Here is a 57671-nt window from a genome sequence, read left to right as displayed (position 1 = left end):
TAAGGGTCGGCGATGTCGTCCAACGTCGGATCCGTGATGGGAGCCCGCCGCGAGGCAGCGACGTCGACGAGCCGGCGCAAGGAGGCTGCGCGGTCCTCGCTGGGCGTGAAGTCGTCCGCTCCGTCGACGACGAGCCGTGCGAACTCACGCAGGGTGAAGGTGTGCGACGTCGCGGCTGGTGCGAGGGCCACCGCGGCCGCCCGGTGCCGCCGCGTCATCCCGAGCACGAGGTCTGCGTCGTGGACGAGCTCACCGGTCAGGGTCTGGGCGCAGAACTCGCCGGAGTAGGCACCGGACTGCTCGAGCAGGTGCGCCATGGAGATCTGGATCGGATCACCGACCATCGCCCGGGTGCCCCCGCTCACGACCTCGATCGTGGGCGCTCCGGCTGCCCAGTCGCGGCAGATCAGGCGCTCGGCTGCGGGTGAGCGGCAGATGTTGCCGGTGCACACGGTCAAGACCGTGAACCGGACTTCCCCACCCGTCATCCATCCTCCACACCGCTGGCCACCGCTCATCAATCTACCGGCGTGGCTCTGCAGGTGCGTGGAAGTCCTGAGGATGGGGATGTGACCAGGCCCGGGGGAAGCGCCGTTCCGTCGGGGACCCGGCCCAACGGCATACGGCCTAATGCCGGTGCGCCAGCAGGCTCTCGACCTCGGCCGTCAGGCGCTCGTGGAATCTGGGCTCCGAGAACTGGTCCACATGCTTGGCGATCGCCTCGCCGTCCCAACGACGCTGCGATGCGGCAAGGACCGCGGAGCGAATGGCATCGGGCGTGGGCGCCTCGAAGAAGAGGCCCGTGACGTCCTCGACCACGGTGTCGAGGTACCCGCCGCCGCGCAGGGCGAGCGTCGGCTTCCCGAACGCTCCTGCCTCGAGCGGCGTGAGGCCGAAGTCCTCGATCGAGGGCGCGATCAGCGTCGTCGCATGGGCATAGACCCATCGCAGCGCGGCATCATCGAGCCCATTGAGCAGACGCACGTTGGACGGGAACGCGGCTCGCAGGTCGTCCTCCAACGGCCCGTGACCGACGACCACCAGGCGGTGGCTGGGCAACCCGCGGAAAGCTGCTATCGCCTCGGTCACGTTCTTGTAGGGCAGCAGCCGCGAGACGATCAGGTGGTAGCCGTCCCGCCAGTCGGCAACCTCGCGGACTTCGCGTTGCGGCCCGTCGTCGCAGACGCCGAAGGGCGGGAAGGCGACCGCCGCGTCGATGCCATAGGCAGCCTTGACCCGGTCGCGCACCACCGTGGAGTTGGCGAGGTAGCGGTCGGCGCTCGCTGCGGCGAGCCGGTCCCACCGTCGCAGCCATGGAGTCATGGCCTGGAGTGCTCGGCCCTTGACGGAGGCGGACGGCTCGTGCCCCAAGTACGCAGCGGGCTGGTACAGCCATTTGGCCGGAGCATGGCAGTAGACGAGCTTGCGCCCGGTGGTCGGCACGCCATGGGCCCACCCGCTGCTGGAGGCGATGACGACGTCGGCGTCGATCGGAAGACGGTTGATGGCGCCCGGCAGGAGGGGAAGTGCGAGGCGGTGGTCCTGGCGAAGCGGGCGGATGCGGTTGATGGGAGACGTGATGACCCGGGCGTCGCGGAACTCCGGATACGTCCCCGCAGGGTCGTACAGCGTGGTGTGGACCGTGGCGTCGGGGAACGCGCGCAGCATCGCGAGAATCACCCGCTCGGCTCCGCCTCGCTGCGTCAGGTAGTCGTGCGCGATCGCGACCTTAGGGCGCAGGTTGGTCGATACCACCATGGCCCTGATCATGTCATGCCTTTCGTCACCTTCTGGACTTGTGTCCCTCGTGGCGGACGGGTTTGGCCGCCGAAGGTCAGCCCGAGTGTCAGCAGGACGGGGGCCACGACGATGCCGAAGGAACCGAGCACGTCGACCGGGCGGTGGGCGTACCAGGCGACGTTCCCGACCGCGATGGCGAGCCCAGCGGCGACCGCCAGAGCAACGCCCAGACGGCCGGGTCGCCCCGGCCACAAGAGAACCACCGCGACGAGCACGACGAATCCGACCGTCGCGTGGGTGGAGGGGAAGGTGTTCCAGCCATATCCTGGGACACCGAGGTCTGGCCTGGGCACCACGTCGTCCCGGAGCCAGATGGACAACGGGATCGCGGGCAGCGCTGCGGCGGCTGCCAGGCAGGGGCGCCACTGCCGGCGCACGACGCCGCGAAGGAACAACAGGGCGGCGACCGGGGCCAGCAGGTAGGGAAGCAGCGGTCGGGCGAGATCGTTCAGGAGCTGGCGCGCCGGCGCCGGAATCGTCTCCAGGATGAAGGAAGCCAGTCCCGCATCGGCGAGCTGCCCCGGTGTGGTGAGGACGCCGACGAGGGCGGCGCCGGCCAGGGCTCCCGCCCCTGCGGACCAGACGAGCAGCTCACGACGCGTCGGAGTCGTGGTCACTCGCCCACCTGCCCCCGGTCTCCTGCGGTGCGTCGAGACGCAAGCCTCGCACAGCGCCACTCGACCACGTGGCCCAAAGCAGGAGTTCGTATGCCGCTGGGTCGGCCCACTCGTACCATGTCTCCACGTGGGCGGTCGGGTTGGCGGGAAGCGAGGAGCGGTTCGCGGATGAAGAGGGGTCTGATCACGGCGGGGCTGATCGCCTTCCTGTTGGTGGATATCGTCCTGGTCTACGTTGCCTTGCGCCCGCCACCGGTGACGCCGGCGGCCGTAGGAATTCCGACGGGATCGTCGACGGACGGCGCAGCATCCACCACGCCACCGCGCTCCACCTCACAGCCGCAGACGAGTCCGACGGGTTCCGGCACGACTGGTCCCACCGGGACCGCGAACCTGCGTCCGAGGCCGGTCGGGATCCTCCTGGTCGGGCTCGACTCCGATGTGGCTTGGAAGGCGACGACCGGCACCTGCCGGGATGGCGGCGCCACGCTGTCCCTCACGCGCGATGGCGGGTCGAGCTGGGACGAGGTGAAGGTTCCCCCGACGACCATTTCCAGAGTCCAGGTCCTGTCCGCGGGAACGGGATTCGTCGTCGGGGCCGACCGAGGCTGCGGAGAGAACGAGTTCACCACGGACGACAACGGAGGGACGTGGACCGGTCCACGGCCGCTCGTGGGCGGGTGGGCGAGGAAGCTGGCCCAACCGAAGGAGATCGTCACTCCCGAGGACGGCAGCTCCCGGCCCTGTGGTGACCAGAACGTCCTGGACCTGTCTCGCACCTCGGCTGAACAAGCCGAGGCCCTGTGCTTGGACGGCTCGGTGAAGGTCACCAATGACAGTGGTGCCACCTGGAGCGAGTCCGGTGAGGCGGAGGGGGCGCTCGCCTTCTCCAACCGGCTCGAGGGCGGCTCCCTGACCACCTACGCCGCTCGGGCGGGCATCGAGGGATGTCCGGGCGTGCAGGTCGTCAAGGTCGTCAGGGGCAAGAAGCCGGCTGAGGTCGCGTGCGTCAAGACGCCCATGCCCACGCCTGGCAGCGTGGCGATCTCCGCGTCTTCGCAGGCCGGCTGGCTCGTCGTGGGTGACCAGACGTGGGTGAGCGGCGCCGACCTCACGACCTGGGAGCAGGCCTGAGGGTCCGCCTCACTCGTACGACGCGAGCCCGTCGGTGCGGATCGCCTCGCCGAGCTCCTGCATCCGGACCTGGTCGACGATGTCGATGGACTGGCCATCCGCGCTCCAGCCGAAGCCGGTGAACGGGGCCGTGATGAAGCGCACATCGCCGCCGCGGAGGTTCCGCATGGCGAAGGCCTCGGACCGCATGGTGCCGACGTCGAGCTTCTGGTCGACCGTGAGGTTGCTGGTGGCGGCGTCGAGGAAGTCCTTGAGCCGGATCGGGTTGGTGAGCGTGTCCCTGCTGAGGGCCTCGAGCATCAAGGCCTTGATGAAGGCCTGCTGCCGCTTGCCTCGCGAGATGTCGCCCTCACTGAGCTGCATGCGCTGGCGGACGAAGACGAGGGCGGTCTCACCGTCCATGTGCATGGTGCCTTCGTGGAAGACCTTCCCGTCGCCCTCCGAGGCCTCCTCGACCTGGACGTCCACGCCGCCCACCGCGTCGGTCATCTTCTTGAATCCCTCGAAGCCGACCATGGCGACGTGGTCGATCTCGATGCCGAGCAGGTTCTGCATCGTCTTGACCAGCAGCGGGGCGCCACCGAAGGCGTAGGCGGCATTGAGCTTCGCCTCACCCCTTCCCGGGATCGGGACCCAGAGGTCACGCGGGAAGTGAATGAGGGTGACGTCGCTGCGGTCCTCAGGCACATGGACCAGAACCATGACGTCCGACCTCGAGCCGGTGTCGCCGGGTCGGGCGTCGTTGCCGATGAGCAGGTAGTTCGTCCCGTTGCCCGCTGGCTGCGCGACGGCGTTGCCGGACGTGTCGGTGGGTTGCGCGTCGGGGCCCGAGTCCGGGAGCAGGGTGGCCTGTTTCACATTGTTCGAGACGATCTGGTTGAGCCAGACGAGGTAACCGCCGACCGCGAGCACCGGGACGAGCAGGAGGACCAGGGCCGCCACGAGGACCTTGCGGTTGCGTCGGCGTTCCTTGCGGTCACGCCGCGAAGCGGGTTGGGGCGCCTCGTCCTCCGAGTCCTGCGGGTCGAACAGGTCCGGCTCGGGTCGTTCCTGGGTGCGGTCCACCCGGCAAGTGTAGGTGGAGGGGCCTGCATACACTGGCCGTCATGTCGAGAAGACGTGGGCGCAGAAATGGTGACCTTCGCGTCGCCGTAGGCGCCGCTCTCGTCTTCGCCCTCTACGTCTGGCTGCTCACCCAGGCCACCGTTCCCGTCATCACGACGCTGGCCTTCGCGAGCGACACTCGTCCCACGCTGTATGCCGCTCTGCTCGCGCTGCTGGTCGGGTTGCCCGGGTGCCTGCTGACCTTGCCTCGCGCGCTGGCGCCCGCGCCCCCGTCAGTCCTGCCGTCCGCCCGCGCCCGCAGCCAGATGGCAGCGCGACGCAGGTCCTTCCTCAAGACCGACCTCATCGGGATCGCGCTGCTGCTGTTCGCGCAGGTGCCCCTGCCGGCTCCGTGGGGCCCCGCGGGCAAGGCCGCCACCATCGCCAACGTCACGAAGTCGGCCGAGATCGTGGAGCTGAGCGCACGGTTCGCCAACTGGTCCATCGGGATCTTCGGCATCGGCGTTCTCGCCGCAGTCATGGTGCGCGTCTACAACCACGCCGCCGCGTTCCGCGTCCTCGGCATCGTCCTCGTTCTGGGAGCACCAGTGATCGTCTGGGCCGTCCTCGTCCGGTCGGTGTCCTGACCGGTCACACGTGCTGGCGCTCCTCAGACCCGTTGGGAGCCGTCGCAGGACGAGCAGCATCGAGCTCGCGAGTGATGTCCTCGACGAAGTCTCGGATCGCGTCAGGGCCGGTGACCGGTCCACCGGCAAGGAGCCCGTCGACGCCGAGAAGGACGGCCGAGGGGGTCCGGGGCATCTCCATCGTCACCGCCGCGTAGCCAGGAGGATCGTGGATGGTCTGCGGCTCATGGGCTGATGCCCACGGCGAGGAATCGGCTGCTGACCGCAGCAGGAGGCGGATGTCCACCTCTGGCAGCATCTCGCGCCAACCCGGCACTGCGGCCACCGTGGCGGAGCAGCTGCCGCACAGCTCTGAGACGTGGACCAGCAGCTGAGGTCGGTGCTGGGCCAGCGCTCGAACGCTCAGGGTGGTGCCGTCCGCCAGCGACACAGGCACGTGAGGCGTCGGGCGCCGGAGGTATTCCCCTTCGCCGTCCGCGGAGTCCACGGTGACCTCGTCCGCGGCAGAGGACGATGAACTCGGCCGAGCCATGACGAGGGCGGTGGTCACGACGCCAGCTACGACGGCGACCAACCACCAGGCCTCGGATCCGAGCGCCACGAGTCGGGCCAGCACCGATGCGTCACTCATCGCGACTGGGACGCCGATGACCGCGAGCAGCACGAGCCATGCGTTGCGCAGGACGGTCCACCGTGTCACCCGGTCGGACCCGATGGCGCCGAAGCACGCGCAGTCCACGGGATCGGTGGACGAGAGCGCCCTGATGATGAGCCAGAGGTACGTGACGAGGAGCGCGAGAACCAGGGCAGCGGCGGCCAGCTGCCACCCTCCGGGCAGCGTCAACAGTGCGACGGCAAGGACGATCTCGAGCCACGGATGCCCCTGCCGCACAATCGAGCTGGAGAACAGTTGGGGTACGTCCAAGGCGTCGAAGGCGGCCGCCGAGGAACGCGGGGCCCGGAGCTTCGCCCCTCCACTGAGGGCGAGCACAAGGGAGAGGAGGAGGGGGGAGACGAGCGCGGCCGTGGTCACGACCGAATCGTACGTTGAGGGCCGCCCGGCATCGTTGCGAGAATGTGAGGAACCTCCCCAAGCGCGACGGTTGTCGCTGCTAGGCTTTGCGCTGGTTCCGCAGGTCTGCGGGACTCACGACTGTGGGGAGACTTCCGTTATGACAGACACTGTTGAGCCGGGCGGTGCCGGACGCACGATCTCGCGTCGCACGGTCGCCAAGGGGGCCGCTTGGTCGGTGCCAGCCGTTCTCATCGCCAAGTCCACGCCGGCCCTGGCCGCCTCGCCGCCGATCGTCATCGACTTCGGCGACAGCACGGCCTGCAAGCTGCCGGGCAACTCTTGGGGGAGCGCTGGATACAACAAGGGCTACGTGCTGTGGGGGCAGTTCGTCAACACCTTGGACACGACGGTCTCGTTCCGCGTCACCAACATCGTGGTTGGCGGTGTCGACCAGTGTCTCGTCGGCGTGACCGACCCGTCGCTCGCCAGCCCGTGCCCGCCGCAGACCATCGACTGCATCACCTTGGCGCCGGGTCAGGAGAAGGTCTACGGCGTGTTCTCCAACGCCAGCACCGACAGCTCCAGCACCGACGTGGCGGTCACCGTCGAGTACTGGGTCAACGAATCCTCGTGTGGCGCTGCCGGATCGGGTCAGATCGGCGTGACGTCCGGCAATGTCGTGGGGCAGTCGTGGACCACCCCGCAGGGCGGTGGGTCGTGCAAGTTCCCCTTCCCCGAGAACCAGATGTGCCTCACCCCGCCCAGCGCCACCGCGGCTGGTTGCTGACTCTCGTTGCATTGACGGACGAGGGCCGCGCGGGCGTTGAGCCCGCTGCGGCCCTCGTCCGCGTTCGCTTGGTGCGAGGCTGACGTTGACCGAGGTCGTGCTGCCCATCCGCGTGCGCGTGGCGATGGCCCACGCCGCCTTGCAGGTCATGGCCGATGAGGCTGGGATCGACGTCCTGCACATCAAGGGGGTTGCCGTCGACCCGGCACTCCGGAGCGATCGCCAGTCGGGCACCGACGCCGACCTGCTCGTTCGTCCCCAGCAGGTGGAGCCCCTGATCGAGATCATGACCGCGCGCGGTTGGCGGAGGGTCACCAGCTTCGAGACCGGCTCGCCCTTCGGGCACGCGGCGACCTTCCAGCACGCCTACTGGGGCCACGCGGACGTTCATCGATCGTTTCCGGGAATCACCGAGGTCCCGGAGGGCGCCTTCGACCGGCTGTGGGCACGTCGAGGCAGCCGAGAGCTGGCTGGTGTCCCCTGCCCCGTTCCCGATCCCGTGGCCCAGTCAGTCATCTTGATGCTCAACGCTGCCCGGGGAGGCGGCCTCAATGCCAGGAGGCTTGACGTCGATGCCGTGTGGGGACAGGCGACCTCCGAGCGTCGCCGGCAGATGGAGGCGCTGGTCGCCGACCTGGATGCCGAGGTCGCCTTCGCTTCGGCCACCGGGGACCTGGAGCGGTTCCGCGGTGCCCCGGACTACGAGCTGTGGCGGATCGCCCGCGATGGTGGCACGAGACTGGAGGAGTGGGTGGCGCGGATCAAGGCGGCCCGCAGTTGGCGCGACCGGCTGCACGTCGCGATGCGAGCCCCGCTCGTCAACACCGATCACCTCGGAGTCCGACTCGGGCACACGCCGTCCACGGCGGAGACCTTGAGGGAGTTCGTGGCTCGACCTCTCCGCGGCCTCGCCGAGGAGGCTCGCGCGCTGCGTACTCGGCATGGCGGCAAGCTCAAACGCCACCACCCACACTCGTGAGAGGCTACGAGCGTGAGGGGCTCAGCGGCATACGGCATCGGTCCGAATGTCGGCCACGTGCATGACGCAGGTCGGTGGTACGTCGCCCGTCTTCCCGAGGGCCCGCCGATGGTGCTCACGGACTCGGCCGCGCTCATCTGGGGGCACGCGTTGGGGGGAGGCACGCGTAGCGAGATCGCTGGCCGCGTCGCGGCCGCAGTGGGCCTACGGGCGGATGACATCATCGACGATGTCGAGGCGTTCCTCGATGAGCTCGTCGCCCACGGGGTGCTGGTCCATCACGATGTCTGATCCAACGGTGACGCCAACGGGCGGATACCCTGCAGCCGCCACGTCCCCTGAGTTCCCCGCGGCCGCAGTGCAGGTCGTCGAGCTGCACGCCCTCGGCGCGCGGGTCCGAGTCGTCCTCGGCGCGGCAGCACCGGTGCTGGTCGAGGAGTTCCAGCGCGTCTGGCGTCGGTGTCTTGCGCCTGTGCCGAAAGGTGGGACCACGGGAGAGGTCGATGCCGGCACGGTCGACGTGGCGGGTGACGTCGCGCACGTTCGCCCGGAGGCCAGTCGTGACGTAGCCGCGCGGGCGCTGACGCGATCCACTCAGCGGATCACTGCCGCGCTCATCAGCGCCCAGGCGGGCCGGCTCCTCATGCTCCATGCCGGTGCTCTGTGCCACCCGGACACCGGCGCGTCCCTTGTCTACGTCGCGCCTGGCGGCACGGGCAAGACGACCCTGAGCCGTGTCCTCGGTCGCGAGTTCGGCTACCTCACCGACGAGACGGTCGGGATCACCGAGGAGGGTCGGATCCTGCCCTATCCCAAGCCGTTGACGCTGCGCCTTCCGTCGGGAGGCCGAGCCAAGGTCGAGCACGCCCCAGACGACCTCGGCCTGCGAGAGCCGCGAGATGATCCGTGGGTCGCCGGAGTCGTGCTCATCCGACGAGACCCCGCCGTGCGTGGTGTGTCCGTCGAGCCGCTGGACGTCGCCGACGCCCTGCTCCTGCTGGCACCGGAAGCGTCGTCGCTGACGCGGCTGGAGCGACCGCTGCACCGACTCGCCGCACTGGGGGAGTCCACGGGAGGCTTCCGACTCGTTCGCTATGCCGAGGCTGCCGACCTCGCCGATCTCGTGCGGGACACCGTCGGAGGCCGCCGATGACAGACGACGTCGTCCGGGCGACACCACTGGTCGACCTGCTGGAGCTTGACGACGGGGCCGTCGTCCTCCTTGAAAGCGGAGCGCGCTCGCGAGTCCTCAAGGTGTCGGCGATCGCACGAACCATTCTGGCCCTCACTCAGGCTGGCGCGACGCTGCGCTCGATCGGCGTGGAGCTCTCGGCGCGTTTCGGCGCGCCGGGAGACCAGACAGTCGACGAGGCCGTGGGCGCACTCGTGGCAGAGCTCGCACGGCAGGGGTTGGTGGAGATCGATCACGGCGAGTGAGCAGCGCTGGCGGCGGGCGGGCGGTGCATGGCGCGCCCGCTGCTGTGCCGCTTCAGCGAACGCGACTCGCTCGACGTGTTGCCTTGCTCCGCGAGGCTCGTTCCGCGCGGCTGCTGTGCATGACTCCGGTCTGACCGTATCCGTAGGTGCCGTAGCGGTAGGCCAGGGAGTTGGCCGCGGTCGCCAGGTTGAGCGCGAAGCCGGACACCGGGACGTCGACGGTCTTCAGGGAACGCAGCGCGGCCTCGAGCTCCCGCCGCTTCGTCCGCTCCGCAGCGACGACCATGATCAGGCCGTGGGTCAGCTGGTTCAGCAACACCGCGTCGATGACCGGGTTGATCGGTGGGCTGTCGACGAGGATGTAGTCGAAGTCCTGGGAGAGCTTCTGGAAGAGCAGGGACATTGCTTCCGAACCCAGCAGCTCGCTCGGGTTCGGCGGGATCTGGCCGGCAGGAAGGACGTACAGACTGGTGTCGCGCCACCGCTGGACGACGTCGAGGGCCTCTGCTCGCCGAAGCAGCACGGTGGTCAGACCCGACCCACCCTCGATTCCCATGGTCTTGGCCACCGTGGGGTTGCGCAGGTCTCCGTCGATGAGGAGCACCTTGGACCCTGCATCAGCCATCGCGAGCGCGAGGTTCACCGACGTCGTCGTCTTGCCCTCGCCCGGGTTGGACGATGTGATGACGAATGAGTGCCCTTGGGTCGTGACGTCAACGAACAAGATGTTGGTGCGCAGTCGGCGGATCGCCTCAGCGTGGTGGGAGTGGGGTTCGTCGGCGATCGACAGGACCGGCCGACCGGCGTTCTTGACGAGCGGAATGGTGCCGAGAATCGGTCGATCGGACAGCTCCCTCACGTCGTCCTCGCCACGCACCTTCGTGTCCGACAGGTGCCGGATGAGGGCGACGCCGATGCCGACGACGAGGCCAGCCAACAGGGCCAGGGCAAGGTTCGTCTTGACCTTCGGCGAGATCGGCTCGCTCGGCAGCACCGCCGGCGTGACCGCGGTCGCTGTGACGATCTGGTTGTTGTTCGCCAGCAACGGCGAGAACTGCTGCGCGGAATCGGCAAGGACCGGCCCAGCGGTGTTGGCCAGGGCGGCCGCCAGCTGCGGGTCGGAGCTCCGCGCGGTGACATCGAGCATGTTGGTCAGCTCTGCGACGGTGGCGCCGACGTTGAGCTCGGTGCCGGGCGCCAGCCCAAGCCGTTCGCGCAGCGGGTCCTGGACGGCGGGTGAGCCGAGGATGGCGACGTAGGTGTTGAGGTCCTTCTGCGTGATCGCATAGCTGCCGGTGGCTCGGTCGTTGGCCGCCTTCTCGGTCTCGAGGTAGATCCTGGCGGTCGCCTCATAGACTGGCGTCGTCACGATGGTCGTTGCCGCGGTCGCGCCGATGACCACCAGCATGCAGAGCGCAATCAACCGCCACCTCGTGCGAATGACACCGAGGAGATCACGGATGGTCAAGGGCCCCCCTCGGGCATGCGAACGGCAAGACTGCGACTACGGGTGTGCTTACTGAGGGCCCAATCCTCCCATATCATCTGCGTGGCAAGGTCACGTTGAGCAGTATCGGAGTGGCTCAAGGCGTCGTTCCACACGGCTGGGGAGTTGTCGATTGCGGGTTCTGCGGGTGTCGCACAGCGCCGTCGTCGACGCCTGGCGAGAGCGAGAACGGGCACTGCGCGCCCGTGGTCACGAGGTCGAGCTGCTGTCCGCACTCGCGTGGGACGAGGGCGGCTCGCCGGTCCGTCTGGAGCCACGCCCGGGAGAACCGGTGCAGGGCGTGCGCAGTTTCGGGCGCCATCCGGCGCTGTTCGTCTACGACCCGCGGCCGATCTGGCGTGCCCTGGGCGAACGGTGGGATGTCATCGACATTCACGAGGAGCCCTTCGCCCTGAGCACGGCCGAGATTCTCCTGCTCCGTGCGCTTCGGCGGCAGAAGGCTCCTTACGTGCTGTACTCCGCCCAGAATCTCGAGAAGACGTATCCCGTCCCCTTTCGCTGGCTGGAGCGCTGGGCGCTGCGTCATGCTGCTGGGGTGAGTGTCTGCAACGTCGCCGCCGGGCGGATCGTCGAGCGGAAGGGCTTGGCGTGCGCAGCGACTCACATCCCACTCGGAACTGATTCGAGGTATTGCCTGCCCAACGGGACGATTCAGCACGAGCCAGCGCCGGACCGCATTCGTGTCGGCTACGTCGGACGTCTCGAGAGTCACAAAGGCGTTGACGTGCTGCTCGAGGCGGTCGCCGGTGACCCCCGCTTGTTTCTCCGCATCGCGGGTGGGGGACCGCTGGCGCAGTCGCTTCGCGCCCGCGTCACCGCCGCAGGAATCGACGAGCGTGTCGATTTCGCCGGCCCGCTCGGACAGGTCGACCTACCTGAGTTCTACCGCTCGCTCGATGTCCTCGCGATGCCCTCGCTGACCACGCCCTCGTGGGTCGAGCAGTTCGGCCGGGTCGCCGTCGAGGCCATGGCGTGCGGGACCCCGGTCGTGGCCAGTGACAGCGGCGCGCTGCCAGAGGTTGTGGGCGATGCCGGAATGCTGGTCCCTCAGGGTGACTCGAGCTCCCTGAGAAGGGCCCTGCTCACCATTGGCACGGAGCCCGAGACGGCCGCACTGATGCGCGAGGCGGGCGTGGCCAAGGCGGCGACGACGAGCTGGACCGCCGTCGCGGGACTGCAGGAAGCCCTGTATCTCAGAGCACTCGGACCCCGCACGGCCGACAGTGGTGTGCTGGGCTCGGGGCAGTCTCCTCCGCCCGTTGAGGTCGTCGTGGTCGCCTACGGCGCTCCACACCTCCTCCGCCGTGCGCTCGAGCCGTTGCGGGACGAGGCGGTCACCGTCGTCGACAACTCGTCGTCCGAGGCGGTGCGTGAGCTGTGCGCGAGCCTGGCAATCCGCTATGTGGACCCTGGCCACAATGGCGGGTTTGCGGCTGGGGTCAACATCGGCTTGCGAGAGCGACGGTCTGCGAGCTCCGATGTGCTCCTGCTGAATCCGGACGCGGTCATCGAGCCCAGCGACCTCCGGCAGCTCCAGAAGGCGCTGCGCGCCAGCGCCGATCTCGCGAGCGTCAGCCCGAGCATTCGCGACGCCGATGGTGACGAGGAACGCGCCATGTGGCCCTTTCCTTCTCCCCTCGGCGCCTGGCTCGACGCGGTCGGCCTGGGCCGGTGGCGACCCGGCGAGTTCGCGATCGGCGCGGTTCTGCTCCTTCGCGCCGAGGCGGTCGCCGAGCTGGGTGGGTTCGACGAGTCGTTCTTCCTATACGCGGAGGAGACCGACTGGGCCTACCGAGCGGCCCGTCGAGGCTGGCGCCATGCCATGGTGCCCGAGGTGACCGCCCTCCATGTCGGAGCCGCGACGAGTCGTGACCCAAGACGGCGGGAGGCCCACTTCCACGCCAGCCAGGAACGGTACTACCGCAAGCACTTCGGCCGGCTCGGCTGGCAGCTGGCACGGTGCGCGCAGATCGCCGGGTCAACGGTGCGCGGGCTTCGGGGCGGTCCGGCGGGCCGGGCGGCCTTGGCTCGCGTCGCGACCTACGTGCGTGGACCGCTCCGGGTCGAGGCCAGGCTCAAAGGGACGGCGGTTCGATGACGCTGCGCCGCATCCTCCCACTCGTCACCCGCGTCGTCCTCACCATGGGTCTGCTCGGCCTCTTGCTGCTCATCGGTCGGCAGCTTGCGAGTGACCCGATGCTTCCGCTGCTCGTGGCGGGAGTGATCCTGTTCATCGGCCTCGTTGCCGCCGATCCCGTCCTGGTGCCCATCGCCTGCCTGCCGTTTCTCATCGTCACCGCTCGGATCGGAGCCGGTGGAGTGGACCTGACCATCGCCGACGCGCTGCTCGCGGTGGCACTGGTGCCGTCGTTGCTCGTGCTCCTCGGCGGCACGTCACCCGCCATGCGGCAGGTGATGTGGCTGGGTGTGATCTACCAGGTCGCGACCCTGTTCACCGTGATCCGCCATCCGTACACAGCAAACGTGGTGGAGTGGTTCCACGCGGGCCTCCTCGTCCTCGGGGCGGTCGTCGTCGGTTGGGCCCTGGGGCGGCGCGGGCGAGCCGTCCTGGGTCTCAACATCCTCGTCGTGACCTCTTTGCTCCTTGCTCTGATCACCCTGGTCCACGCCGGGTCCCAGTATGCGGGGGGCGACTTCGGACCGGTCGAGATGAGCTGGCCGTACGGGGTCCAGAAGAACGCCATCGGGACGGTCTTCGCTCTCATGGCCGTCGTGCTCTACGTGCGACCCGCCTGGACCGGGTGGCGGCGCGGCTGGGCGCTGCTCGGATTCTGGTTTCTTGCCGCGGCCCTGCTGACGACGCAGTCCCGACAGGCCATCATCGCGCTGGCCGTCGCAGTGTCGGTCCTCGTCCTGCGCCGGACGACGACGCACCGCAGGTCCAAAGGCATCCTGCTCGCCATCATCCCTGCGCTCGCGGGTGTCAGCGTGATGGTGCAGGACCAGATCAAGTCGGGCAACGAGTTCAACTCCTTCTTCCAGCGGGTCACCTGGTTCGGGGACTCGATGGCCATCTGGCAGACCGACCCGTGGTTCGGAGTGGGCCTGCGGTGGTGGTACACCGACCGCTTCCCTGAGGCGTTCCAGCCACCCAACGCGCTCATGGACACCGCGACCTCGGCCGGGGTCGTTGGACTTGCTGCGTTCCTCGTCCTCCTGGTCGGCACCTGGCTCGCGGCCCGACGGATCGACCCGGCCTACGGGATGCTGGCCGAGCTCGTCCTGCTTGCGCGGTTCGTGCAGAGCGAGTTCGACCTCTTCTGGGTCGCGGTCCAGGTCTCCCTCCCCTTCCTGATCCTGGGAATCTGCCTCGGGGCGGCCGCGCACTCCGAGGCTGCCACCGCGGAACGACGGCACGTGCTCGACCAGATCGAGCGCGCCGTGCACCCAAGCGGTCTCGGCACGGCTGCCCTCGGCAAGGCTTCGTGAGCGCTGTCCCATGAAGATCGTCCATGCGGTGTGCACCGACGCCTTCGCCGGCGTGGAAAGGCACGTCGCGGTACTCGCAGCCGCACAGGCCGATCACGGCCACGAGGTCGTCGTCGCTGGAGGCCATGCCCCCACCATGAGCGCCGTCATGGATCGCCCCGACATTCGCCACATCCCGGCTCGGACCGTCAGACGCATGCGATCGGTCCTCAACCTCCTCGGCGATGCCGACATCTTCAATGTCCACATGACCGCCGCCGAGATCGCGGCAGCCATGGCATGGAAGAGCCGACACGTCCCGGTCGTGGCTACGCGCCACTTCGCTGCCCGCCGGGGGCAGTCATCGTGGGCCGCTGGGGTCGTGTCGCGGTGGGCGTCACGACGTATCGCCGCCCAGATCGCGGTCAGCCGCTATGTCGCCGAGCATGTGGAGCAACCGGCTACCGTCGTCCTCTCCGGGGTCGCATCCGCCGAGCTGAGCAACCGGGCTGCGAGCCGTTCCCGGATGGTGCTCGTGGCACAGCGGCTCCAGCCGGAGAAGCGCACGGCAGATGCCATCGAGTGCTTCGCGACGTCCGGCTTGGCAGCCGCGGGCTGGCATCTCGACATCGCTGGGTCGGGCGCGGACCTCGGGCGCCTGCGAGCGCTGGTCGCGGAGCGCGGGCTGGATTCCAGCGTGCGATTCCTCGGCCTGCGTCGGGACGTCGACGCACTGATGGCAGATGCAGCCATCCTCCTCGCGCCCCGCCCCGACGAGGCGCTCGGGCTGACGGTGCTCGAAGCCATGAGCCATGGACTGCCGGTGGTCGCCGCCAACGGTGGGGGACATCTGGAGACAGTCGGGTCCGTGGCGCCGGAGCTCTGCTATCCCGTGGGCAATCTTTCGGCCGGTGCCGACATCCTCCGCGCGCTCGCGGCGGACGAGGTCCTGCGGGGGGAGCTCGGTGCTCGGCTCCGTTCAGCACAGCAAGGCGAGTTCTCGCTCGAGGCGCAGGCGTGCGCGACCGAGGCCGTGTATCGGAGTGTGCTGTGACCGACGTCGTGGTTCTGTCCCTCGAGAAGTGGGATGACGTGTGGCGACGGAACCAACACCTCATCGCCGGACTGCTCGACCGAGATCCGACCCTGCGAGTTCTGTTCGTCGAGCCTGCCGTGGATCCGCTCCACGACCTGTTCCAGCGGCGACGGCCACGATGGCCGCGCGGGCTACGCCGTGGGCCAGCTCTACCTCAGGGTCGGGCCGGCCGTCTCTGGCTGCTGGAGGGCGCCAAGTGGCTTCCGCGGCGCCTGGCCCCCGGGGCCGACGCCGGGCTGGCCGCCCGAGTGGTGGCCGCCGCCCGCCGGCTAGGTTTCGAGACGCCCACGCTGTGGGTGAACGACCCGGATGGTGCGGCCGTTCTCGATGCCACCGACTGGCCGGCGCTCTATGACATCACGGACGACTGGCTACTGGCGGACAGGCCGGCTGTGGAGACGGAACGTCGGGCCCGCGCCGAGGAGCTGCTGATGGACAGGGCGCGAGAGGTCGTCGTCTGTTCGCCGACACTGGCGCGCACCAAGGGTGTCCGACGAGACGTGGTCCTCGTCCCCAACGCTGTTGACGTGGCGGCCTATGAGCAGCGTCAACCGCGGCCGAGCGACGTGCCTGCCGAGCCCTATGCCCTCTACGTGGGCACGGTCCATCGGGACCGGATCGACCTAGCCCTGTGCGTCGACACCGCGCGGGCCCTGCGCGACCGTGGCCGACTCGTGGTGGTTGGGCCGCTGGCGTTGTCGTCGGGCGACCGAGCCCAGCTCGAGGGATCAGGGGTGCTGCTCCTCGGCCCCCGTCCGGCCGCACACGTACCGGCGTACCTGCAGCACGCCGAGGTCCTCGTCGTGCCGCACGTCGTCACGCCGTTCACCGACAGCCTGGATCCGATCAAGCGCTATGAATACCTGGCCGCGGGCCGGCCGGTGGTCAGCACTCCGGTGGCAGGCTTTCGAGAGGCGGCGGACGCAATGATCACCGTTGTGGACAAGTCAGCCTTCGCGTCGGCGGTCGCGGAACGCGTCCCGGACCGGGTGCCCCGCGAGCAGGTGGCTGTCTCGGGGGTGCCCTCGTGGCACGATCGGGTCGAGCAGTTCGCCGAGGTTCTCGACCGCGTGACGGCGACGTAACGACGACGCGACGAGGTCAGCTCCGCCGCCGTGCGGGGCGCTGGCTCGCCGCGGCGGACGACCACGCCTGCCGGACCAGCTCCGCCGTTCGGCTCACGGGGTACCGGGCCCGGACCATCTCCCACCCTCTCGCGGCGCGCCTTTCGGCCTCGGTGGGGTCAGCCAGCGCGGCAACGATGGCGCTCGCGAGCTGGTCCGGAGACGCCGGAGGCACCAGCCAGCCGACACTGTTCGAGCCGTGCTCGAAGATCTCGTTGACCCCGCCTCCGGACGTGGCGATGACAGGAACCCCCCGGGCCATGGCCTCCGTGACGACCTGGCCGAACGGTTCGGGGACGGCCGCTGTGTGTACGGCAACGGTCAGCTCGTCGACGAGCCGAGTCGGATCGTCGACGAAACCGGTGAAGTGCACGACCTCGTCCAGGCCCAGGCGGCTCACCTCGGAGGCGACGACCTCCGCATAGGCGTCCGCACCGAAGGCGGGCGCACCGATCACGACAAAACTCGCTGCTCCGTTTCGATCGCGAACCTGTGCTGCTGCACGCACGAAGGTGAGCTGGTCCTTGGTCTCACTGATGCGCCCGACCACGCCGATCGTTGCCGGGCCCGAGGGTCGAGGCCGCGGACTGTCCCGGATCTGCTCGGGGGACAGGCCGGGGGCAGCGACGATCGCGTCAGGTCGCGAACTCAGGGTGGCCGCGGTCGCCGCCGAGTTGGCGACGACCACGCGCGGAACCCGAGCCAGCCGCCTCACCAGCTTCACCGTCCGTGCCGGCAGATAGTCCGGAGCGATGCGGTCGTGCACGTGCCACACGAGCGGGCGGCGGATCAGCGGCCGCAGCGCAGCGGTGAGCAGGTTCGCCTTCAGCGACGTCGCGTGCACCACGTCCACCTCGAGGGACCTGATCAGCCGCGCGAGACGGAACCCATGCCGCGCGATGCGACCTATCGATCGCAGCGCCGTGCTCGACCCCAGCTCGTCCCGCCGGATCGCGTTCACGGATGTGGGAAGAGCCAGGACTCGCACGTCCCGCCCGCTGTTCCGGAGCCGATCCGCGAGGGGTCCTTCCTCGAACAGCACGACGGTCACGCGGACGGTGTCTCCGATCGCCTCGAGCAACCGCACCAGAGCCAGCTCAGCGCCGCCGAGTTGTGCGGTGTGGTCAACTACCGCGACATGCAGCGGCCGTGGCGGCCGCGGTCGGTCCTCCATCGGCCCTCCCTCCGGCGCCACCCTAGTGAATCGAGGACTGGGCCACTGACAGTGCCCGTCATCGTCAGGTCCATACCGGAGGGCTGACGCCGATTCGGCGGGGCCGCGTGCATGCGCCAGAATGCAGCCATGCCTTCGACCCGCCAACCCCGCAGCCTGTCCGGCATGCAGCCGACGAGCGACTCGCTCCACCTCGGCAACTACATCGGTGCGCTCGTCGAGTGGGTCAAGCTCCAGGAGACCCATGACGCCTTCTACTTCGTCGCAGATCTGCACGCGCTGACCGTCGCGCCGGATCCCCACGTCCTGCGTGAGCGGACGCGGGTCACTGCGGCGCAGTTCATCGCTGGCGGCGTTGATCCAGAGCGGTCGGTGCTCTTCGTCCAGAGCCATGTCGCGGCGCACACCGAGCTGGCCTGGGTGCTCTCGACGATCACGGGGTTCGGTGAGGCCAGCCGGATGACCCAGTTCAAGGACAAGACGGCCAAGGGCGCCCCCGCGAACGTCGGGCTCTTCACCTATCCCATCCTCATGGCGGCCGACATCCTCATCTATGACGCCGACGTCGTGCCGGTGGGGGAGGACCAGCGCCAGCACCTCGAGATCACGCGGGACCTCGCTGGCCGGTTCAACCAACGATTCGGCGACACGCTGGTGGTGCCGGAGCCGCACATCATCCGGGAGATCGCGAAGATCCAGGATCTCCAGGAGCCCACCGCCAAGATGAGCAAGTCCGCGGGCACAGATGCCGGGCTCATCGCGCTGCTCGAGGACCCAGCGCGCATCGTCAAGAAGATCAAGTCGGCGGTGACCGATGCCGAGCGTGAGATCCGGTACGACCCGGAGACCAAGCCCGGCGTGTCCAACCTCCTCTCCATCCACTCGGCCCTGTCGGGCACCCCGATCAGCGCCCTCGAGGCGACCTACGCCGGCAAGGGATACGGCGATCTCAAGAAGGACGTCGCTGAGGTTGTCGTCGGTGCGATCGGCCCGTTCCGGGAGCGGGTCCTCGAGCTCATGGGGGACCGGGCGCAGCTCGACAAGATCCTGGCCGACGGCGCGCAACGGGCGGCCGAGGTGGCCGAGGCAACGGCCCGCCGCGTTTATGACACGGTCGGCCTGCTGCCCAGTTCTGCGCGAGAGTGACGGTAGGCCAGCGCCTCTGCATCGCAACCATCGCCACCGAGGCGCCGATGGGTGCACAGGTGTACCAGGAGCAGGTCGCACGTCGCGCCGAGGGGGCGTTGCTGGAGGTCGGGGCCGACGAGTGGGAGGTACGCCGCCTCGTCACTCGCTCAGTTCGGTCCTCGCTGCGCGGCAATCGCCGACTTCCGGTGGCCAAGGTCGCAATCGCTCCTGCCGTCGTGCGACGTGAACTGGGCAGGCTGTTCTACGGCCGGGCCCAGGTGTCCCACCGGATGAACCTGGAGCTGCCCCCGGCACCGCGAGGAGACATCGTCACCATCCACGACGTCGTTGCCTGGCGCTTCCCGGACGAGTCGCCGCCCGTCCCAGCCGCCGCCGAAGAGGCACGACGTGCTGCTGCGGTCATCTGCGTCTCGGAGTTCAGCGCCAGCGAGGCGCAGGATCTGCTCGGCATTCGTGACCCGCATGTCGTGCACAACGGTGTCGATGCCGCGTTCTTCCAGGCGACGCCGCACGACTCGACCACGTTGAAACAGTGGGGAATCGAGCGGCCCTTCGTGCTGCACGCGGGTGGTGCCGCACGACGCAAGAACCTCGAGGCGCTCGCTGCGGCTTGGCCGCTCGTGCGTGCCACCCGCCCTGACCTCGACCTCGTGCTCGCGGGGCCGCCACATCCGCGCCGCACGGATCTCTTCGTGGCACTGCCCGGCACCCGCCTCGTGGGCCGGCTGCCGGACCAAGCCGTGCCGGGCCTCGTCGCGGCAGCCAGCGCCGTGGTCGTCCCGTCGCTGTACGAGGGTTTCGGGCTCCCTGCCCTCGAGGCAATGGCGGCCGGTGTGCCCGTTGTCGCGGCGCGCACGAGCTCGCTGCCTGAGGTGGTCGCCGACGCGGGCCTACTCGTCGAGCCCACCGGCGCTGCCATTGCCGAAGGAATCATCGAAGCGACCTCGGGGCACGCCGATGTGACGGCCTTGGTCGACAGGGGGCGTGCCCGGGCTGCGCTCTTCACGTGGGAACGCTCTGCTCGCGAGCACGCCCGCGTGTGGGCTTCCGTCGGTGCGACCCCGCAGGTCTAGGGTCTCGGCCATGCTCGCGTTCATCACCTCCCTGCGCCACCCGCACAACAGCGGCGACTACCGGAGGGTTGAGCGCCTCCTTGAGGACTCCCTCGCCTCGGTCCTTCGCCAGAGCTGCCCCGACTTCACCGTATGGGTCGTGGGGAACCGCCGGCCCGCCAGTCTGCCAGCTGGGGTCGAGTGGGTTCAGGTCAACTTTGATCCGCCGAGCGAGGTGGCGGGTCCATTGACCGGCGTTGAGGCGGTGCTTCTCGACAAGGGCACCAAGTTGGCCGTCGGCCTCGTCGCAGCGCAAACCTTGAAGCCAGACCATGTCATGTTCTTCGATGCTGATGACCTGGTTTCGCGACGTCTGGCCGCGTTGTCCAACGGGTCGCCGGATGCCGATGGCTGGCGCGTCACACGCGGCTGGAGATGGGTCAGTGACCGACGCTCGATCCGGGCCCAACCGGAGTTCCATCGACACTGCGGGACTGGCTACATCATTCATCGACGCCACTACCCGCTACCCGCTGGGTTGACCACGTCATCCACTCAGGAGGAGGTCGTTGCAGCGCTCGGCGAGCGGTTGGCGCGTCACTTCGGCTCTCACCTGCACATCAGCGACGACCTGGCCTCCGAGGGGCACCCCATCGCCGAGGTTCCCTTTCCTGGCGCTCTGTACCGTGTCGCGACAGGTGAGAACCACTCAGGCATATCGATGGGCGGGTTTGGCCGGCCAGTCTCGCGCCGTGTCGCACACGAGTTCGGGGTCGAGCCGACAGATCGGAGCGTCAGGGCGCTGGTGACGGCCGTGCTACCGAGCCGCGCGGCGCTCGAGCAGCGGCTCCCTTCGCTGCTCCATCGGGCACCCGCATTCAGACGTTGATGATTCGGCGTCAGGCACGCCGCAGGACAGCGAGGACCTCGCGCGGGAAGGGTCCGACCTCGACGACCTCAGGGAGCCGTTTGAGCGCGGCCACCAAGGCGTTGCCGCTCGTGGTCACCGTGTCGCGTGGCGCTGCCCAAGCAGCCGTGACGAGTTCGTGGACAGGCATCCCCGGTCGGAAGGCAACGAAACGGCTGTGTCCCGGCGTGACGACCGATTCGTAGTCGCGGAACTTGAAGTCACCGCCCCCAAGGCCTGGTTCCAAGGTCGTCCAGACGGCTGGGATCCCGTAGGCGTCTGCCGTGATGAGGCCATGAAGTGATGTGGTGATCACGGCGCTCGCCGCAGCGATCTCCGGCACGGCTCGGCCTGCGCTCTGGTGCACGTTGACGACGCGAACGGAGTCGTCACCTGCCGTGGCGATGCGGAGGAATTCGCGGTGCGCTCGGTGGTGGCCGTGAGGCACGATTGCGACATCCCACCGCTTCCGTGGGGCGGGGAGGAAGCGTGCCACCAGGATCCCCGGATCGCCCAGGGCACATCCCTCGGCGGCACCGATGCGCTCAGCTGTCAGGTGTCCTCGGACGGCGAGGACGTGGGCGCGCGGCAGGCTGTACTGGTGATCCGACATGAGGCCGCTGCCCCAGATCGCCCCCTCCCAATCGGGAGGGAGGAACTCGAGGATGCTCCCGACACCGCTGAGCCGCGCGTGCTCCGGTTCCCGGTGGATCGGGGCCACGCCCAGGCGGGGCAGCAGCCAAGGCGTGAGGTCGTCTCCGAAGTTCGGGTGACCGTCCCACCAGTAGGCGGGCACGACGATGCCCCGAGTTCTCAGCGTCCGCCGAGTCAGCATGGTGGCGACTCTCTTCAGGACTCGCGCTCTACGGCGAAGCCGGTGTTCGTATGCGATCACGGATCACCGTCCCGTCGTGGAGTACACGTTGTCGTATGCCGCTGCCGTTGCCTCCCAGGTGAATCCGCGGACGCGCTCGCCGCCGGCACTGGAGAGTCTGGCAGCGAGGGCAGGGTCGGCCCGCAGCGTGTCGAGCGCACCGGCCAGCGAAGCACGGTCCGCGGGGTCGATCACCATTGCGTCAACGCCATCGCGTACGAGTTCAGGGCCGCCCCCGCGGCTCGTCATGATGAGCGGGGAGCCACTCCGCCAGGCTTCCAGGGCCACGATGCCGAAGGCCTCGATCCTGCTCGGCACGACGACGGCGACCGCTGCCGCCATGCCGCCGGCGACCTCTTCCGCCGAGAGCCGCCCGGGCAGTGCGACCATCCGGTCGAGACCCAGCCCCCGTCGCTGCTCCTCCAGAGCAGTGCGCTCGGGCCCGTCGCCCCCGATGACGAGGCGGACGCCTTGTCTCGGCAGCGAGGAAGCGGCATAGCCGGACAGCAGCAGGTCGAACCCCTTCTGTCTGCCGAGCCGACCCACCGCGAAGACGTACGGAGCTGGCCAGGTCTCGCGTGCGCAGGATGAGACATGCTGATCGACCCCGTTTGGGACGACAACACCACCGCCGAGTCCGAAGTGGTCCGCCAGGTGGTCGAGGACGAACTGTGAACAGCCAGTGGTCGCGGTCGCCCGAGCCAGGGCACTGCGCAGTCCGGCCCGGAGCAGAGCAGACCTGTCGAAGACCGCATGGTCGTCAGCAAACGTCTCACCATGGGAGCTCACGACGAGCGGGGTCCGAAACCTGCGGTGCAGCGCCAGTGCGTAGAGCCCGTTGGGCCCGAAACACTGGACGTGGAGAATGTCTGGTCGAAAGGCTCGCTGCACACCGACCCAGCGCAGCCACGCGGAAGGTGCCTGAGCGGCATACGACCACAGGGCCCGCGCCGATCGGGCCGGGAGCGGGGTCGGAAGATGGTGAACGGTCTGGCCGTCGACGAGCTGCTGACCGAGATGCTCACCACGGTCGACAGTCCAGACCTCCACGCTGTGGCCGAGGTTCGTCAGCTCACGCGCAACGTGGCGCACGTGCTCCTCGACGCCGCCGACATGCGGTGCGAAGGACGAGGTGACCAGCGCAATGCGGCGGGGTCGGGCGTTGATCGGCACGCGCCCGATCGTAGACGTTGCCACGGCGGACTGATCGGCCCGACGACCGCTGTCGATACGGTGAGCACGTGACCTCGACCGCGGCCCGAATCCTCTGGCTGAGCAACGAGACTCCGGATCGACACGGCCAAGGTGGTCAGCGTCGGCAGTACTTTCAGATCGCCGCCCTCGTCGGAGCCGGCGTCGACGTCACGGTCGTGACGCTGGCGGGGCCGCAGTCGGACCAGGCCGTCTGCGCCATCGCCCGCGTCCACCGGACGAGCCCCCGCGCTTGGCGAGGTCTGCCAGCTGCGCGGCATGCGCTGCTCATGCGGCGTCTCGCCGCCGAGTCCTGGGATGCGGTCCTGATCGCCCACACCGAATCGTGGCCCACCTGGCAGCGACTGCTCCGGCGCCTGGATTCGACCAGGGTGCTGGTCGACATGCACAACGTCCTAAGCGCATGGCACCGCGGCCACGGGCGCCTCGACGACGCGAGCCGCTGGCAGGAGGTCGAGAAGGAGATCATCTCGCGGGGTGCCTCGGTCGCCGTCTGCTCGGAGAAGGAAGCCGGACTGCTCGGCCTTTCCACCGAGCCCATCGTGCTCCCGCACGGGATAGATCCGGACGAGTGGACGGCACCTCGGGTGCCTGCTCCTCGCCCCGTCATCAAGCTCTTCGGCAACTGGGGCTGGGCCCCGAACGCCGCGGGCCTCCGATGGTTTCTCGACGAGGTCTGGGCGGGGCTCGATCACACGTCGGGCTGGACCTGTCAGATCGCCGGAACCGGCGTAGCACAACCACTCCCTGCTGGCGTGCACGCCGTCGGGCGGGTGCCCTCGGTGAGCGAGTTCCTGGCCGACGCCACAGCGGTGGTCGTCCCCGTCCACAACGGGGTCGGCTCGCCGCTGAAGTACGCGGAGGCACTGGCTTCGGGCGCGCCGGTCCTCGCCACCATCGATGGCGCGCCGCTTCGCAGCTCGCTGCCGGTCTGCGTCTCCGACGACCCTCACCGCTGGGTGGCTGTCCTCGCCGCAGTGCGGGCCCGACCCGAGCACTACGAGCGCGCCGGGCGGCATGCTCGAGCACAGGTACTGGACGAGCTCTCCTGGGGAGCGGTGAGCAAGCCGCTGCTCGTCTGGGCGGTGCGGCCCGCCTGAGTCTGGAGGGAATCGCGAGTGCCCCCGGCGCCAACCCGTAGCATGTCGCTCGATGCGACATCTCATGGCCCAGCTGGGGGACGTTCTCGACCGGCCGACCAAGCTCCGACTGGGACTGGCGACCGTGGTGTCCCTGTTGTTTGCACTGCTGGACACCGCGGCGATCGTGCTCATGCTGCCTCTGGTCGAGCTCGCCGCGGGCAACGCTCCCACTGAGGGAATCATGGCCACCGTGTCGCGGGTTCTTGGCGATCCGCCACCGAATCGGCTCACCCTGTACGTCACTCTCCTCGTGGTCGCCCTCTTCGTCGCCAAGGATCTGGGGGCCCTCGGCTTCACATGGTGGATGGCGCGGTTCAAGGGCATCAACAGGGTGAAGACGTCGAGCGCCATCCTGGGCCACTTCCTCAGCTCGCCGTATACCGAGATCTCTCGGCGCAGCACGTCAGAGCTGATTCGCACCATGGTCGACGCCGTCACGCAGGTGTACGGGAGTGTCGTCTACGGGCTGATGTTGGTCGTCACCAGCGCGCTCTCGATGCTGGCCATCCTTGCGGCGCTGCTCTACACGGCGCCGTTGCCGACGATCGTGCTCGTCGTCTATCTCGGCCTTGCGTCGGCTGCCTACCTCCGCTTCATGAAGCCGAAGGCCGTTCGAGCGGGTCATGCATCGGCAGCAGCGTCGGAAGCGGCGTGGCGTTCCGCGCTGGCCGCGCTCGGTGGGCTCAAGGAGACGCGAGTGCGGGGCAGCGAGGCCGTCTTCGTCGGGCGTTTCGAGGCCGCCTCGCGTCGGGGAGTCCGTCCCGCGCAGATTGCCGAGTTCATCGGTGCGGCGCCCCGGTACCTGCTGGAGATCCTGTTCATCATCGCCGTCGGGGTCATCCTCGTCATCGGGAGCGCGTCCGGCCCCGGGCAGACGGGAGCGGGTGCCATCGTCGGCCTCCTGGCCATGTTCGTCGCGGCGGGCTTCCGCACGCTGCCAGCCGTGACGGCCCTGCTGGGGGCCGTCAACAGTATCCGATTCGGGCTGCCGTACCTCGGGCTCGTGCACGCGGAGCTTCAGCGGATGGGAGCCACCCGTCAACCGGTGCCGGCCACCGACGAACGGCTGGCGTTCGACCACGACGTCATCGTCGAGGACGTGGGGTTCCGCTATCCCGGAGCAGACCGGCCCGCTTTGGAGGGAGTGTCTCTCCGGGTGCCCTATGGACGGTCGCTCGCGCTCGTCGGGGGGAGCGGCGCCGGCAAGACGACCCTGGTCGACGTGCTCCTCGGACTGCACCGCCCAGACCAGGGCAGGATCACGGTCGACGGGCGCGACGTGGCAGAGGACGTGCGCGCGTGGCAGGCCAACATCGGCTACGTCCCACAGGACGTGTTCCTCCTCGATGGCACCCTCGCCGAGAACATCGCCTTCGACCAGCCGCCCGACAAGATCGATGCCCACCAGCTGGCCGAGGCAGTGGAACAGGCGCAGCTCGGCGATCTTGTCGCAGCGCTCCCGAAGGGCATCGACACCTACATCGGCGAGCGGGGTTCCCGGTTGTCGGGCGGACAACGCCAGCGCGTCGGGATAGCGCGGGCGCTCTACCGACAGCCGAAGCTCCTCGTCCTCGACGAGGCAACCTCAGCCCTGGACAACGAGACCGAGCACCGGATCAGCGCTGCGATCACCGCGCTGCGTGGACACGTCACCGTCGTCATCGTTGCTCATCGGCTCTCCACCGTCCGTCACGCCGACGCGATCGCGTTCCTGGAGGACGGCCGGGTGGTCTCGATGGGCACGTTCGACGAGGTGCGCCGCTCGAACGAGGCTTTTGACCGGCTGGTCCGGCTTGGTTCCCTCACCTAGTGCACCTCGCCCACCACGGCGTTGGGTACGGTTCGTCATGTGACCGAACCAACGACGATCGGTGTCTCCATCCCGATCCCGTCTCCGCACGGCGAGTTCCTCCAGGAGCGGCGTGCGGCCTTCGGTGATCCGTCGGCGTGGGCCATCCCGGCCCACATCACGCTGGTGCCGCCGACGTTGGTCGAGGACGGGGTGTTCGAGGACTTCATCGCCCACTGCAAGCAGGTGGCCAGTGAGCGCGACAGCTTCGAGGTCGTCCTCCGTGGGACCGGCACCTTCCGGCCCATCTCCGACGTCGTCTACATCCAGGTTGCCCAAGGCGTCTCTGCCTGCGAGAGGCTCGAGACGGCCCTGCGATCGGGACCACTGCAGCGGCAGCTCGACTTCTACTACCACCCGCACGTGACGATCGCCCACAACGTTCCGGATGACGCCCTCGACCGGGCCTTCGACGAGCTCGCCGACTTCCACATCGCCTTCACCGTCGACGGCTTCCACCTCTATGAGCTGGGTGCTGACGAGGTATGGCGGCCCAAGCACGACTTCAGACTCGGAGCGGCCACGCAAGGAGAGTGACTCGGTCATGGCGTTCAAGGACCTCGTCGACCGTGCCACGGCCACACCCCCATACCGATCCTGGAGGAGGTACCTGGACGCCAACGGCAAGCTCCTCGCCGCGGGCGTCGGCTACTTTGCCTTCTTCTCGATCTTCCCGGCGCTCGCGCTCGCGTTCACGGCATTCGCCTTCTTCCTGCAGGGGCGGCCCGACATCCTCGAGACGATCGCCCAGTCGCTCAACCAGACCTTCCCCGGCATCGTGAAGACGGCGGACAACCCCGACGGGATCATCGGCATCTCCGCCCCAGAGATCTCCACCCTGACGATCACGGGGATCGTCTCGTTCATCACGCTCGTCTGGGCCGGCCTCGGCTGGGTCGGCGCCCTGCGCAGGGGTATCCGCGGCGTGTTCGGCCTTGACGCGGCGCCGGGCAACCCGGTGCTGGCGAAGGCACGGGACCTCGGCGTACTGCTCACGTTGGGGGTGGGAATCGCCCTGTCGGCCATTGTCACCAGCGGCGTCGGCGGCTGGGCAGAAAGCATCGCCGGCCGGATCGAGCTGCTACCGGGCGACCCTGTACTGCTCACCGCTACTGGGCTCCTTCTGGGTGTCCTCTTCGATGCTCTGCTCATGGTGATCCTCATCCGGGTCCTCTCCGGAGTCCCCCTTCCGTGGGTGAACGTCCGCACCGGGGCGATCGTGGGTGCCGTCATGCTCACCGCGCTGAAGTACTTCGGCGGCCTGCTGGTCGAGCGCGCCACGTCGAACCCGCTGCTGGGAACCGTCGCCGTGGCGGCCGGCCTTCTCGTCTGGCTCAACCTCATGGCGCGGGTGGTCCTCTTCTCCTCGTCGTGGGCGGCCGACAACCTGGACATGGCCCGCCTCGTTGGCGTCGACGTGGCCCCAGTCGCGACGTCCCCGCTCACCGTCATGCCGTATGCCGCTCACGTCGTCACCGAGGCACCGCCGAGTCGAGCGGGTGACCGGGTCTCCTTCGCAGCCGGAGCGGTGCTCGGCGCGCTGGGCGCGCTGACCATCGGCGCGCTGCGGGACAGGCGCCGGTGAGCTTCCGCCCGGAGACTCAGAAGATCCAGTACTCGGCAGGGGGGAGGGCCGCCAGGTTGATGAGCAACCACACGTCGACGAGCAGGAACGAGACGATCACGGCGTTGACCACCGCCCGCCCGATGCGGTCGCGTCCCGCCGCCGCCAGGACGATGGCCGCAACCGGCGCCGCCAGGAACAGCAACCGGGCCGCGATCCACGCGACTGCCAGCGCATACACGAGGTAGGCCAACGCGGTCATCGAAAGCACGCACACGAGCAGCAGGCGATCCGGGTTGGTGCGCCACCGGCCGATCCCGCCCCGCACCCCACGCCACGGCACATACGCTCGAACCAGCAGCGCCAGCACGCCAGCCGCCAGCACGATCGCCAGGACCTCCAGGGCTGGGGGAGCGTCGATGACGTTGCGGTAGTACTCGACCGGGACGAAGAGGTAGGACACGATCGAGCCGACCCAGGTCATGACGTCCTCAATGCTGGACAGCCGCATCGGTGGGAAGCCAACTCCAAGGCTGCCAATCCCCTGGTCCCCGGTGAGGTCGCCGTAGAGAACGAGGTTGCGAACGAACCACCACCCCGACGTCGCTGCGGCGGCAAGGGTGGTCGCCAGCATTTGGGCAGCTCGCACCCGGGTGGCAACGCCGCTCCGCAGCACCTGGGTGATCAGGATCGCCGGCAAGAGGGCCACGGCGACGACCTTGACCAGGATGGCCAGCCCGACCACCACGCCGAGGGCGAAGTGGCCCCGGAGGAGCGGCTCCCGGCTCTGGAAGAGATGGATCCCCAAGAGGACTCCGACCGTGGCGACGACCATGGCCAGGTAGTCGTTCTGGATCGTTGAGCCCATGGCGAGCATGAGGGGGTTGGCGGCGACAAGCATTGCGGCCGAGATCGAGGCCCTTCGGCCCGTGCCCAATACCCTCGCGGCGCGCATGGTCAGGAGGACCAGCAGCGGCACGAGGACGATCCAGGCCAGCCGGATGAGCCAGAACGCCGCTGTCCCGGTCCCGAGTCCGGACAGGTCAACCAGAAGTCCACTTGGGGCGTAGTAGCCCGGGCCCATCTGCGCCTCGTACTGCGTGCCCGTCTCGCCGAGCACCGGCATTCGGTGGTTGACCGCGTAGAAGAGGACGTTGGCCCAATGGGCCGGCTCGTCATAGGGCTGTCCTGGCGGTGTGGCCCAGGCGAACAGCAACGCGAGAGCCGTGCCCACTGACGCCGTAGCCAGGACCAGGGTCATCGTCGTCCGGCGCACAGTCGGACCCTAGCGAAGGCCTCGCGAGTCCGATGACCCGCCGAGGCTCAGCGCCTTCTGGAGCCCAGCCGTCGACGTGCGACGAGCACAACCGCCAGCCCGAGAACGGCCACGCCCAGCGCCGCAATGCCCCACGTCGCCACTACGGCGGCGATCTGTTGTCCCAGGTCAGCCTGCGGCTGTGGCTCGAGAGCTGCCGGAGCCGGCATCGCCGAGGGGGAGGGGACCGGCGTACCCGTCACACTCGCCGGTGCCGTCGGAGCAGCGCGCGGCGGGCCGGCCTCGCCCGGCTCGACGAGGCGCCCCACCGGCACGACCGCCGCAGCGTTCGCAAAGCCCCAGTCCAGTAGGGCCGCCGTGTCCTCCCAGTCGCCGGTCGTGCTACCCATCTGGCTGACGATCAGCGTCCTGCCATCCCGTGTGGCGGCGCCGATGAAGGTGTGTTGCGCCCGGTTGGTCCGCCCGGGCTTGATCCCGATCGCTCCGCGATAGTGCGGCAGCAGCTCGTTGATGTTCTGGATCTGGAAGGGCCGGTAGACCTTGCCGGTGGACGGGGCCCTCCCTCCCGGGAACATCGCGTTGCGCTTGAGGACGTAGGCGCGGAAGTCGGGCAGCTTCATCGCCGCCCGGCCGATGAGGGCCAGGTCATAGGCGCTGGAGCGCTGGCCGTCCTCATCGAGGCCGCTCGGGTCGACGGCGACGGTGTCGTGGGCACCGATACCGGCCGCCGCCTCGTTCATCAGGGCGGCGGTCTGCTCCGGTCCTCCGGCGGCATCGGCGAGCAGGTACGCCGCGTCGTTGGCGGATGACATCAACAGGGCATCGAACAGGCGACCGACGGGGTAGCCGTTCCCGGCCAGGATGCCGACCCGCGTCCCCGCCGCGGCTGCGTGCTCGGGCTTCGCGACCACGACCTGACGCGGGTCGAGCCGAGGGATCAGGGTCAGGGCGGTCAGGGTCTTGAGCGTGCTCGCCGGCCGGAGCCAGGCGTGCGGGGACTTCGCGGCGAGCACCTCGCCGCTGTCCATGTCGGCGACCACGTAGGCGACGTCCGGCACCGTGGGTGGGGCCGGCGTCCCGGGAGGCAGGTCGACAAGCACCCCGGTCGCGTCCAGAGCCGTGCCGCCGACCACGCTCTCGGGCGCCCAAGCCGGGTGGGCGAAGGGCGTGGGCGGCGCCTTCCGGCACACGGGCGTGGTCCTGGGCGTCGGCGTCGTCGTGGTCGTTCCGCTCGCCGATCGCCGCGGTCCCGGGACCGGCACCTGCGTGATCGTCTGCCACTCCTGGCAGCGGGGCGTTGCCGCAGCGGAGGCCGGCGTGCGAGCCACCGCGCCCGGGAGCCCGAGCGTGACGGAGGCGAGCATGGCCAGACAGGCGGCACCGACCCCGACTCGCGCGGCAGCCCGGGAACCACGCGGCACTGCGGTGGGTCGGATCATCGCCGACAGGCTAACCCGACTGACCCCGCCAGCTGCGGGACAGCACCCGCGTGATCACGCGAGCTCAGCGGCATACGGCCACGGGGCAAGGCCCGCCCCCTCGGAAGGGGACGGGCCCCGTCAACGGCGGTCAGGTCGTCACCGGCCGCTTGCGAAGGCGCGAAGCAGGTCCTGGTTGAGCTGGTTGATGACGTCCTGCGGGATCTCCTTCGGGCACGCCCGCGAGCACTCGCCAATGTTCGTGCAGCCGCCGAAGCCCTCGTTGTCGTGCTGGTTCACCATGGCGACGACCCGGGCGTCCCGCTCCGGCTGGCCCTGAGGCAGCTCGCCGAGGTGGGTGACCTTCGCGCCGAGGAAGAGCATGCCGGAGGCGTTGGGGCACGCCGCGACGCAGGCGCCGCAACCGATACAGGCGGCCGCCATGAACGAGCGGTCTGCGTTCGGCTTCGGCACGGGCACCGAGTGGGCCTCGGGGGCCGACCCCGTGTTGGCGCTGATGAAGCCGCCAGCCTGGATGATCCGGTCGAACGCCTCGCGGTCGACGACGAGGTCCTTGATGACCGGGAAGGCGTCGGCCCGCCACGGCTCGATGGTGATCTCGTCGCCGTCGTGGAACGAGCGCATGTGCAGCTGGCACGTCGTCGTCACCTCGGGGCCGTGCGCCTGGCCGGAGATCATCAGCCCGCACATCCCGCAGATGCCCTCACGGCAGTCGGAGTCGAAGGCGATCGGCTCCTCGCCGCGGGCGATGAGCTGCTCGTTGAGCACGTCGAGCATCTCGAGGAACGACATGTCGGGAGAGATGTCGGTGACCGGGTAGGTCACCATCTCGCCCCTGGCCTTGGGCCCGGGCTGCCGCCAGATCTTCAGGGTCAGGTTCATCCCGCTCACTTGTAGCTCCGCTGCTTCATCTCGACGAACTCATAGACCAGGTCTTCCTTGTGCAGGATCGGAGCGCCGCCGTTGTCGCCGCCCCACTCCCACGCCGCGACGTAGGCGAACTGCTCGTCGTGGCGCAGGGCTTCGCCGTCCTCGGTCTGGCTCTCGGCCCGGAAGTGGCCACCGCAGGACTCGCGGCGGTGGAGGGCGTCGACGCACATCAGCTCGCCGAGCTCGAGGAAGTCGGCCACGCGGCCCGCCTTCTCGAGGCTCTGGTTGAGGGTGTCGGCCGCGCCGAGGACGCGCACGTTGCGCCAGAACTCGTCCCGGAGCCCGCGGATGAGGTCGATCCCCTTGAGCAGGCCCTCCTCCGTGCGCTCCATCCCGCAGTACTCCCACATGATGTTGCCGAGCTCGCGGTGGAAGGAGTCGACCGAGCGGTCACCGTTGATCTCGAGCAGCCGGGCGACCCGGGCATCGACGGCTGCCCGCGCCTCGACGACCGCCGGGTCGTCCTCGTCGACCTTGGGGAACGGGCCCTTGGCGAGGTAGTCGCGGATCGTGTGCGGCAGGACGAAGTACCCGTCGCCCAAGCCCTGCATCAGGGCCGAGGCGCCGAGACGGTTCGCGCCGTGGTCGCTGAAGTTCGCCTCTCCGGCCACGAAGAGGCCGGGGATCGTCGACTCGAGGTCGTAGTCGACCCAGAGACCGCCCATGGTGTAGTGCACCGCGGGGTAGATGCGCATCGGCACCTCGTAGGGGTTCTCGCCCGTGATCCGCTGGTACATGTCGAGCAGGTTGCCGTACTTCTCTGCGACGGCCTCCTTGCTCATCCGCTTGAGGGCGTCGGTGAAGTCGAGGTAGACGCCGCGCCGGAAGTCGCCGACCTTGGGGCCGACGCCGCGGCCCTCGTCACAGACGTTCTTCGCGGCTCGCGAGGCGATGTCGCGGGGGACGAGGTTGCCGAAGGAGGGGTAGATCCGCTCGAGGTAGTAGTCGCGGTCCTCCTCGGGGATCTGGCGTGGGTCCTTCTCGCAGTCCTCGACCCGTTTGGGCACCCAGATCCGGCCGTCGTTGCGCAGCGACTCTGACATCAGGGTCAGCTTGCTCTGGTACTCGCCGGCGACGGGGATGCACGTCGGGTGGATCTGCGTGTAGCACGGGTTGGCGAAGTGGGCGCCCTTGCGGTGCGCCCGCCATGTCGCCGTGACGTTGGAGCCCATGGCGTTGGTCGACAGGAAGAAGACGTTGCCGTAGCCGCCGCTGGCCAGCACGACGGCGTCCGCGAGGTGGGTCTCGATGTCACCGGTCACGAGGTCGCGGGCGATGATGCCGCGGGCCCGCCCGTCGACGACGATGATCTCGAGCATCTCGTGGCGGCTGAACATCTCGACCGTGCCGGCCGCGACCTGCCGCTCCAGCGCCTGGTAGGCGCCCAGCAGGAGCTGCTGCCCGGTCTGGCCGCGGGCGTAGAACGTCCGAGACACCTGCACGCCACCGAAGGAGCGGTTGTCGAGCAGGCCGCCGTACTCGCGGGCGAAGGGCACACCCTGGGCGACGCACTGGTCGATGATGTTCGCGCTCACCTCGGCCAGGCGGTAGACGTTCGACTCACGCGAGCGGTAGTCGCCGCCCTTGACGGTGTCGTAGAAGAGGCGGTACGTCGAGTCGCCGTCGTTCTTGTAGTTCTTCGCGGCGTTGATGCCACCCTGGGCGGCGATCGAGTGCGCGCGACGGGGGGAGTCCTGGTAGCAGAAGGACTTGACGTGGTAGCCCGCCTCGCCGAGCGTCGCCGCGGCCGCCCCACCGGCGAGGCCGGTGCCGACGATGATGACCGACAGCTTGCGTCGGTTGGCGGGGTTGACGAGGCCGGACTCGAACTTGCGGGTGCTCCACTTGTCCGCGATGGGACCCCGGGGGGTCTTGGTGTCCCGGATCGGGTCGCCCTCGGTGTAGAGGCCGTGGATCAGTTCAGTCATCGATCAGTTCCCCTTGACGAATCCGAAGAGTATGGCGAGCGGCGGCAGGATGAAGCCCACGGCTGTCACGAGGGCGATGATCGTCGCCGTGGCCCGGGCGCGGCTGCGCGCCCTCGCCGTCGTCGAGAAGCCGAGGGTCTGGCTGGCGCTGAAGACGCCGTGCCAGAGGTGCAGTCCGAGCGCGATCATGGCGAGCACGTAGATGAGGGTGACCCACCACACCTGGAAGCTGCTGATGACGAGCAGGCCGACACTGTCGCCGGCCCTGTCGGGGCCGACATTGAACTTCACCCAGGTGAACTGGAGCAGGTGCCAGATGACGAAGAGGATGATCGCGACGCCACCCCACCGCATCATCTTCGACTTCGCCGCGGCCTTGGCGGCCTCCTTGGCGTAGTAACGCGTGGCCCGCGCCCCGTTGGCGCGGCTCCACAGGTGGAACGCGGCCCACAGGTGGGCGACCACCGCGAGGACGAGCAGCGCGCGCAGGACCCAGAGGAACCCGCCGAAGGGCAGGATCGGTGTGAACATCGTCCGCAGGGAGAGCGCATAGTCATCGAACGCCTTGACGCCGCTGAAGATGTGCAGGTTGCCGTACATGTGCAGGAGGACGTACAGGACGAAGAGCGCACCGGACGCGGCCATGACAACCTTCATGAACACGGTGGTGCGGCGCGCCGTTGCGGGTCCCGTCCTTGGGAGAGTGTTGGTGGCCACCTGCGCACCCTATCGCCGCGTTTCCGGCACCTGCCGACTACCCGCGGGTTACTCGACGAGTGTGACGATTTCCACTGACACGCACGATGCCGTATGCCGCTGTGCCTGGTTCGCGCGTCACCGCCGTCCCAGCCCTCCCGCCCGCAGGCGGCCTACGGGAGGTGGCTCACGTCTTGCGCAGGCCGATCTTGCGGCCCAGCCACACGAGCGGGTCGTAGCGGTCGCCAGCGACGCGTTCCTTCATCGGGATGATGGCGTTGTCGGTGATGGCTATGTGCTCAGGGCAGACCTGGGTGCAGCACTTCGTGATGTTGCACAACCCGATGCCCTGCTCGGTCCGCGCGAGCTGGACGCGGTCGGTGCGGGCGTCGAGCGGGTGCATGTCGAGCTCGGCGGCGCGGATGAAGAAGCGCGGCCCGGCGAAGGCGTCCTTGTTGTCCTCGTGGTCGCGCACGACGTGGCAGGTGTCCTGGCAGAGGAAGCACTCGATGCACTTGCGGAACTCCTGCGAGCGCTCGACGTCGACCTGCGCCATCCGGTACTCGCCGTGCGCCAGGCCGGGCGGCGGCTCGAACGACGGCATCTGGCGTGCCTTCTCGTAGTTGAAGGAGACGTCGGTGACGAGGTCGCGGATCACCGGGAAGGTGCGCATCGGGGTGACCGTGACCGTCTCGTCCTCGGCGAAGGTGGACATCCGGGTCATGCACATGAGGCGCGGCATGCCGTTGACCTCGGCGCTGCACGAGCCGCACTTGCCGGCCTTGCAGTTCCAGCGCACGGCGAGGTCCCCCGCCTGGGTGGCCTGGAGGCGGTGGATGATGTCGAGGACGACCTCGCCCTCGTTCACCTCAACGGTGTAGTCGACGAGCTCACCACCGTCGCCATTCCCGCGCCACACCCGAAACCTCGCGTCGTAGCTCACGTTCCACTCCCATCACTGGTGCCCGGCGCGGGCATGGCCGCGAGCTCGTCCGACGTGAGGTACTTGGCCAGCTCGTCCCGGGTGAACAGCGCCATGAGGTCGTCGCGCATCGGCTCCGTCGGCTGTTCCTTGACACTGATGCTGTCTGCGTCCAGCGAACAGACGAGCAGCCTGGATCGCCAGGCGGAGTCCATGCCCGGGTAGTCGTCACGGGTGTGCCCGCCGCGGCTCTCCTGTCGGAGCAGGGCGGCCCGGGCGATGCATTCGCTGACGGCGAGCATGTTGCGCAGGTCGAGGGCGAGGTGCCACCCGGGGTTGAACTGGCGGTGCCCCTCGACGGTGAGGTGCTGGGCGCGGGCCTTGAGCTCCTCGAGGGTGGCGAGCGCCTGCTCGATCTCTTCCTCCGTGCGGATGATGCCGACGAGGTCGTTCATCGTCTGCTGCATCTCCTGATGAAGGGTGTAGGGGTTCTCGCCGCCCTCCTCGGCGAAGGGAGCCAGCGCGGCCGCTGCTGCCGCGTCGATGGCGGCCGCCTCGGCCTGTGGACGGGCGGCTCCCAGGCCCTTGACGTAGACGGCCGCGCCGGTGCCGGCGCGGGCGCCGAAGACGAGCAGGTCGGAGAGCGAGTTGCCACCGAGCCGGTTCGAGCCGTGCATGCCGCCGGACACCTCGCCTGCGGCGAACAGCCCGGGCACGCGGGCTGCCGCGGCGGTGTCGGGGTCGACCTCGACACCGCCCATGACGTAGTGACAGGTCGGGCCGACCTCCATGGGTTCGGCCGTGATGTCGACGTCGGCCAGCTCCTTGAACTGGTGGTGCATCGACGGCAGCTTCTTGAGGATCTCGGCAGCGCTGCGGCGCGAGGCGATGTCGAGGTAGACCCCGCCGTGTGGTGTCCCTCGTCCCGCCTTGACCTCGGCGTTGATGGCCCGGGCCACCTCGTCACGGGGGAGCAGCTCTGGAGGGCGCTTGTTGTTGTCTGGATCGGTGTACCAGCGGTCGCCCTCCTCCTCGGTCTCGGCGTACTGCCCTCGGAAGACGTCAGGCACGTAGGCGAACATGAAGCGCTTGCCCTCGGAGTTCTGCAGGACGCCCCCGTCGCCCCGCACGGACTCCGTGACGAGGATGCCCTTGACCGAGGGCGGCCAGACCATGCCGGTCGGGTGGAACTGGACGAACTCCATGTTGACCAGGGTCGAGCCGGCCCGGAGGGCGAGGGCGTGCCCGTCGCCGGTGTACTCCCACGAGTTGGAGGTCACCTTGAACGACTTGCCGATCCCACCGGTGGCCAGCACGACGGCGGGCGCGTCGAACCGGAGGAAGCGACCTGACTCGCGCCAGTAGCCGAAGGCGCCCGCGATGGCACCGCCACCGCCCTGCGAGTCCATGAGCAGGTCGGTGATGGTGCACTCGGCGAAGACCTTGAGATGGCTCTCGGCATCACCCGTCTCACGCTCGTCCTGCTGCTGGAGCGAGACGATCTTCTGTTGCATCGTGCGGATCAGCTCGAGGCCGGTGCGGTCGCCGACATGTGCGAGGCGCGGGTACTCGTGGCCACCGAAGTTGCGCTGGCTGATCCGGCCGTCGGGCGTGCGGTCGAACAGGGCGCCGTAGGTCTCGAGCTCCCAGACCCGATCGGGCGCCTCCTTGGCGTGCAGCTCGGCCATCCGCCACGAGTTGAGGAACTTGCCACCACGCATCGTGTCCCGGAAGTGCACCTCCCAGCTGTCCCGGCTGTTGACGTTGCCCATGCTCGCCGCGATGCCGCCCTCGGCCATCACGGTGTGGGCCTTCCCGAAGAGGGACTTGCAGACGATGGCGGTCCGCATGCCGGCCTCCCGCGCTGCGATCGCCGCACGCAGACCGGCTCCGCCGGCCCCGATGATGAGCACGTCGTAGTCGTGGCGCTCGAGCTCTGCAGCCATCAGTTGACCAACCTCAGATCAGAAAGGGCCCCGGAGGCGACCAGGGCGATGTAGGCGTCGGTCACCATGAGGGTGCCGAGGGTGATCCACGCGAGCTCCATGTGCCTGGTGTTGAGCCGCGACACGATCGTCCAGGCGCGGTAGCGGACCGGGTGCTTCGAGAAGTGCGTGAGGCGACCACCGACGACGTGACGGCAGGAGTGGCAGGACAGGGTGTAGAGCCAGAGGAAGGCGACGTTGACCACGATGATCACGGTGCCGAGCCCGATCCCGAAGCCGCCGTCGACGCCCTTGAAGGCCCGCGTCGCGTCGTACGTGTTGATGGACGAGACGACCAGCGCCGAATAGAAGAAGAAGCGGTGGGAGTTCTGCAGGAACAGCGGGAAGCGGGTCTCACCGGTGTAGCTGCGGTGCGGCTCGGCCACGGCGCAGGCAGGCGGTGACAGCCAGAACGACCGGTAGTACGCCCTGCGGTAGTAGTAACAGGTGAGCCGGAACCCGAGCAGGAACGGCAGCACGAGCAACGCGTACGGCACGAGTGGCGGGAACTCGCCGAACCACGTCCCGAAGTGCCGGGCGCCGGGGGCGCAGGAGGCTGTGACGCAGGGCGAGTAGAACGGCGTCAGGTAGCCGTGCGCCTCGACGAAGTAGTTGCGCTGAGAGGCGGTCCGGACCAGGGCATAGAGCACCCAGATCGACAGGAGCGTGAACGTGACAGCGGGCTGGACCCACCAGCGGTCCGTCCGCAGGGTCGCCTGCGGGATCTGCGCTCGTCCGGGCGAACCGACTCCGCCAGGCACCGATCGACCTTGAGGTCCCAGATCGAGCCGTGTGTCACTCATCGTGCGAACCTCCACCGTCATTGGTCGGGCCGTGCCACACCCTAGCCGCAACATCGGCGGCAGAGGGGGATTCGCGTCGGCCGCGTTTGCCGAGGTTCGGTCGTCGCGACCCGGACACCCCGGTCATGACGTCGTGGCAGAGGCGGCACTCCCGGCCACTGTCTAAGGTGTCGGTGTGAAAATCGCAGTCGTCGGCCTCGGTTACGTGGGGTTGTCCAACGCCGTCATCCTCGCGCGGCACAACGAGGTCGTCGCCCTCGACCTCGATGCCCGCCGGGTCGAGTCGGTCAACCAGCGACGGTCCCCGGTCGTCGACGGAGAGCTGGAGGACTACCTCGCGTCGAAGCCGTTGGACCTGCGCGCGACGACGGATCCGGCCGACGCCTACGCCGGCGCGTCCTTCGTCGTCATCGCCACCCCCACCGACTACGACCCGAAGACGAACTACTTCGACACGTCGAGTGTCGAGTCGGTGATCACGGACGTTCGCAGCCACGCCCCTCAGGCCACGATCATCGTCAAGTCGACCGTTCCGGTCGGCTTCACCTCCCGCATGCGCGACCGGCACTCCCACGCCCGGGTGATCTTCTCGCCGGAGTTCCTCCGGGAGGGCAAGGCGCTGTGGGACAACCTCCACCCGAGCCGGATCATCGTCGGGGACACCTCGGCCGAGGCCAAGCAGTTCGCCGACCTGCTCGCAGAGGGGGCCGAGGCGACCGATGTGCCGGTGCTGCTCACGAACCCGACCGAGGCCGAGGCGACGAAGCTGTTCGCCAACACCTACCTCGCGATGCGCGTGGCCTACTTCAACGAGCTGGACACCTACGCGGCGACGCACGGTTTGGACGCCAAGTCGATCATCGAGGGTGTCAGCCTCGACCCACGCATCGGCTCGCACTACAACAACCCGTCGTTCGGCTACGGCGGGTACTGCCTGCCCAAGGACACCAAGCAGCTGCTTGCCAACTACGACCGGGTGCCGCAGACGCTGATCCGCTCGATCGTCGAGTCGAACACGACGCGGAAGGACTTCGTCGCCGCGGACATCCTGCGACGCGGTCCCCGGGTCGTCGGCATGTACCGCCTCGTGATGAAGGAGGGGTCGGACAACTTCCGCAGCTCGAGCATCCAGGGGATCATGAAGCGGATCAAGGCCACGGGTGTCGAGGTCATCGTCTATGAGCCGACCTTGCAGTCGGACCACTTCTACCACTCGCGGGTCGTCCGGGACCTCGACGCCTTCAAGGCGGAGGCCGATGTCATCGTGGCGAACCGGCACTCCCACGACCTGGCGGATGTCGTGGACAAGGTCTACACGCGAGACATCTACGGCCGCGACTGAGGACCCGTCAGGCGAGCCGACGGGCGTCTCAGGTGAGCTCTGTCAACCCGCGCCCCGTCAGCTCGTCGACGATCCGCTTGACATCCTGGGCCCGGTCCTTCGTCGTCACGAGCAGGGCGTCTGCGGTGTCGACGACGACGACGTCGTCGAGGCCGACGATGGCCACCGCCCGTCCGCTGTCGGCTGCGACGATGCCTGTCGAGTCGACCGCGATGACGTGGTCCGCACCCGTGATGACCTCGAGAGAGGGCGCCCCGCCGCCGCCGAGAATCGTTGCCAGTGAAGCGAAGTCGCCGATGTCGTCCCAGCCGATGGATGCCGGCACCACGGCGACCCGCCGGGCGGCGGCTGCCGGCTCGGCGACGGCGTGGTCGATGGCGATCCTGGGCAGCGTGGGCCACAGGTCCTGCATGCGGCGGGGGTCGCTCGCCATGATCCGGAGGTTGTCGACGAGGTCGGCGTGGTGCTCGGCAAGGAGCTCGAGCAGAGTCGTCGCCCCGACGACGAACATCCCTGCGTTCCAGCGATATTCGCCAGACTCCACGTAGCGGCGCGCCGCATCGACGTCCGGCTTCTCGACGAACTCGTCGACCCGGCGCGCGTGGGGCGCCCCCTCGATGTCCAGGGCATGACCCTGCCTGATGTAGCCGAACCCCGTGGCGGCGTGGGTTGGCTCGATACCGATGGTGACGAGCTCGCCTGCGCGGGCAGCTGCCGACGCCTCCGCGACGGCGGCGTGAAAGGCGGCAACATCCGTGATGACGTGGTCGGCGGCGAACGAGCCCAGGATCGCCTCGGGGTCACGCCGCTCGAGGATGGCAGCGGCCAGTCCGATGGCCGGCATCGAGTCCCGGGGTGACGGCTCCGCGATGACGTCGTCGCGGCGGAGCGCCGGCAGCTGGCTGCGCACGGCGTCCTCGTGGGCTGCTCCGGTGACGACGAGGAAGCGGTCCTCGACGAGAGGCACCAGCCGGTCCCACGTCATCCGCAGCAGGGACCGCCCCGACCCCGTCAGGTCGTGGAGGAACTTCGGCGAGGCCCGGCGTGAGAGCGGCCACAGCCGGGTACCCGACCCGCCCGCGGGGATGACCGCCCACAGCCCCTCGATCTGCGTTCCCTCAGACATGTGGCAGAACCTATCGACAAACCACCAATGCCGTATGCCGCTCGGCCGGCTTCCGCTCAGACAGACCTCCCGCACCCCCTCCTTTGCGTCGAGAGTGCACTTCGCGCCGGACCGCCCGGTCGAGGGTGCACTTCGCGCCGGCGCGCGGGCGACGCCAATCGCACACTCGACGAAGACGAGGACGAAGTAGGGGAGGGTCAGGTCGTCGGGAAGTCGCGCTGTCGGAGGGCGCCGGTCCCGACGAGCACGAGACCCGCGGCGATGGCGGTCAGCGTGATGAGGGGTGTCATGACGAGGGCGGCCGCGGGCAGGCCCGGGACATGGCCGAAAGGCGACAGGCTCTGCACCCAGTCGGGCAGGCCGAAGAGCGCCCCGAACTCCCCGAGCAGCAGGAATCCGATGAGGACGGCCCACACGAGCCCGGTGTGCCGTGGCAGGAGCCCGACGAAGACGAGGGCGATGCCCACGCAGACCCAGATGGCGGGGAGGGTCACGATGCTTGCGCCGACGAGGCGACCGATCGACCCTGCGGCGTCGCCGGTTCGCTGGCTGTCGGCCAGGCCGGCGGCGATGCCGACGAGCACCATGACGAGCGTCGTGGCGAGGACCCCGACGCCGACGTGGGAGAGGGCCCAGCGGGGGCGGGTAACGGAGGTGGCCAGGACCGGCTCGCCCCGGAGCGAGGTCTCCTCGGACCGGAGACGGGTCACGAGTGAGATGCCCATGGCCGCCACCGCCACCGACGCGATGTGCAGCTCCGCCGAGAAGAAGATGTCGACGATCGTGCCTGCTCCGCCGCCGAGCTTCTGCAGCATCTCCGCGGTCTGTGGTGAGTCCATGAGGGACTGGACGTTTCCGGCAATCGAGCCGACGACAGTGCCGAGGACGAGCGCCGTGACGACCCACCCGGTGATGGTCCCGCGCGCGAGGTACGCAGTCAGGACCTCGACGGTGCGCATCCGGCTCCGGCCGGGGCCGGGGCGGGGCGGGATGACACCGGCGCCGAGGTCGCGCCGCTCGAGCAGGCTGAAGGCCGTCGCGCAGAGCAGGCCAAAGGCTGCGATGCCCAGCAGCAGCGGCCAGAACTGGTTCGCGCCATAGGGCGAGACCTTCTCGCCCCAACCGATCGGCGAGAGCCACGTGAGGAAGGTGAGCGGGCTTCCCTCCGCGGCGGTGTCCCCGACGGCCCGCAGGAGGAACACGATGGCCAGGGCGCCGAGGGAGAAGGCGGCGGTGCCCCGTGCCGTCTCCGTCAGCTGCGCTGCGAACGCGGTGACGCCGACCCACGTCAGTCCCATCGTCAGCCACGCGACGCCCAAGGCGACGGACCCGGTCTGGTCGAGACCGACGGCGATGGCGGACACGGTGGTCAGCAGCGCGGTGACCAGGACCGCGAGCACGCCGAGCAGGATGGCGGCGGCCAGCGGCGCCCGACGCCCGACGACGCCGGCTCCGACCAGCTCGAGGCGCCCCTCCTCCTCCTCGGTCCGGGTGTGCCGGCGCACCACGATGTAGGCGAGCAGGCAGAGGAAGACCCCACCGAGAAGGATCGTCTTGAAGACCGAGAAGGAGTCGATCGTGGGGCTGGTCAGCGGGCCGTACATCGCCACGAGCGCGGGGTTGGTGAAGATGTCGCCCATGGCACCGAGCGCTGACTCAGTCGTCGGGTAGAGGTCGATCGTCGCCTGGGCCGAGCCTGCGACGAGGACGACGAGCGCGATGACGCTGACCGGGATGAGCACCCGGTCGCGGCGGGCCGCGAGGCGCAGGAGGGCGCCCGTGCCGGTGAAGCCGCTCATCGGGTCGTCGCCGCCTCAGGGGCCGACGGGTCCGCCTCGCTGCCGCCCAAGCTGCTTGGCGCGCCGCGGTACTGCGCCATGAAGAGCTGCTCAAGGGTCGGGGGAGCACTGGTCAGGCTCCTGATCCCGTGGCGACCGAGGAGCTCGAGCAGCTGGCCGAGGTGGGTCGACTCGACCGTGCACACGACGTGGTGGTCGGTGAGCACGACGTCGCCGAGCCCGGGAACGGTCGCCAGCTCCTCGGCGGTGAGGGGTTGCGCCAGCGTCGCGTCCACGGTGGTTCTGGCCAGGTGCCGCAGCTGCGTGAGCGAGCCGGACTCGACGTTGCGTCCGTCCCGGATGATGCTCACCCGGTCGCAGAGCGACTCGACCTCGCTGAGGATATGGCTCGACAGGAGGATCGTCACGCCCTCGTCGCGCCGCTCCCGGGCCGTGTCCTTGAAGACCGCCTCCATCAGCGGGTCGAGGCCTGCAGTCGGCTCGTCGAGGAGAAGCAGCTCGACGTCCGAGGCGAGCGCGGCGACGAGCGCGACCTTCTGCCGGTTGCCCTTCGAGTAGGACCGGCCCTTCTTCGTCGGGTCGAGGTCGAAGCGCTCGAGCAGCTCCGCCCGCCGCCTCTCGTTGAGGCCGCCGCGGAGGTTGCCGAGCAGGTCGATGACCTGGCCACCGGTGAGGTTCGGCCAGAGGGCGACGTCACCCGGGACGTAGGCGAGTCGCCGGTGGAGGGTTTCCACGTCCTGCCATGGGTTCTCACCGAGGAGGCTGGCGCTGCCGCCGTCCGAGCGGAGCAGCCCGAGCAGGATCCGGATCGTCGTGGACTTGCCGGCGCCATTGGGCCCGAGGAAGCCGTGGATCTCGCCCGTGGCCACCTCGAGGTCGAGCCCGTCGAGGGCCACCGTGGTGCCGAAACGCTTGTGGAGGTCAGTGACCTGAATGGCTGCGGTCATAACTGGCAGACTACACATCATTCAGCAATTGGTGAATGTCATGAACGCTGCGATATCGTCGGACCATGAGGTTGCTCGAGGACGGAACCGCCGACCGCAACGAGCCGGGCGCCGCGCCGGCCCGTGACGACCGGGCCGTCCGCGCCTACGTGGAGCGCCTGGGCGACGCCCTGACTGACGCGGGCATGCCCCGGCTCGCGTCTCGCGTCTTCGCCCAGCTGCTCGCCGACGACGACGGCCGAATGACGGCGGGGGAGCTGACCGAGGCTCTCGAGGTCAGCCCCGCCGCGATCTCGGGGGCGGTCCGCTACCTGACGCACACGATGCTCATCGGCAAGGAACGTGAGCGGGGCACGCGGAGGGACGTCTACGTGGTCCAGGACGACGGCTGGCACAACGCGATGCTGAGCCGCGACCGCATCCTCGGCCTGATGGAGGCGAGCATCCGTTCGGGCGTCGACGCGGTCGGCGGCGTGGACACCCGGGCCGGCCGCCGCCTCCAGCTCTCCGTCGAGTTCCTCGACTTCCTCGGGCAGCAACAGGAGGCCGTCATGCTCGGCTGGGAGGAGCGCAAGGCCGAGATCACGCGCGACTGGCCCACCGACGACTGACCCGGCCACTCCGACGACGCAGCCGACGTGCGGAGGCAAGCCCAGCGGCATACGACCAAGGGGTGAACGCACCACGTGAGATCGGCTACGTTCGCGCTCCGGCCCGGCGCCGGCGCCGGCCGACGCCACTACGCTCGGCGGCATGGCTGACAGCACTGGCGCGCGCTCCGAGTCCGACCTGCCGATCAAGCCCGTCTACGGCGCCGACGCGCTGGTCGGGTTCGACCCGGAGGCCAAACTAGGGCAGCCGGGCAGTTACCCGTTCACCCGGGGTGTCTACCCGACGATGTACACCGGCAAGCCGTGGACGATGCGTCAGTACGCCGGCTTCGGCACGGCGAAGGAGTCCAACGAGCGCTACCACCAGCTCGTCAAGGCGGGCACGGGGGGCCTGAGTGTGGCCTTCGACCTGCCGACCCAGATGGGCTACGACTCCGACGAGCCGATCGCGCACGGGGAGGTCGGCAAGGTCGGGGTCGCCATCGACTCGCTCGACGACATGCGCGTCCTGTTCGACGACCTGCCGCTCGACACGATCTCGACGTCGATGACGATCAACGCGCCCGGCTCGACGCTGCTGCTGCTCTACCAGCTCGTCGCGGAGGAGCAGGGCGTCCGCGGCGACCAGCTGACCGGCACGATCCAGAACGACGTGCTCAAGGAGTACATCGCTCGCGGCACCTACATCTACCCCCCGCGCGAGTCGCTCCGGCTCATCGCCGACGTCTTCGCGTACTGCCACAAGGAGCTGCCGCGCTGGAACACGATCTCCATCTCCGGCTACCACATGGCCGAGGCCGGCGCGACGCCCGTGCAGGAGATCGCCTTCACCCTGGCGAACGCGATGGAGTACGTCCGGGCCGCCCAGGCCGCGGGCCTGGACGTCGATGACTTCGCGCCGCGCCTGTCCTTCTTCTTCGTGGCGCGTACGACCCTGCTCGAGGAGGTCGCGAAGTTCCGCGCAGCCCGCCGCATCTGGGCCCGGATCATGAAGGAGCAGTTCGGCGCGACGAACCCGAAGTCGATGATGCTCCGCTTCCACACCCAGACCGCCGGTGTGCAGCTGACCGCGCAGCAGCCGGAGGTCAACCTCGTCCGCGTCGCGCTCCAGGGCCTCGGGGCCGTGCTCGGCGGCACGCAGTCGCTGCACACCAACTCGTTCGACGAGGCGATCGCGCTGCCGACCGAGAAGGCCGCTCGCCTCGCGCTGCGCACCCAGCAGGTCATCGCCTTCGAGACCGACGTGACCAAGACTGTCGACCCGTTCGCCGGCTCCTACGTCGTCGAGTCGATGACCGACGAGATCGAGGCGGCGGCGCTGGCGCTGATCCAGGCCGTCGAGGACAAGGGCGGCGCGGTCGCGGCGATCGAACAGGGCTTCCAGAAGTCCGAGATCGAGCGATCCGCCTACCGCGTCCAGCTCGAGATCGACGAGGGGGAGCGGACCGTCGTCGGGGTGAACAAGTACACGCTCGATGAGGAGGAGGCCTACGACCCGCTCCGCGTCGATCCGCAGATCGAGGTGGATCAGCGCGAGCGGCTCAAGGCCCTGCGGGCGGAGCGGGACGACGACGCGGTCAAGGCGGCCCTCGCCGAGCTGCAGGAGGCGGCCCGGGGCAGCGACAACGTCCTCTACCCCATGCGCGAAGCCCTCCGCCTGCGGGCCACCGGTGGCGAGGTGGCCCACGCCCTTCGCCAGGTGTGGGGCGTCTACCAGCCGCGCGAGACCTTCTAGGCCCAGCCCCGCCTCCGCTGGCGGGCCGACGGACTACCACGAAGCCGGGCCAACCCACCCGGTCGTGCGTGGTCACGCGGTTTGGGCGGAGCTGGTGGTAGTCGGTCGGCGCGCCTCGATCGTCGCCCGGACGGCGCCGATGACGTAGTCCGGCTCGAACATGACCTCGTCCCAGGTGAACCGGAGCACTGCCCAGCCGCGCGCCGCCAGGCCGGTGTAGCGGCGACAGTCCCGCTTGAGCGCCGCCCGGTCACCGTGGTACTCGAAGCTCTCGGCCTCGCCGACGATCCGGAACTGCTCGATCGCGATGTCGACCTTGGCATAAAAGCTCTTGTCCTTGATCTCGTGCTGGGTCACGACGTCGGCGCCGGCGGCGAGGCACTGGGCCCGCAGGACGGACTCGAACGGGTTGGCCGCGCCACGGTCGACGTGGCGCAGGACGGCGAGGACCTGCCTGCGCAACCTCGGCGGCAGGCGTGCAGCGCGCCGGGCCACCTCCAGCGGATCCAGCCCATTGCGCCACGATGAGTCGGCCACGGTCAGTGCCTCGTCGAACGGCAGGTCGAGACAGCAGTCGATGACGGTGCGGTGCGGGCTGGTCACCCAACCGTCCACGACGTCGGCGTCGTCCAGGGGGCGCCAGTGGCGCACGGCGGCGGTGGCACGGCCCCTCAGCTTGCGGCCCCGCGGAAAGGTCAGGTGCACTCGTTCCGGCTCGGTCTTGACCCCCCAACCCCAGTGCAAGGCCGCGGTCGTGTGTGAAGCCGTCGCGTGCAGCTCGACCGCGGTCAGCCGCGCGGCGGTGATGTTGGGCAGGACGTACCGGCCCTTGCCCGCGCGCGCCACCACGCCACCCGCGACGGCTCGCCGGATCTGCCGCTTGGACAGCGCCTTGCGCAACTCCGCCCAGGTGCACGAACCGCCGAGCTGGGCCACGAGCATCGCTGGGTCCATGCCCTGACTCTGGACGCGGTGCGCCCACCGCCGCTGAGGTTGTCCACAGGGCCCGACGGACTACCACGAGGTGCGTCCGCGCCTGGCGATCCAGCGTGGCTGGGCGCGGGGGCGGCGCTTCGTGGTAGTCCGCCGGCTCGCGGTCAGGCCCGCCGGCCGGGGAGGAACAGGGCGGCCACGGTCGCGATCCCGACGGCGATCGCGCCGGTGACCAGGGCCGGTCCGACAGCGCCTTCGTAGCCAGTGGGCGTCAGCTGCCCGCCCGCCCCGAGGAACACCGCGGTCAGGGTCGCGACGCCCAACGTCACCCCGAACTCCCGGATCGTCGCGTTCGCCGAGCTCGCGATGGCGAAGTCCTCGGAGGGCAGGTCCTGCAGCACGGCCGTCGACGCCGGCGCGAAGGTCAGCCCCATGCCCACCCCGGCGAGGACGAGCGGCACGACGAAGGCGCCGTAGTCGAGGCCGGCCTCGGTGACGACGGCGAACCAGACGAGGGACACGGTCTGCAGGGCGAGCCCGGTCAGCAGGAGGACGCGGACCCCGAGCCGAGGAGCCAGCAGCCCGGCGATGGGTGCGACAGCCATCGGCGCCGCGGTCCACGGCAGCGTGCGGATGCCGGCCTCGAGAGGGCTGTAGCCCTGGACGATCTGGAGGTACTGCGAGAGCAGGAAGACGGCGCCGAACATCCCCAGCGTGAAGAACAGGCCGATGACGTTGGCCGTCGAGAAGCTGCGAGACCGGAAGAGCCGCAGCGGCAGCACGGCGTCGGTGCGACGCGCGGCCCACGGCAGGTAGGCAATGAGGAGCAGGGCCGCGCCGATGAGCACGGTGAGTACACCGGGGGAGGTCCACCCGTCCTCGTTGCCGTGGACGATGCCCCACGTGGCGAGGAGGACGGCGCCGCCCAGCAGCCCCGTGCCGACGAGGTCGAGCCGGGTGAAGGCGCCGCGGGACTCCTTCACGGCCGCGAGGATCAGGGCGATGGCGACGACGGCGACTGGCACGTTGACCCAGAAGATTGCCTCCCAGCTGATCCCCTCGACGATGGCGCCGCCCACCACCGGACCGACGGCGACGCCGAGGCCGGAGACGCCGCCCCAGATGCCGATGGCCATCGGCCGCAGGCGCTCGGGCACCGAGCCGGCGAGCAGGGCGAGCGACAGCGGCATGATGGCGGCAGCGCCGAAGCCCTGGACAGCGCGCGCGACCACGAGGGCCTCGGACGTCGAGCTGAGGGCCGCGCCGATGGATGCGAGCGTGAAGACGACGATCCCCGCGAGCATCACCTTTCGCCGGCCGAGCCGGTCCCCGAGCGTCGCCGCGGGGAGCATGAACGCGGCGAAGGCCAGCGTGTACGCATTGAGGAACCAGGAGAGCTGGCCCACCGAGGCGCCCAGGTCGCGTTGGATGACCGGCAGGGCGGTCGTCATGACGAGGTTGTCCAGGGTCGCCATGAACATCGGCAGGGAGGTGGCCACGAGAACGAGCCAGAGCGGGACGGTCGCGCGCGTCCGTGGCCCGAGGCCGCGGGACTGCTCGACGGCGGAGGTGGCGCCGGTGAGGGTGCTCATGTCGAGACTCCTAGTATGCATTGGATGATTACTTGCCGGATCGACAGTAGGTAATCGACTGATAACATGTCAACATGCTTTCGCCAACCGCTGCCCCCACCGGCACTCGCATGTCCGCCGAGGCCCGCCGCGAGCTGATCCTCGCCGCTGCGACCCGAGCGTTCGCCGACCGGGGCTACGCGGCCACGACCACCGACACCGTGGCTCGGGAGGCAGGGGTGAGCCAGCCCTACGTCGTGCGGATGTTCGGCACCAAGCTCCGGCTCTTCGTCGAGGTCTTCGAGCACGCCGCCGAGCGGATCATCGAGGCGTTCGAGCGCGAGCTCGACTCGCAGCCCTTCGACCCCGACGAGCCGGACGACTGGACCCGCCTCGGTCACGCCTACAAGGAGCTCGTCGAGGACCGGGACTTCCTCCTCGTCATGATGCACGGCTTCACCTCGGCCGGTGTCGACGAGATCGGCGGGGCCGCTCGCCACTGCATGGGCCGGATCTTCGCCCTGCTCCGCCGCACCGGGGGGACCGACGAGCAGCTGCGCGCCTTTGTCGCGCACGGCATGCTCATCAACGTCATGGTCGCCATGCGCGCGCCCGAGCACGCGGGCGACGGTGGCCCGCTCGCCGAGCTGATGGCGTGCGCCATGCAGGACTATCGGCTGCCGGAGTCCGGCTGACCCAGGCGCGGACACGAGGCGCACGCCTGCATGCCGGGCAGCGCCACGATGAAGCAGCACGACGTCCGCCGTGCCGGTTCCACCGCCCGCCCGCCCGCACCGGCCGCGCCGCGCACCGCGGTGGCCCACACGTCAGCGACGACGCCCCACCGTTGTCGTGAGCTCATCTTGACCTCGGGCGCATAGTCCCGCACCACAGCCGTCACCAGCTGGCGGTATGCCGCTGAGCTCGCTTCCAGCGCAGCCTCCCTCGAGTGGTTGGCCGGCTTCACCACCACGTGACCGGGTCTGAGGACGATCCGCGACGGGTAGAGCCCGGACGCGAGCTCGAAACCCAGCCCTGTCGGGGCGGGGGCGATGACCACGGAAGCGAGCTCAGCGGCATACGCCAACGGGGTTGCGACGACCTCGCACCACCACTGGAGGACAAAGGCGGCGGCCACGTGCGGCCTGTGCTCGGAGCCCTGTCGGGCGGCGAGCGCCTGCCGCCACGGCGCGAGGGGATCCGCTCCGGCGGCGACGTGCGCGTTGACGTCGGCGACCCACGTGGTGCGGGCGGACGCGTCGGTGGAGACGGTGACGTGCGGGAGCGCGCGGTCGACGACGTGCACGAGCTCGTCGAGCGGATGCGAGGACACTGCTGCTCCTGTGATGCGGCCGGGGGCATCCCATCCTCTCGGTAGAATCTCGTACTCGTGACCATGCCCCCGCCGTTCGACGAGATCTCCCGTGTCGTGACAGAGCACGAGGAAGAGCTCATCGACTTCCGGAGGGACCTGCACCGCCATCCCGAGCTCGGCCGGGCCGAGGTGCGCACGACTCGACGGGTGGCCGAGCGCCTCGAGAGCGCCGGCATCGCGGTCCGTCGGCTCCACGGGACCGGGCTGGTCGTCGACCTCGGTGCTCCCGAGCCAGTGGTCCGGGTCGCCTTACGGGCCGACCTCGACGCGCTGCCGATTCGCGAGCAGACCGAGCTCGAGTTCGCCTCTCGCACGGATGGGGTCAGCCACGCCTGCGGCCACGACGTGCACACGACCGCACTGCTCGGGGCCGGCCTCGCGCTCGCGGCGGTGGAGGACCGCCTGCGGGACCACGGCGTCGGTGCCCGCCTCATCTTCCAGCCGGCCGAGGAACTCATGCCCGGTGGCGCCCAGGACGTGGTTGCCCAGGACGGCCTGGTGGGGGTCGACCGGATCTTCGCGCTGCACTGCGACCCAGCGCTCGATGTGGGGCACGTCGGCCTCCGGGTCGGTCCGATCACCGCGGCTGCGGACCAGGTCGATGTGACGCTGACCGGGCGTGGTGGACACACCTCGCGGCCGCATCTGACGCAGGACCTGACGTACGCCCTCGCCAAGGTGGTCACCGACGTGCCCGCCGCCCTGTCCCGCCGGCTGGACCCTCGAGCGGCGGCTGCGCTCGTGTGGGGCTCGATCCACAGTGGTGGTGCGCACAACGTCATTCCCGCGACCGGCAAGGCGGGCGGCACGCTCCGCATGCTCGACGCCGAGACGTGGGAGGGAGTCGAGAAGCTGCTCGACGAGGTGGTCCACGCCGTGGTCGCCCCGTACGCCGTGGCCGCCGACGTGACGATCACCAAGGGTGTGCCGCCCGTCGTCAACGACGCCTCGTGCATCGATGCGCTCACCGCGGCGGTCGTCGGTGCCGGCGCGACGGTCGCCTCGACGCCGCAGTCGCTGGGCGGCGAGGACTTCGCGTGGTACCTGACCCAGATTCCCGGCGCGATGGCCCGGCTCGGCACCCGCCGGCCGGGTGGGCTCATCTACGACCTGCACCGCGGGGACCTCGTCGTCGACGAGGGCGCGATCGTCGTCGGTGCGAGCACGCTGGCCGGCTGTGTGCTCGCCTCCGCCGCACACCACCTCCTGCCGCGGCCGACCGGGATGCGGACGCCTCGGACGCGATAGCGGATCGGTAACACTTGCGGCGAGTTTGGCCGAGTGCTCCAAATCGTGGCGCTGTCCGGGTCTACAGTGCGTGGCATCAGGGCCGATGTCGACATCGGCCGATGGAGTGAAGGAGTACCCCCTTGCGTCACGCATCCAAGATCGCTGCAGTGGTCGCCGCTGCCGCCCTCGGACTGGCCGCCTGCGGCAGTAGCACCCCGGAGGCCACCCCGGGGACGAACGGCGGCGGCACCGGAACGGCCGCCGGCACGCCGCTCAAGATCGGGCTCGCTTATGACGTGGGCGGGCGTGGCGACGGCTCGTTCAACGACGCCGCCGCGGCTGGACTCGACAAGGCCAAGGCCGAGTACGGAGTCGAGGGCAAGGAGGCAACGGCGGTCTCTGGTGAGCCGGAGTCCGCTCGTGAGGAGCGGCTCTCGCAGCTCATCGACGCCGGCTTCAACAACATCGTCGCCGTCGGCTTCGCCTATGCGAAGTCGGTCGGCAAGGTCGCCAAGGACAACCCGGACGTCAAGTTCGCGATCATCGACGACGCATCCCCTGACTCGGCTGGTCCGAACGTCGAGCAGATCACGTTCGCCGAGAACGAGGGCTCGTTCCTCGTCGGTGCCGCCGCTGCCCTCAAGACGAAGAGCAACACGATCGGCTTCGTCGGCGGCGTCGAGACGCCCCTCATCAAGAAGTTCGAGGCTGGTTACGTCGCCGGTGCGAAGACCGTCAAGCCGGACATCCAGATCAAGGTTCAGTACCTGACCCAGGTTCCCGACTTCTCCGGGTTCAACTCCGTCGACAAGGGCAAGGCGGCTGCCGACGGCATGTACCAGGCGGGTGCTGACATCGTCTACCACGCCGCAGGCGGCTCCGGCGGCGGTGTCTTCGAGGCTGCCAAGGCGGCCGGCAAGCGCGCGATCGGCGTCGACTCCGACCAGGCCAACCTCAAGCAGTACGCCGCGGTCAAGGACGTCATCATGACCTCGATGATCAAGAAGGTCGACGTCGCGGTGTTCGACTACATCACCTCGATCAAGGACGGCAAGTTCCAGGGCGGCAACAAGGTCTTCGACCTCAAGGCAGGAGGTGTCGACTACTCGACCACCGGTGGCCAGATCGATGACATCAAGGGCAAGCTCGACGAGTTCAAGCAGAAGATCATCTCCGGCGAGATCAAGGTCCCGACGACTCCCTGAGGCTCGAGACCCCAACCGGTCAGATGTGGACGGCCCGGACGACGCGCTCGCGTTGTCCGGGCCGTTTACCGCCGAGCCGCCTGTCGACTGTGTACGTTCGGCGTGGTGGTTCAATTTCTTTCGGTCGCCGCCCGCGCTGTCGGGCCCTGATGAGGAGCGTGCGTCATCGTCCCCAATGACACAACCGCCAGCGTCCCGTCGCACGGGGAATCGGAACCTGTCCCGGCGAGGGAGTCGGTCGCGGCGCGCGGGGGGCCGGTGGTCGAGCTGCACGGGATCACCAAGCGGTTCCCCGGTGTCGTCGCGAACAAGGACATCGAGCTGACGGTGCACCGCGGGACCGTGCACGCCATCGTCGGCGAGAACGGCGCGGGCAAGTCGACGCTGATGAAGATCCTCTACGGCGTCCAGCAGCCCGACGAGGGCACCATCTCCGTCGAGGGGACCGTGCGAGCGCTGAAGTCGCCAGCGGACGCGATCGACGCGGGAATCGGGATGGTCTTCCAGCACTTCCAGCTCGCGGACAACTTCACGGTCCTCGAGAACGTCGTCCTCGGGGCCGAGAAGCTCCACGGCATCGGCGACGAGGCCCGCGCCAAGGTCAAGGAGATCTCCGACGCCTACGGCCTGGACATCGACCCGGACATCCTGGTCGAGGACCTCGGCGTCGGCGCGCAGCAGCGGGTCGAGATCCTCAAGGTGCTCTATCGAGGCGCCCGCATCATCATCCTCGACGAGCCGACTGCCGTCCTCGTGCCGCAGGAGGTCGAGGAGCTGTTCGACAACCTCCGCGAGCTCAAGGCGGAGGGACTGACGGTCATCTTCATCTCACACAAGCTCGACGAGGTGCTCAGCGTCGCCGACGCGATCACCGTGATCCGGAGGGGAACGACGGTGGCCGAAGTCCTGCCCAAGGACGTCACCGCTCGCGACCTCGCCGAGCTCATGGTCGGCTCGGAGCTGCCGTCGCCGAGCACCGAGGAGTCGACGGTCACCGAGACCCCCTTGCTCGTGATCGAGGACACCTCACTCGACAACCCACTCGGCGGACGCCCCCTGCTCAGCGACATCGACCTCACCATTCACGCCGGCGAGGTCGTCGGCATTGCCGGCGTCGAGGGCAACGGCCAGGACGAGCTGGTCGAGGTGATCATGGGGATCCGCGAGCCCTCGTCCGGCCGCATCCTGCTCGGCGACGTCGACACCTCCACGTGGCAGACCCGGGAGCTCCGGGAGGCCGGGATCGGCTACATCCCGGCGGACCGACACCGCCACGGACTGCTGCTCGAGGCGCCCCTGTGGGAGAACGTCGTCCTCGGCCACCAGACCGAGGGGATCTACGCCTCGGGGCCGGGCGGCGCGCTGATCAACGCGAGCGCCGCACGGAAGGAGACCGCGGAGGTCGTCAAGCAGTACGACGTGCGCACCCCGTCGATTCAGGTGACCGCCGGCTCATTGTCCGGCGGCAACCAGCAGAAGCTCATCATCGGCCGGGAGATGCGTCGCGAGCCCAAGGTAATGGTGGCCGCACACCCGACCCGCGGCGTCGATGTCGGCGCCCAGGCGGCGATCTGGGACCAGCTCAAGCGGGCCAGACGCAACGGCCTCGCGGTTCTCCTCATCTCGGCCGACCTGGAGGAGCTGATCGGCCTGTCCGACACGATCCGGGTCATCCTGCGCGGACGCCTCTCCGGATCCTTCGATCCCGACACCGTGACGAGGGAAGAGCTCGGCGCGGCGATGACCGGGGCAACGCCGGCGGAGGGGGCAGCCTGATGAGCGCCAGATTCGACCTGCGCAGGATCCTGATGAGCCTTGCCGCGCCGGCGCTGGCCATCGTCGTGGCGGTGATCGTCACCTCGGTCATCCTCGCCGTGGCGGGAGACCCGGTGGGGGAGGTGTGGAGCACCATCCTCTCCGTTCCCCGCCCACGCGTCGTCGTCTCGATCATCAACGCGTCGATCGTCTACTACATCTCGGCCATTGCCGTGGCGATCGGCTTCCGGATGAACCTGTTCAACATCGGGGTCGACGGCCAGTACCGCGTGGCGGCCTTCGCCGCAGCCGTCGTCGCCGGGCAGGGCTGGCTGCCCGGCTTCTTCAACATCCTGCTCGGCCTCATCGTCGCCATGGTGGCGGGTGGGTTGTGGGCATCGATCGCGGGTCTGCTCAAGGTCTACCGAGGCGTGTCGGAAGTCATCTCGACCATCATGCTCAACTCGATCGCGACCATCGGCGTCGCTTTCCTCCTGCGCAAGGTCTCCCTGCAGGTCGAGGGCTCCAACGTCACGAGCACCAAGCCACTTCCGGACGACTCTCGCGTCCCCGGCATGGCCCTCATCCCCGGCGTCTCGCGCGAGGTCTACGGTCTGCTGTTCCTCGCGATCATCGTCGGGGTCCTCTACTGGTTCATCCTCGGCAAGACGCGGTTCGGCTTCGACCTCCGTGCCACCGGCCGGTCGGAGTCGGCCGCCGTGGCGAGCGGCGTCAAGGTCAGGCGGATGGTGCTGACCGCCATGGTGCTCTCGGGTGTCGTGGCCGGGCTCGTCGGCATGCCGTTGCTCTTCGGCCAGGACTACGCCTACGGCGACACGTTCCAGCCCGGTCTCGGTTTCGCCGGCATCGCCATCGCCCTGCTCGGTCGCAACCACCCCATCGGGATCATCTTCGCCGCGCTCCTCTGGGGCTTCCTCGAGCAGCAGTCGAATGGGCTGCAGATCACAGCCGGCGTCAGCGACCGACTCGTCCTGATCATCCAGGGCGTCATCGTCCTGTCCGTCGTCATCGCCTATGAGGTGATCCGGCGGGCCAACGTTCGCTTCGAGCAGCGCAAAGTCGCCCAGGCGCTGGCCGAGCAAGGATCCCTGTCGAAGGAAGGGGCGCCGGCATGAGCCAGCTGACGACGCAGACCCCGCCCGAATCACCGGCCAGCCGCGAGCCCCGCCTGGGATTGTCCAGGCTCGTCGGCTGGCGGCGCGTCCTGGTCCTCGCCGCCGCAGGCCTGGTGGTGGTCTCCCTGACCCGCGTCATCACCGGGGCGAACGACATGAGCTCCTCCGGGGCGCTCATCGCCGCCCTGGCTCTCGCCGCACCCATCGCCCTCGCCGGTCTCGGCGGCCTGTGGTCCGAGCGCGCGGGCGTGGTCAACATCGGCCTCGAGGGCATGATGATCATGGGCACCTGGGGCGCGGCCTTCTTCGCGGTGCACTACGGCGCGTGGGCCGGCGTGCTGGGCGCCATCATGATGGGCGTCATCGGCGGCGCCATCCACGCACTGGCAACGGTCATCTTCGGCGTCGACCACATCGTCTCCGGTGTCGCGCTCAACCTGCTCGGCGCCGGTGCGGCGGCCTACCTCGCGACGCGCACGTTCAGCGAGACCGGTGGGACCCAGTCGCCGAGCCTGCCGCCACTGCCGCAGCTGACCATCACCCCCGTCTCCGACGCTCTCGCGGACGTCGAGAAGGGCGGGGTCTTCATCCTCGCCGATGTCGCCAGCGTCCTCCGCGCGCTGGTGACGAACCTGTCCATCCTGACCGTCCTCGTGGTGCTCCTCCTCGTTGCGACCTGGTGGATCCTCTGGCGTACGTCGTTCGGACTGCGCCTCCGGTCCTGCGGTGAGTCGCCGGTGGCCGCGGAGACGCTCGGCGTCAACGTCATCAGGTACAAGTTCATCGCGGTCCTCGTCTCCGGAGGGCTGGCCGGTCTCGGTGGCGGCTTCCTCGCCATGGTCGCGTCCAACCTCTACCGCGAAGGCCAGACGGGTGGCCGCGGCTACATCGGTCTCGCCGCCATGATCTTCGGCAACTGGCGTCCCGGAGGCCTCGCGGCCGGCGCGGGCCTCTTCGGCTACGCGGACACGGTGAACCTGCGCGGCGGTGGCAACATCGTCCGTGCCTACCTGCTGCCCTTCGGCGTCTTCCTGCTCCTCTGGGGCGTGTGGTCGCTCTGGCGTCGCCGCAACGGACAGCGCGTTGTCGGGGTCGTCAGTGCGGTGATGGCGGTCGTCGTCCTCGTCTGGTTCATGGTCACCTCGACGTTCCCCCGGGAGCTGACCGGCATGACGCCGTACCTCGCGACGCTCATCGTGTTGGCGTTCGCATCGCAACGGTTGCGCATGCCCAAGGCAGACGGCCTCGTCTATCGCAAGGGGGAGGCCTCGTGACGGAGGCTGAGCCGGGAGCGAGCCCAGCGGCATACGACATCGACTGGGAGGCCCTCCGCCGCCGTGCGGTGGAGCTCATGGAGCGGGCGTACGCCCCCTACTCAGCCTTCCCGGTCGGCGTCGCTGGGCTCGTCGACGACGGGCGCGTCGTGGCCGGCTGCAACGTCGAGAACGCGTCCTACGGCGTGGGGCTCTGCGCCGAGTGCGGCATGGTGTCCGAGCTCCACGCGACCGGCGGCGGGCGCCTTGTCGCCGTCTACTGCGTGGGCGGGGACGGCCAGGCGTTGATGCCGTGCGGCCGCTGCCGCCAGCTGCTCTGGGAGAACGGTGGGCCGGAGTGTCTGCTCATGACACCGGAGGGGGTCCTGCCGATGACGCGGGTGCTCCCGCAGGCCTTCGGGCCATCGGACCTCGACACACGGCACGCCTAGACGGCCGTATGCCGCTGGGCTGGGACATGATGGCACCGTGACCGAAGCCTTCGACGCCGTTGACATCATCGCCGCCAAGCGCGACCGCAACCAGCTGACGGACGCGCAGATCGAATGGGTGATCGACGCCTACACCCGGGGCGTGGTGGCGGAGGAGCAGATGGCGGCGCTGGCCATGGCGATCTACCTCAATGGCATGAGCGCGGCGGAGATCGCCCGCTGGACGGACGCGATGATCCGCTCCGGTGAGCGGCTCGACTTCTCCGGACTGTCGAGGCCCACGAGCGACAAGCACTCGACCGGTGGCGTCGGCGACAAGATCACCCTGCCCCTCGCGCCGCTCGTCGCTGCGTGCGGTGTCGCGGTGCCGCAGCTCTCCGGCCGCGGGCTCGGTCACACCGGCGGCACCCTTGACAAGCTCGAGTCAATCCCGGGCTGGCGCGCCTCGCTGGGCAACGACGAGATGATGCGCCAGCTCGAGGACGTCGGCGCGGTGATCTGCGCGGCTGGCGCGGGGCTCGCTCCGGCCGACAAGAAGCTCTACGCCCTGCGGGACGTGACCGGCACCGTGTCCTGCCTGCCGCTCATCGCCTCGTCGATCATGAGCAAGAAGATCGCCGAGGGCACCGGATCGCTCGTCCTCGACGTCAAGGTCGGGTCGGGGGCCTTCATGAAGGAGCTCGGCCAGGCGCGCGAGCTGGCCGAGACCATGGTCCGGCTGGGCACGGACGCTGGGGTCAAGACCGTCGCGCTCCTGACGAACATGGCGACCCCGCTCGGGCTGACGGCCGGCAACGCCCTGGAGGTGCGGGAGTCGGTGGAGGTCCTCGAGGGCGGCGGGCCGCAGGACGTCGTCGAGCTGACGCTGGCCCTCGCCCGCGAGATGGTGGTGGCCGCGGGGAGGGAGGACGTCGACCCCGCCGACGCGCTCCAGGACGGACGGGCCATGGACGCGTGGCGCCGGATGATCCGGGCGCAGGGCGGCGATCCCGACGCGCCGCTGCCGACGGCCAAGGAGACCCACCAGGTCCTCGCGCCGGCCGACGGGGTCCTGGTCGAGCTCGATGCTCTCGCGGTCGGGGTGGCGGCCTGGCGGCTCGGTGCCGGCCGGGCACGCAAGGAGGATCCGGTGCAGGCCGCCGCAGGGGTCGAGCTGCACTACAAGCCGGGAGCTGTGGTCCGCGGCGGTGAGCCGCTGCTGACGCTGCACACCGACACCCCGGAGCGGTTCGAGCGGGCGCTGGAGGCCCTGACGGGCGGGTTCACGATCGCCCCCGAAGGGTCGCGGCCCGACCTGCCTCCGATCGTCATCGACCGCATCGCCTGATCGCCCTCCGCAGCCCCTCCAGGGGCGCGTTTGGGCAGGTCAGCCGGTGGATGGGGTCGGTCCGGGACGGGTCGGCGACCGGATTAGGAGATCGGCGGCAGGCCGTGTAATGTTCTCTCTGCCGCAAGGGAAACCAAGCGAGCGGGTCCGGCGCCTCCAAGAGGCGGTCACGGATTTGACTCCCAAGCAGACGAGCGGCAAACTTGAAGGGTTGCCCCGGAGGCTGGCTTGTTGGCTGGTTGATGGTGTGTGTCCGGTTCTTGAGAACTCAACAGCGTGTCAAAAATCGATGCCAATTACCTCGTTGTGGGGGTGTGGCTGGCTGCCTTTGTGGGTGGTTGGTTGTGTCCTCGCGC

General features: G+C 69.1%; 52 protein-coding genes (1 of these 52 running past the window's edge). 29 read left to right on the top strand and 23 right to left on the bottom strand.

Translation table 11 applies throughout. The features are described from left to right. The 3 genes from ABF401_RS19640 to ABF401_RS19630 form a co-directional block, all read right to left on the bottom strand. Positions 1–488: the 5' portion of an arsenate reductase/protein-tyrosine-phosphatase family protein gene (locus ABF401_RS19640; RefSeq protein WP_353511277.1), read on the bottom strand. Its footprint begins 187 nt before the window's first position; 488 of the gene's 675 nt are visible here — the first part of the coding sequence; it begins with the start codon at positions 486–488; its stop codon lies beyond the left edge, outside the window. A gap of 139 nt (positions 489–627) precedes the next feature. Continuing rightward, positions 628–1758, bottom strand: a complete 1131-nt coding sequence (locus tag ABF401_RS19635) for a glycosyltransferase (RefSeq protein ID WP_353511276.1) — start codon at positions 1756–1758, stop codon at positions 628–630. Positions 1759–1766: 8 nt separating this feature from the next. Then, positions 1767–2417 carry a phosphatase PAP2 family protein gene (locus ABF401_RS19630; protein ID WP_353511275.1) on the bottom strand — a complete coding sequence of 217 codons (651 nt, stop codon included), beginning with the start codon at positions 2415–2417 and terminating at the stop codon, positions 1767–1769. Positions 2418–2585: 168 nt separating this feature from the next. Here ABF401_RS19630 and ABF401_RS19625 point away from each other — a divergent pair, with 168 nt between their 5' ends. After that, positions 2586–3551 (top strand): beta propeller repeat protein, encoded by a 966-nt coding sequence (locus ABF401_RS19625; protein ID WP_353511274.1) that lies wholly within the window; start codon positions 2586–2588, stop codon positions 3549–3551. 9 nt (positions 3552–3560) lie between these two features. On the opposite strand, the gene ABF401_RS19620 is transcribed toward ABF401_RS19625, so the two are convergent. Further along, complete coding sequence (locus tag ABF401_RS19620) at positions 3561–4616, bottom strand: LCP family protein (protein ID WP_353511273.1); 1056 nt, start codon at positions 4614–4616, stop codon at positions 3561–3563. A 41-nt stretch (positions 4617–4657) separates the two neighbouring features. Between ABF401_RS19620 and ABF401_RS19615 the strand changes: the two genes are divergently transcribed. Next, positions 4658–5242 carry a hypothetical protein gene (locus ABF401_RS19615; RefSeq protein ID WP_353511272.1) on the top strand — a complete coding sequence of 195 codons (585 nt, stop codon included), beginning with the start codon at positions 4658–4660 and terminating at the stop codon, positions 5240–5242. Between the two features lie 4 nt (positions 5243–5246). Here the strand turns inward: ABF401_RS19615 and ABF401_RS19610 are convergent, their stop codons facing one another. Beyond that, positions 5247–6275 carry a MauE/DoxX family redox-associated membrane protein gene (locus ABF401_RS19610; protein ID WP_353511271.1) on the bottom strand — a complete coding sequence of 343 codons (1029 nt, stop codon included), beginning with the start codon at positions 6273–6275 and terminating at the stop codon, positions 5247–5249. A 139-nt stretch (positions 6276–6414) separates the two neighbouring features. On the opposite strand from ABF401_RS19610, the gene ABF401_RS19605 reads away from it, so the two are divergent. From ABF401_RS19605 to ABF401_RS19585, 5 genes are all read left to right on the top strand, one after another. After that, complete coding sequence (locus tag ABF401_RS19605; RefSeq protein ID WP_353511270.1) at positions 6415–7044, top strand: hypothetical protein; 630 nt, start codon at positions 6415–6417, stop codon at positions 7042–7044. Positions 7045–7129: 85 nt separating this feature from the next. Continuing rightward, entirely contained in the window at positions 7130–8023 is an 894-nt protein-coding gene (locus ABF401_RS19600) for a nucleotidyltransferase family protein (RefSeq protein WP_353511269.1), read from the top strand. A gap of 12 nt (positions 8024–8035) precedes the next feature. Then, positions 8036–8314 carry a PqqD family protein gene (locus ABF401_RS19595; protein WP_353511268.1) on the top strand — a complete coding sequence of 93 codons (279 nt, stop codon included), beginning with the start codon at positions 8036–8038 and terminating at the stop codon, positions 8312–8314. Next, the gene (locus ABF401_RS19590) at positions 8307–9176 is read left to right on the top strand and encodes a hypothetical protein (protein WP_353511267.1); all 870 of its coding nucleotides are present in this window, start codon (positions 8307–8309) and stop codon (positions 9174–9176) included. The genes ABF401_RS19595 and ABF401_RS19590 overlap by 8 nt, the downstream gene beginning before the upstream one ends. Further along, positions 9173–9460, top strand: a complete 288-nt coding sequence (locus ABF401_RS19585; RefSeq protein WP_353511266.1) for a PqqD family peptide modification chaperone — start codon at positions 9173–9175, stop codon at positions 9458–9460. Before ABF401_RS19590 ends, ABF401_RS19585 begins: the two co-directional genes overlap by 4 nt. Positions 9461–9512: 52 nt before the next feature. Here ABF401_RS19585 and ABF401_RS19580 read toward each other — a convergent pair whose 3' ends face one another. Continuing rightward, positions 9513–10928: a tyrosine-protein kinase domain-containing protein gene (locus ABF401_RS19580; protein WP_353511265.1), complete on the bottom strand. Its 1416-nt coding sequence runs from the start codon at positions 10926–10928 to the stop codon at positions 9513–9515. A gap of 166 nt (positions 10929–11094) precedes the next feature. Here ABF401_RS19580 and ABF401_RS19575 point away from each other — a divergent pair, with 166 nt between their 5' ends. Genes ABF401_RS19575 through ABF401_RS19560 form a run of 4 tightly spaced genes read left to right on the top strand, consistent with a single transcriptional unit; the run spans position 11095 to position 16577 of the window. After that, entirely contained in the window at positions 11095–13065 is a 1971-nt protein-coding gene (locus ABF401_RS19575) for a glycosyltransferase (protein WP_353511264.1), read from the top strand. Beyond that, entirely contained in the window at positions 13062–14417 is a 1356-nt protein-coding gene (locus ABF401_RS19570; protein WP_353511263.1) for an O-antigen ligase family protein, read from the top strand. The genes ABF401_RS19575 and ABF401_RS19570 overlap by 4 nt, the downstream gene beginning before the upstream one ends. A gap of 10 nt (positions 14418–14427) precedes the next feature. Beyond that, positions 14428–15450 carry a glycosyltransferase family 4 protein gene (locus ABF401_RS19565; protein ID WP_353511262.1) on the top strand — a complete coding sequence of 341 codons (1023 nt, stop codon included), beginning with the start codon at positions 14428–14430 and terminating at the stop codon, positions 15448–15450. Continuing rightward, positions 15447–16577 carry a glycosyltransferase gene (locus ABF401_RS19560; protein WP_353511261.1) on the top strand — a complete coding sequence of 377 codons (1131 nt, stop codon included), beginning with the start codon at positions 15447–15449 and terminating at the stop codon, positions 16575–16577. The genes ABF401_RS19565 and ABF401_RS19560 overlap by 4 nt, the downstream gene beginning before the upstream one ends. A 16-nt stretch (positions 16578–16593) precedes the next feature. On the opposite strand, the gene ABF401_RS19555 is transcribed toward ABF401_RS19560, so the two are convergent. Then, complete coding sequence (locus tag ABF401_RS19555; RefSeq protein WP_353511260.1) at positions 16594–17790, bottom strand: glycosyltransferase; 1197 nt, start codon at positions 17788–17790, stop codon at positions 16594–16596. Between the two features lie 129 nt (positions 17791–17919). Here ABF401_RS19555 and trpS point away from each other — a divergent pair, with 129 nt between their 5' ends. The 3 genes from trpS to ABF401_RS19540 all read left to right on the top strand — a co-directional run bounded on the left by trpS (position 17920) and on the right by ABF401_RS19540 (position 20880). After that, the gene (trpS, locus tag ABF401_RS19550; protein ID WP_353511259.1) at positions 17920–18936 is read left to right on the top strand and encodes a tryptophan--tRNA ligase; all 1017 of its coding nucleotides are present in this window, start codon (positions 17920–17922) and stop codon (positions 18934–18936) included. Positions 18937–18983: 47 nt separating this feature from the next. Further along, the gene (locus ABF401_RS19545; protein WP_353511258.1) at positions 18984–20012 is read left to right on the top strand and encodes a glycosyltransferase family 4 protein; all 1029 of its coding nucleotides are present in this window, start codon (positions 18984–18986) and stop codon (positions 20010–20012) included. 226 nt (positions 20013–20238) lie between these two features. After that, positions 20239–20880: a hypothetical protein gene (locus ABF401_RS19540; protein ID WP_353511257.1), complete on the top strand. Its 642-nt coding sequence runs from the start codon at positions 20239–20241 to the stop codon at positions 20878–20880. Between the two features lie 10 nt (positions 20881–20890). Here the strand turns inward: ABF401_RS19540 and ABF401_RS19535 are convergent, their stop codons facing one another. Both ABF401_RS19535 and ABF401_RS19530 read right to left on the bottom strand, forming a co-directional pair. After that, complete coding sequence (locus ABF401_RS19535) at positions 20891–21733, bottom strand: polysaccharide pyruvyl transferase family protein (RefSeq protein ID WP_353511256.1); 843 nt, start codon at positions 21731–21733, stop codon at positions 20891–20893. Between the two features lie 63 nt (positions 21734–21796). Continuing rightward, a complete protein-coding gene (locus ABF401_RS19530) occupies positions 21797–22945 on the bottom strand; it encodes a glycosyltransferase family 4 protein (RefSeq protein ID WP_353511255.1) in 1149 nt (382 codons plus the stop codon). Positions 22946–23013: 68 nt separating this feature from the next. On the opposite strand from ABF401_RS19530, the gene ABF401_RS19525 reads away from it, so the two are divergent. The 4 genes from ABF401_RS19525 to ABF401_RS19510 are packed head-to-tail and all read left to right on the top strand — an operon-like array spanning position 23014 to position 27560. Next, entirely contained in the window at positions 23014–24084 is a 1071-nt protein-coding gene (locus ABF401_RS19525) for a glycosyltransferase family 4 protein (protein ID WP_353511254.1), read from the top strand. Positions 24085–24136: 52 nt separating this feature from the next. Continuing rightward, on the top strand, positions 24137–25936 hold the full coding sequence (locus tag ABF401_RS19520) for an ABC transporter ATP-binding protein (RefSeq protein ID WP_353511253.1): 1800 nt from the start codon (positions 24137–24139) through the stop codon (positions 25934–25936). A 39-nt stretch (positions 25937–25975) separates the two neighbouring features. Continuing rightward, positions 25976–26512, top strand: a complete 537-nt coding sequence (locus tag ABF401_RS19515; RefSeq protein WP_353511252.1) for a 2'-5' RNA ligase family protein — start codon at positions 25976–25978, stop codon at positions 26510–26512. Between the two features lie 7 nt (positions 26513–26519). Beyond that, positions 26520–27560 carry a YihY/virulence factor BrkB family protein gene (locus ABF401_RS19510; protein ID WP_353511251.1) on the top strand — a complete coding sequence of 347 codons (1041 nt, stop codon included), beginning with the start codon at positions 26520–26522 and terminating at the stop codon, positions 27558–27560. 16 nt (positions 27561–27576) lie between these two features. On the opposite strand, the gene ABF401_RS19505 is transcribed toward ABF401_RS19510, so the two are convergent. From ABF401_RS19505 to sdhC, 8 genes are all read right to left on the bottom strand, one after another. Continuing rightward, a complete protein-coding gene (locus ABF401_RS19505; protein WP_353511250.1) occupies positions 27577–28815 on the bottom strand; it encodes a glycosyltransferase family 39 protein in 1239 nt (412 codons plus the stop codon). A gap of 47 nt (positions 28816–28862) precedes the next feature. Beyond that, positions 28863–30254: a D-alanyl-D-alanine carboxypeptidase family protein gene (locus ABF401_RS19500; protein ID WP_353511249.1), complete on the bottom strand. Its 1392-nt coding sequence runs from the start codon at positions 30252–30254 to the stop codon at positions 28863–28865. Positions 30255–30392: 138 nt separating this feature from the next. After that, on the bottom strand, positions 30393–31136 hold the full coding sequence (locus tag ABF401_RS19495) for a succinate dehydrogenase/fumarate reductase iron-sulfur subunit (RefSeq protein ID WP_353511248.1): 744 nt from the start codon (positions 31134–31136) through the stop codon (positions 30393–30395). A gap of 5 nt (positions 31137–31141) precedes the next feature. Beyond that, positions 31142–33112, bottom strand: coding sequence for a fumarate reductase/succinate dehydrogenase flavoprotein subunit (locus ABF401_RS19490; RefSeq protein WP_353511247.1), 1971 nt, complete (start codon positions 33110–33112; stop codon positions 31142–31144). A 3-nt stretch (positions 33113–33115) separates the two neighbouring features. Beyond that, positions 33116–33829: a succinate dehydrogenase cytochrome b subunit gene (locus ABF401_RS19485; protein WP_353511246.1), complete on the bottom strand. Its 714-nt coding sequence runs from the start codon at positions 33827–33829 to the stop codon at positions 33116–33118. 166 nt (positions 33830–33995) lie between these two features. Next, positions 33996–34751, bottom strand: a complete 756-nt coding sequence (locus tag ABF401_RS19480; protein WP_353511245.1) for a succinate dehydrogenase/fumarate reductase iron-sulfur subunit — start codon at positions 34749–34751, stop codon at positions 33996–33998. Beyond that, complete coding sequence (locus ABF401_RS19475) at positions 34748–36676, bottom strand: fumarate reductase/succinate dehydrogenase flavoprotein subunit (RefSeq protein ID WP_353511244.1); 1929 nt, start codon at positions 36674–36676, stop codon at positions 34748–34750. The genes ABF401_RS19480 and ABF401_RS19475 overlap by 4 nt, the downstream gene beginning before the upstream one ends. Next, positions 36676–37476: a succinate dehydrogenase subunit SdhC gene (gene sdhC, locus ABF401_RS19470; protein WP_353511243.1), complete on the bottom strand. Its 801-nt coding sequence runs from the start codon at positions 37474–37476 to the stop codon at positions 36676–36678. Before sdhC ends, ABF401_RS19475 begins: the two co-directional genes overlap by 1 nt. 217 nt (positions 37477–37693) lie before the next feature. Here sdhC and ABF401_RS19465 point away from each other — a divergent pair, with 217 nt between their 5' ends. Beyond that, positions 37694–38860 (top strand): nucleotide sugar dehydrogenase, encoded by a 1167-nt coding sequence (locus ABF401_RS19465; protein WP_353511242.1) that lies wholly within the window; start codon positions 37694–37696, stop codon positions 38858–38860. Positions 38861–38888: 28 nt separating this feature from the next. Here the strand turns inward: ABF401_RS19465 and ABF401_RS19460 are convergent, their stop codons facing one another. The 3 genes from ABF401_RS19460 to ABF401_RS19450 all read right to left on the bottom strand — a co-directional run bounded on the left by ABF401_RS19460 (position 38889) and on the right by ABF401_RS19450 (position 42732). Next, complete coding sequence (locus ABF401_RS19460) at positions 38889–39986, bottom strand: mannose-1-phosphate guanylyltransferase (protein WP_353511241.1); 1098 nt, start codon at positions 39984–39986, stop codon at positions 38889–38891. A gap of 197 nt (positions 39987–40183) precedes the next feature. Next, complete coding sequence (locus tag ABF401_RS19455) at positions 40184–41785, bottom strand: ABC transporter permease (RefSeq protein ID WP_353511240.1); 1602 nt, start codon at positions 41783–41785, stop codon at positions 40184–40186. Further along, complete coding sequence (locus ABF401_RS19450) at positions 41782–42732, bottom strand: ABC transporter ATP-binding protein (RefSeq protein WP_353511239.1); 951 nt, start codon at positions 42730–42732, stop codon at positions 41782–41784. Before ABF401_RS19450 ends, ABF401_RS19455 begins: the two co-directional genes overlap by 4 nt. A gap of 65 nt (positions 42733–42797) precedes the next feature. Here ABF401_RS19450 and ABF401_RS19445 point away from each other — a divergent pair, with 65 nt between their 5' ends. Both ABF401_RS19445 and ABF401_RS19440 read left to right on the top strand, forming a co-directional pair. Next, a complete protein-coding gene (locus tag ABF401_RS19445; protein WP_353511238.1) occupies positions 42798–43343 on the top strand; it encodes a GbsR/MarR family transcriptional regulator in 546 nt (181 codons plus the stop codon). Between the two features lie 142 nt (positions 43344–43485). Further along, positions 43486–45078: an acyl-CoA mutase large subunit family protein gene (locus ABF401_RS19440; RefSeq protein ID WP_353511237.1), complete on the top strand. Its 1593-nt coding sequence runs from the start codon at positions 43486–43488 to the stop codon at positions 45076–45078. Positions 45079–45150: 72 nt separating this feature from the next. Here the strand turns inward: ABF401_RS19440 and ABF401_RS19435 are convergent, their stop codons facing one another. After that, positions 45151–46032: a DUF559 domain-containing protein gene (locus ABF401_RS19435; protein WP_353511236.1), complete on the bottom strand. Its 882-nt coding sequence runs from the start codon at positions 46030–46032 to the stop codon at positions 45151–45153. A gap of 143 nt (positions 46033–46175) precedes the next feature. Further along, positions 46176–47603, bottom strand: a complete 1428-nt coding sequence (locus tag ABF401_RS19430; protein WP_353511235.1) for a DHA2 family efflux MFS transporter permease subunit — start codon at positions 47601–47603, stop codon at positions 46176–46178. A gap of 74 nt (positions 47604–47677) precedes the next feature. On the opposite strand from ABF401_RS19430, the gene ABF401_RS19425 reads away from it, so the two are divergent. Further along, a complete protein-coding gene (locus tag ABF401_RS19425; protein ID WP_353511234.1) occupies positions 47678–48277 on the top strand; it encodes a TetR/AcrR family transcriptional regulator in 600 nt (199 codons plus the stop codon). Here ABF401_RS19425 and ABF401_RS19420 read toward each other — a convergent pair. Continuing rightward, on the bottom strand, positions 48253–48915 hold the full coding sequence (locus ABF401_RS19420) for a (2Fe-2S)-binding protein (RefSeq protein ID WP_353511233.1): 663 nt from the start codon (positions 48913–48915) through the stop codon (positions 48253–48255). The two genes, ABF401_RS19425 and ABF401_RS19420, sit on opposite strands and share 25 nt — an antisense overlap. A 63-nt stretch (positions 48916–48978) precedes the next feature. Here ABF401_RS19420 and ABF401_RS19415 point away from each other — a divergent pair, with 63 nt between their 5' ends. The 7 genes from ABF401_RS19415 to ABF401_RS19385 all read left to right on the top strand — a co-directional run bounded on the left by ABF401_RS19415 (position 48979) and on the right by ABF401_RS19385 (position 57315). Further along, positions 48979–50205, top strand: coding sequence for an amidohydrolase (locus tag ABF401_RS19415; protein WP_353511352.1), 1227 nt, complete (start codon positions 48979–48981; stop codon positions 50203–50205). A gap of 122 nt (positions 50206–50327) precedes the next feature. Beyond that, the gene (locus tag ABF401_RS19410) at positions 50328–51392 is read left to right on the top strand and encodes a BMP family lipoprotein (protein WP_353511232.1); all 1065 of its coding nucleotides are present in this window, start codon (positions 50328–50330) and stop codon (positions 51390–51392) included. A 258-nt stretch (positions 51393–51650) separates the two neighbouring features. Further along, complete coding sequence (locus ABF401_RS19405) at positions 51651–53168, top strand: ABC transporter ATP-binding protein (RefSeq protein WP_353511231.1); 1518 nt, start codon at positions 51651–51653, stop codon at positions 53166–53168. Continuing rightward, a complete protein-coding gene (locus tag ABF401_RS19400) occupies positions 53168–54283 on the top strand; it encodes an ABC transporter permease (protein ID WP_353511230.1) in 1116 nt (371 codons plus the stop codon). The genes ABF401_RS19405 and ABF401_RS19400 overlap by 1 nt, the downstream gene beginning before the upstream one ends. Beyond that, on the top strand, positions 54280–55557 hold the full coding sequence (locus ABF401_RS19395) for an ABC transporter permease (RefSeq protein WP_353511229.1): 1278 nt from the start codon (positions 54280–54282) through the stop codon (positions 55555–55557). Before ABF401_RS19400 ends, ABF401_RS19395 begins: the two co-directional genes overlap by 4 nt. Then, positions 55554–55988 (top strand): cytidine deaminase, encoded by a 435-nt coding sequence (locus ABF401_RS19390; RefSeq protein WP_353511228.1) that lies wholly within the window; start codon positions 55554–55556, stop codon positions 55986–55988. The genes ABF401_RS19395 and ABF401_RS19390 overlap by 4 nt, the downstream gene beginning before the upstream one ends. Positions 55989–56025: 37 nt before the next feature. Then, the gene (locus ABF401_RS19385) at positions 56026–57315 is read left to right on the top strand and encodes a thymidine phosphorylase (RefSeq protein WP_353511227.1); all 1290 of its coding nucleotides are present in this window, start codon (positions 56026–56028) and stop codon (positions 57313–57315) included. The last annotated feature ends 356 nt before the right edge of the window (positions 57316–57671 follow it).

Origin of the sequence: Intrasporangium sp. (assembly GCF_040414665.1) — a bacterium.
GTDB lineage: Bacteria > Actinomycetota > Actinomycetes > Actinomycetales > Dermatophilaceae > Intrasporangium.
Note: the sequence above shows the minus strand (reverse complement) of the source record. Positions and strands in the feature narration are given on the sequence as shown.

Bases quoted from the DNA above. Each gene is read 5' to 3' on its own strand.
- ABF401_RS19635 (WP_353511276.1), bottom strand. From the start codon at position 1,758: ATGGTGGTATCGACCAACCTGCGCCCTAAGGTCGCGATCGCGCACGAC.
- ABF401_RS19625 (WP_353511274.1), top strand. From the start codon at position 2,586: ATGAAGAGGGGTCTGATCACGGCGGGGCTGATCGCCTTCCTGTTGGTG.
- ABF401_RS19615 (WP_353511272.1), top strand. From the start codon at position 4,658: ATGTCGAGAAGACGTGGGCGCAGAAATGGTGACCTTCGCGTCGCCGTA.
- ABF401_RS19605 (WP_353511270.1), top strand. From the start codon at position 6,415: ATGACAGACACTGTTGAGCCGGGCGGTGCCGGACGCACGATCTCGCGT.
- ABF401_RS19590 (WP_353511267.1), top strand. From the start codon at position 8,307: ATGTCTGATCCAACGGTGACGCCAACGGGCGGATACCCTGCAGCCGCC.
- ABF401_RS19585 (WP_353511266.1), top strand. From the start codon at position 9,173: ATGACAGACGACGTCGTCCGGGCGACACCACTGGTCGACCTGCTGGAG.
- ABF401_RS19570 (WP_353511263.1), top strand. From the start codon at position 13,062: ATGACGCTGCGCCGCATCCTCCCACTCGTCACCCGCGTCGTCCTCACC.
- ABF401_RS19565 (WP_353511262.1), top strand. From the start codon at position 14,428: ATGAAGATCGTCCATGCGGTGTGCACCGACGCCTTCGCCGGCGTGGAA.
- ABF401_RS19555 (WP_353511260.1), bottom strand. From the start codon at position 17,790: ATGGAGGACCGACCGCGGCCGCCACGGCCGCTGCATGTCGCGGTAGTT.
- trpS (WP_353511259.1), top strand. From the start codon at position 17,920: ATGCCTTCGACCCGCCAACCCCGCAGCCTGTCCGGCATGCAGCCGACG.
- ABF401_RS19545 (WP_353511258.1), top strand. From the start codon at position 18,984: ATGGGTGCACAGGTGTACCAGGAGCAGGTCGCACGTCGCGCCGAGGGG.
- ABF401_RS19535 (WP_353511256.1), bottom strand. From the start codon at position 21,733: ATGCTGACTCGGCGGACGCTGAGAACTCGGGGCATCGTCGTGCCCGCC.
- ABF401_RS19520 (WP_353511253.1), top strand. From the start codon at position 24,137: ATGCGACATCTCATGGCCCAGCTGGGGGACGTTCTCGACCGGCCGACC.
- ABF401_RS19510 (WP_353511251.1), top strand. From the start codon at position 26,520: ATGGCGTTCAAGGACCTCGTCGACCGTGCCACGGCCACACCCCCATAC.
- ABF401_RS19500 (WP_353511249.1), bottom strand. From the start codon at position 30,254: ATGATCCGACCCACCGCAGTGCCGCGTGGTTCCCGGGCTGCCGCGCGA.
- ABF401_RS19495 (WP_353511248.1), bottom strand. From the start codon at position 31,136: ATGAACCTGACCCTGAAGATCTGGCGGCAGCCCGGGCCCAAGGCCAGG.
- ABF401_RS19490 (WP_353511247.1), bottom strand. From the start codon at position 33,112: ATGACTGAACTGATCCACGGCCTCTACACCGAGGGCGACCCGATCCGG.
- ABF401_RS19475 (WP_353511244.1), bottom strand. From the start codon at position 36,676: ATGGCTGCAGAGCTCGAGCGCCACGACTACGACGTGCTCATCATCGGG.
- ABF401_RS19460 (WP_353511241.1), bottom strand. From the start codon at position 39,986: ATGTCTGAGGGAACGCAGATCGAGGGGCTGTGGGCGGTCATCCCCGCG.
- ABF401_RS19455 (WP_353511240.1), bottom strand. From the start codon at position 41,785: ATGAGCGGCTTCACCGGCACGGGCGCCCTCCTGCGCCTCGCGGCCCGC.
- ABF401_RS19450 (WP_353511239.1), bottom strand. From the start codon at position 42,732: ATGACCGCAGCCATTCAGGTCACTGACCTCCACAAGCGTTTCGGCACC.
- ABF401_RS19445 (WP_353511238.1), top strand. From the start codon at position 42,798: ATGAGGTTGCTCGAGGACGGAACCGCCGACCGCAACGAGCCGGGCGCC.
- ABF401_RS19440 (WP_353511237.1), top strand. From the start codon at position 43,486: ATGGCTGACAGCACTGGCGCGCGCTCCGAGTCCGACCTGCCGATCAAG.
- ABF401_RS19435 (WP_353511236.1), bottom strand. From the start codon at position 46,032: ATGGACCCAGCGATGCTCGTGGCCCAGCTCGGCGGTTCGTGCACCTGG.
- ABF401_RS19430 (WP_353511235.1), bottom strand. From the start codon at position 47,603: ATGAGCACCCTCACCGGCGCCACCTCCGCCGTCGAGCAGTCCCGCGGC.
- ABF401_RS19425 (WP_353511234.1), top strand. From the start codon at position 47,678: ATGCTTTCGCCAACCGCTGCCCCCACCGGCACTCGCATGTCCGCCGAG.
- ABF401_RS19415 (WP_353511352.1), top strand. From the start codon at position 48,979: ATGCCCCCGCCGTTCGACGAGATCTCCCGTGTCGTGACAGAGCACGAG.
- ABF401_RS19400 (WP_353511230.1), top strand. From the start codon at position 53,168: ATGAGCGCCAGATTCGACCTGCGCAGGATCCTGATGAGCCTTGCCGCG.
- ABF401_RS19395 (WP_353511229.1), top strand. From the start codon at position 54,280: ATGAGCCAGCTGACGACGCAGACCCCGCCCGAATCACCGGCCAGCCGC.